The organism is Caulobacter sp. 602-1 (genome assembly GCF_003931565.1).
Classification (GTDB): Bacteria; Pseudomonadota; Alphaproteobacteria; order Caulobacterales; family Caulobacteraceae; genus Caulobacter.
In genome coordinates, this window is record NZ_RRYI01000010.1 from 1 (window position 1) to 56,821 (window position 56,821).

Genomic DNA, 56,821 nt, shown 5'->3' on the forward strand with positions numbered 1-56,821 from the left:
CCGTTCGTCGCCGCCAGCCGCGGCTACATCGACGACGTCATCATGCCACACGGCACCCGTCGCCGCATCGTGCGGGGACTCAAGAGCCTCAAGGGCAAGGAACTGGCGAACCCTTGGCGCAAACACGACAACATCCCGCTCTAGGTCAGGACCCACCCATGTTCAGCAAAATCCTGATCGCCAACCGGGGCGAGATCGCGGTTCGGGTGATCAAGACGTGCCGTCGGCTGGGGATCGCTACGGTGGTGGTCTATTCGGACGCCGACGCGGGGTCGCTGGCCGTGGAGATGGCCGACGAGACTGTGCATATCGGCGCCTCGCCGGCCAATCAGAGCTATCTCGTCGCCGACAAGATCATCGCCGCCTGCCAGCAGACGGGCGCGCAGGCCGTGCATCCGGGTTTCGGCTTCCTGTCGGAGAACGCCAGCTTCGCCCAGCGGTGCGCCGACGAGGGGATCGTGTTCATCGGTCCCAATCCCGGCGCCATCCAGGCCATGGGCGACAAGATCGAGAGCAAGAAGTTCGCCCAGGCCGCGGGGGTGTCCTGCGTGCCGGGCCACATCGGCGAGATCGCCGACACGGCCGAGGCGGTGACGATCTCCGAGCAGATCGGCTATCCGGTGATGATCAAGGCCTCGGCCGGGGGCGGCGGCAAGGGCATCCGGGTGGCCTGGAACCGCCAGGACGTCGAGGAGGGCTTTCCGGCCGTGCGCGCCGAGGCCAAGGCCAGCTTCGGCGACGACCGGATCTTCATCGAGAAGTTCATCGAGAGCCCGCGCCACATCGAGATCCAGGTGCTGGGCGACAAGCACGGCAACGTCGTCCACCTGTTCGAGCGCGAGTGCTCGATCCAGCGCCGCAACCAGAAGGTCATCGAGGAAGCGCCGTCGCCGCTGCTGGACGAGGCCACCCGCGCGGCCATGGGCGCCCAGGCCGTGGCCCTGGCCAAGGCGGTGAACTACGACAGCGCCGGCACGGTCGAGTTCGTCGCCGGCCAGGACAAGAGCTTCTTCTTCCTGGAGATGAACACCCGCCTGCAGGTCGAGCATCCGGTCACCGAACTGATCACGGGCCTGGACCTGGTCGAGCAGATGATCCTCAGCGCGGCCGGCGAGAAGATGGCCTTCGAGCAGAAGGACCTCTCGATCAACGGCTGGGCCATCGAGAGCCGCATCTACGCCGAGGATCCCTACCGCAAGTTCCTGCCCAGCATCGGGCGGCTGGTCCGCTACGCCCCTCCGGCGGAAGGCGAGAAGGACGGCTACACGATCCGCAACGACGCGGGCGTGCGCGAGGGCGACGAGATCTCGATGTACTACGACCCGATGATCTCCAAGCTGTGCGCCTGGGCCCCGACCCGCCTGGCGGCGATCGACGGCATGGGCCGGGCGCTGGAGGACTTCCACATCGAGGGCCTCTCCCAGAACATCCCGTTCCTGGCCGCGGTGATGGACCAGGCCCGGTTCCGGTCCGGCAAGATCTCGACCAACTACATCAAGGACGAGTTCGCCGACGGCTTCGCCGGGACCGAGCCGACGTCTGAGCAGATCGACATCCTGACCGCCGTCGGCGCGGCCATGCAGCGGGTCCACGCCGCCCGGGCCCGCTCCGACGCCTCGGGCCTGGCCGGTCCGCCGCGCGCCGAGTGGGTCGTGGCCGTCGGTCCCGCCAAGCGCCGGGCGAAGGTGGCCGGCGAGAACGGCGACGTCACCGTCGACCTGCTCGACGAGGGCCGCGCCCTGACCCTGACCGACATCGACTGGCGTCCGGGCAAGCCGGTGTTCAAGGCCGCCCTGGGCGGCAAGGCCTTCACGGTCCAGGTCTCGCCGGCCGCCGAGGGCTTCACCATCCGCCACCGCGCCGCCAGGGCCCGGGTGCTGGTCCTGACCCCGCGCAACGCCGAACTGCACGACAAGCTGCCCGAGAAGCAGGCCGCCGACACCTCCAGGCTGGTGCTGTCGCCGATGCCGGGGCTCGTGGTCTCGATGGACGTCGCCGCCGGCCAGCAGGTCCGCGAGGGCGAGGTCGTCTGCGTGCTCGAGGCCATGAAGATGCAGAACATCATCCGCGCCGAGCGCGACGGAACCGTCAAGGCCGTCAACGCCAAGGCCGGCGATCCCGTCGCCGCCGATGAGGTCCTGGTGGAGTTCGTCTGATGAATTACCTGGCTCGTGATCCCTACGCGCCAAAGCGCCTGATCGAAATCGGCGAGGCCGCTCGCGGGTTGGGCGTCACCGCGCGGACGCTGCGCTACTACCAGGATCAGGGCCTGATCCGATCTCACCGCCTGGCCCGCAATGTCCGGGGCTACGACCTCGCGGCCATCGAGCAGCTGAAGGCCATCGTCGCGCTGCGCGCCGTCGGGCTGCCGGTCGCCGCCATTCGCGCCATTCTGGTCTTGCGCGATCAGCCCGACGCGCAGGTTCGCGCCCTGCGTTCGGCGCTGGCCGAGGCGCTGCGCGAGCAACAAGCGCAGATCCAGCGCCTGGCGGCTCTGGCCGAGGGCATGGCTTCCGATGACGCGGCGCTGCCGCCGGCCATCGCCGGACTGCAAGCCCCCTCCCCCGAGTCCGCCACGCCCTCCAAGCCGTGATCCGGTCACGCCGGAGCGATGCGCTCGCGCGGCGACCTCGCGAAGGCCTTGCCCGGAACGACGATCTTCGCCTGCGGCGACGAAGACCGAAGCGTCGGAGCTCCCTGTCAGCCCTGGAGGCGCTCGATAATGATGGCCGGGGCCATGCCGCCGGCGGCGCACATGGTCACCAGGCCGTAGCGGCCGCCGGTGCGCTCCAGCTCGTCCAGCACCGTGCCGATCAGCATCGCGCCGGTGGCGCCGATCGGGTGGCCCAGGGCGATAGCGCCGCCGTTGACGTTGACCTTCGACCGGTCGAGCTTCAGGTCGCGGATGAACTTCTCGGCGACGACGGCGAAGGCTTCGTTGATCTCCCAGAGATCGATGTCCTCGACCTTCAGGCCCGCCTTGGCCAGGACCTTGCGGGCGGCCGGCACGGGGGCGTTCAGCATCAGGGTCGGATCGTCGCCCATGTTGGCCATGGCCACCACGCGGGCCCGCGCCTTCAAACCGTGCTTTTGCGCATAGGCCGGCGAGGCCAGCAGCACCGCCGCCGCGCCGTCCACGACGCCCGACGAATTGCCGGCGTGGTGCATGGCCTCGATCTTCAGGTCGGGATAGCGGCGATTGATCTGCCCGCGAAAGGTCGAGCCCTTCGCGTCATAGGGATAGTCGGCGATGGCCGTGAAGGCCGGCTTCAGTTGGGCCAGCCCCTCGGCGGTCGTCTCGTGGCGCGGATACTCGTCGTGGTCCAACGCGACGCCGCCCTCGGGGTTCAGCACCGGGACGATCGACTTGGAAAAGCGCCCCTCGGCGATGGCGCGGGCGGCGCGCTTCTGACTTTCCAGACCCAGGGCGTCGAGGTCTTGGCGGGTGATGCCTTCCATGCTGGCGATGGCGTCGCCACAGACGCCCTGGTGCGACTGCGGATGCAGCATGTCCAGGTGTTCGTTGCCCGAGCCCATCAGGCCTGGCGGGAAGCCCGCCGCCTGCTCCTGGGCGGTCATGGCGGCGGTCAGGCTCATCATCTCGACGCCCCCGGCGACGATCAGGTCCTCCATGCCGCTCATGATCTGAGCCGCCGCGAGGTTCACGGTGGTGATGCCGCCGCCGCAGAAGCGGTCCAGGGTCATGCCCGAGGCCTTGACGTCATAGCCAGCGTCCAGCGCCGCCATGCGGCCCAGGTCACCGCCCTGTTTTCCCTTTTGCGTAGAGGTCGACCAGATCACGTCGTCGACGTCGGCGGTGTCGAGCTTGTTGCGCTCGGCGATGGCCTTGAGAACCGTGGCCGCGAGGTGCTGGGGATGCAGATGGGCCAGAGCCCCCTTCCCCACCTTGCCAATACCGCGCGGCGTCCGCACGGCGTCGATGATCAGCGCCTCGGCCATGGCCGTATCCTCCCGCGTTCTATTTGTTATTTTAACGATTAATTGTTCGATTAATTTCCGTCAAGCGATCCGCGTAATGGCCGCGGCAGCCTGGCCCGCAGCCTCCGACCGCCCCAGGACGCCATGGAAAACCAGGTCGACCACGTGCTGGACGTACTGCTGGCGGACCTGGTCGGTCAGCTCCGACAGGCCCAGCGTGGTGGGCAACGAATAGCCGGCGTAGAAGATGTGCTCGCAGGCCCCGACGACGCTGTAATACAGCATGCCCGGATCGAGCGGCCGGAACGCCCCCTCGGCGACGCCCTGGGCGACGATAGCGCGATAGGCGGCGATCATGGGCTCGACGAAGATCTTGGCCACCCGCTCGCTGGACGCCTTGTCGCCCCGGACGATCATGTAGTTGATCAGTCGGTTGACATAGGGCGATCGGTAGTAGGTGTTGATGATGCCGCCGATATGGATGCGCAGCTTCTGCTCGGCGGAGATGTCCATGCGGACCAAGTTGGCCAGATCGGCCATCGATCGCTCGGCCACGCGCTCCAGCAGCGCCAGCAGCAAGCCCTCCTTGCCGCCGAAATAGTACTTGATGAGCGCAGAGTTCAGGCCCGATCTCTGCGCGATCTCGCTCAGGGAGACCTCGATCGTGGATCGCTCGGAAAGCAGCGCCGCCGTGGCGTCGAACAGAGCGGCCCGGGAATCTCGCCGCGCGAGACCCGCATCCTTGGCTTGCGTTCGCGCCATGCTTCGCCCCCCTCGACATCGGGCCTAGCTAATCGATTGACTAGAAACGTCAATAAGATTGGCTTCGTCGAAGGTTGGGCTTCACCCCGTCACCGCGCCAGCCCGACCATCCTCGACGACCCAGGTGTTGAGCGTCGTGATCGTCGCGCGGGGGTCGCGAACGTCCGAGATCGCCCTGTAGCGGGTCGTCATCCGGTCTCGCACCACGTCGATCGACATGTAGCCGCGCACCCGACTGTCGAAGAACTTTATCTGCGGGTTGTTGGGCATCGCCGCCATCAGGCCTTCATAGGGCGGCCCCGACGAGGTGATCGAGGTGCCGACGAACTCGGTGGCGATCGTGGCCGAGGCCGGATCGTCCGCGTTCATCTTGACGTCGTTGGTCCAGAAGGAGTGGTAGTCGCCGCTCAGCACCACGGGGTTGCGCGGCTTCAGCGTCGCGATCGCCTGGGCCAGGCGGTCGCGGGCGGCGGGGAAGCCGTCCCAGGTGTCGGTCCAGAACTTGGTGTCGGGTCCGCCGTCGCCGAAGCGCAGACCGGCCATCACCAGGTCCTGCCCCAGCACCGTCCAGCGCGCCTGGGTGTTGGCCAGGCCGTCATACAGCCAGCGCTCCTGGTCGAAGCCCAGGAACGTGCGGGCTGGATCGCGGCGGTCGGGACAGGCCGCGTCGGCGACGATCTGGCCCTTGCCGCCGTTGGAACCGTCGGCGCAGGGCTGGCGCGAGCGGTACTGGCGGCCGTCCAGCATGAAGAACTCGGCCAGCTTGCCGTAGCGGACCCGGCGGTAGATCGGCATCTGCAGGCGTGCGTCCAGCCGCGTGCTGCGGATCGGCATGGCCTCGTAGAACGCCTGGTAGCCCGCCGCGCGGCGGCGGCGGAAGCTATCCGGCGAGACGCCGGGCGTCTTGGACCAGATCCCCGAATAGTCGTCCTGGATCTCGTGATCGTCCCAGGTCGCCAGGCACGGCGCGACATGATGCAGGCGTTGCAGGTCGGCGTCGGTGCGATGCAGGGCGTAGCGGTTGCGATAACCGGCCAGGGTCGTGGCCTCTTCCAAGCCGTAGGGCCGAACGATCTGGTCCTTGCGGTCCGGCCCCATCGAATATTCGTAGATGTAGTCGCCCAGGAACAGGGTCAGGTCCGGATTCTCGTCGGCCATGTGGCCATAGGCGCTGAAATAGCCGCGCTCCCAGTGCGAGCACGACGCCACGGCCAGGCGCAGGCCGTCGATGTCGGCGTTCGCGGCCGGCGCGGTGCGGGTGCGGCCGACCGGGCTCTGCTGGCCCAGGGCGGTGAATCGGTACCAGTACGGGCGGCCGGGGCGCAGGCCGGCGACCTCGATGTGGACGCTGTGGGCGGCGGTGGGTTCGGCCATGGCGTCGCCGGCCATGACCACATGGCGAAAGGCCTCGTCGGCGGCCACTTCCCAGCGCACGGGGACGGTGGCGCCCAGGCCGCCCAGTCCGTCGGGGGCCAGCGGATCGGTCGCCAGGCGGGTCCACAGCACCATGCCGTCGGGGGCAGGATCGCCGCTGGCCACGCCCAGCGGAAAGACATAGGCGCCGCCGGCCTGGGCCTGGCCGAAGCGCAGCACGGCCGGGGCGACGATCAGGCCGGACAGCAGCGCGCGGCGGTTCAGGGTAAGCGAAGACATGACGACTCCTAGAGCTGGGTCCACCCGCTGACGCCCTTGCCCTCGGCGACGGCGCGCACGCGGCGCTGCACCGGGGTGGGCGAGCCGGCGACGCGCGGATCGGTGACGCTGACGAAGCTGGCCTCGACCGCCTCGCGCGTGACGTGGACGGCGACGAAACCGATCGCCAAGTGATCGCACCAGACGATGTCGCGGTTACGCTCGGCCACGCGCTGGCCGAACGGGGCGTCCTTCATAGCCAGCACCACGCCCAGCGACGGCCCGGTCAGGGTGCTGGTCGAGAGCTCCACCGCCACCCGCCCTTGCTCGTCGTGAAGCTCGTTGACGAAGGCCATGTGGCTGTCGCCCGACAGCACGACGGTGCGCGCCCCGCTGGCGCGGATGGCGTCAAAGACCCTCTGTCGCTCCGCCGCGTAGCCCGACCAGGCGTCGAGGTTCAGCAGCGGCAGATCCAGCTTGGTCAGCTCGAAGAAGCCCTTCAGGGCGCCCGAGGCCGGAGCCCAGCGGCTCATGTCCGGATAGGCGTAGTCGGCCATCACCGTGGCGCTGCCCAGCAGCACCCAGGGCCGACCGGCGGCGACCGAGCCGCGCATCTCGCCGGCGATCCAGTCCACCTGCTGCTGACCCAGCATCCGGCGCTCGGGATCGGCGATCTTGCGGCGGAAGCCGTCGAGGTCGGGGCGCTGGTCGGGCAGCCGGTCCAGGTCCTTCGGCAGGGCCAGCTGCGCCGCGCGCGCCTTCAGCCGGGTCTCGGGCACGATCAGGGTGGCCAGGTCGCCGAACGCCACCGCCCGCTGGATGGCGTAGGGATCGGCCGGGTCCGGATCGCGGATCGGCATCCACTCGTAATAGGCGCGGACGGCCGCGGCCTTGCGGACTTCCCAGTCGCCGTCCTTGGCCGGATCGTGGTGCTGGGCGCCGTGCATCCAGTCGTCGTTGGCGATCTCGTGGTCGTCCCAGGTGCAGATCCACGGCGCGCGCTGGTGGGCCGCCTGAAGGTCGGCGTCCGTCCGGGCCTGGGCGAAGCGGCGGCGATAGTCGTCCAGCGTGACGGTGTCGCGCGGCGGATCGGCCGGCCGCAGGGTGGGCAGGCCCGGATAGTTCGAGGCGCCGTATTCGTAGATGTAGTCGCCGACGAACAGCACCGCATCCAGCGTCGGCCGCTCGGCGATGGCGCGATAGGCCTGAAAATAGCCCATGGTGTACATGGCGCAGCAGGCGACCACGAGGTCGAGATGGTCCAGCCGTCCGACCGGCAGGGTGCGGGTGCGGCCGACCGGCGAGCGCTGGCCGCCAGCCTCGAACTGGTACCAGTAGTCGATCGCGGGCTTCAGCCCCTGCGCCATCACCTTGACCGTGAAGTCGCGCTCGGCCAGGGCGATGAAGCGTCCTTCCCCAACGACCTGGCGCATGGCCGGGTCCGTGGCGATCCGCCAGCGGCCGTCGACTTCGCCCAGGCCCGTGACCCGCGTCCACAGCAGCATACGGTCCGCGCCCGGCTCGCCGCTGGCCACCCCGTGGCGGAAGGCGGTCTCGGCCGCTTCGGCGCCGGAAGCCAAGGCCGCCGCGCTCAGGGCCAGACCCGCCCCTACGACCCGTCTGCGATCGACCGTCATGACAAGCTCCTATCCAGAACGCGGAAACCTCGCCGCGGCGCGAAACGCGCGCCGCGGCGAGGCCGATGGCCGAAGGGGAAACGGCCGTCGATCAATAGCGCCAGCTGACCCGAACGCCATAGGTGCGCGGCTCGTGCGGCGAGGCCGTCGCCGCCGAGATGAAGGCGTTGCGGGTCTCTTCGAAATAGTCGTTGGTGGCGTTGTTGACCCAGACGCCGACCGCGTACTTGCCGTTGGCCGGGCGGGCCGTCAGGCTGGCGTTGAACAGCCAGTAGTCGCCGATCACCGAGTTGGACGACGTGCTGAACATGTCGCTGCGGTAGTTGTAGTTGGTCTCGGCCTCGACCTGCCAGTCGCCGACGTCCATCACGTAGCTGATGGCGCCCTTGTAGTCGGTGCGCGGGAACGGCAGGCGCTCGCCCGAGCGGTCGCTGTAGACGATGGTGTTGTACTGGCCGGTGATCGGGTCCTTGGCCGCCTCGGTGGCGGTGGCGTTGACGAAGAAGAACTCGTCATACTGACCGTACTTGTAGCCCAGCGACTGGCTGATCGTCAGGCGCGCGGTCGGCTTCCAGGTGATCTCCAGCTCGCCGCCCTGAATGTGCGACTTGGGCACGTTGATGATCCGGCCGACGCGGCCGGTCTGCGTATAGAGCACGCCCTGCAGTTGCTGGTCGCGATAGTCGTAATAGAAGGCGGCCAGGTTGACGCGCAGGCGGCGGTCGAAGAACTCCGAGCGCAGGCCCGCCTCGTAGGCGATCAGCTTCTCAGGGTCGAACGGATCCAGCTGCGACGGCAGGCCGCTATTGTAGGTGGTGAAACCGCCTGACTTCACGCCGCGCGCCACGCTGGCGTAGCCCAGAACGTCCTTGGTGAAATGATACTCGCCGCCGACCTTGCCGGACCATTCGCCCATGTGGCGGTCCTTGTCGGTGTTGGCCAGCAGTCGATAGGCGGGCGCGATGATCTCGGTCTTGAAGCCCTTCAGCTCGCGGCTTTCGTCTTCCCAGCGCAGGCCGCCCGACAGGGTGAGGCGGCTGGTCAGGTCGTAGTCGAGGTTGAAGAAGACGCCGGTGGTCTCGACGTCCTGTTTGTAGGTGGTCGAGAACCAGTTCTTCAGCGTCGAGGCTTCCGAGAAGTCCGAATAGAAGCCGCCGTCGACCGACTCCGTGGAGTGGTAGAGGCCGGCCAGCCAGCGGAATTTCTGGTCGCCGGGCGAGGCCAGGCGCACTTCCTGCGACAGGGTGTCGATGTCGTTGAAGAAGAAGGTGCCCGCTTCGTTCGAGGCCGTGGCGTCCCAGTCGTTGAACTCGCGGCGCTTGAAGGTCTCGTAGCCGAGCACGGCCGTCAGGGCGGCCCAGCCGAAGTCATGGCGCAGGCGGACATTGGCGCCGACGCCCTCGTTGTCGCGGAACGGCTTGGCGTTGGTCGAGGCGCCGATCAGATTGGCGAAGTAGGGCGTGATGCCCCAGCCGGTGATCCGCGGGTCGGTGTCGATCGGATAGAGTTTACCGATCGGGGCGTAGTTGTGCGACTGGAAGGCGCGGGTCACCAGGCGCAGGCCCAGGCCGTCGGACTTGTCGCGGTTGTAGCGCAGCGAGCCGTCGATCTCGGTGACGTCGCTGGGCTTCCAGTCCAGTTTCAGGCGGGCGGCCCAGCGATCCTTGTCGCCAAGCTTTTCATGGGTGTCGCGGTGATACTGCCAGGCGCCGCCCTGGTCGGTGGTCATGGCCAGGCGGGCCGACAGGGTGTCGGTCAGCGGACCCGAGACGAAGCCGTCGACGTGGGCGGCGTCGAAGCGACCGTACGAGGCGGTCAGGCCCGCGTCGAACGTCCGGGTTGGGGCGTTGGTGATGACGCTGACCGCGCCGCCCGTGGTGTTGCGCCCATAGAGGATGCCCTGCGGACCGCGCAGCACCTCGATCCGGGCCACGTCGAACAGCGCGCCCTGGGTCATCGACCCGTACGGATAGGCCACCTCGTCGACATAGACGCCGACAGTGCCGGTGTTGTTGGCGGCGTAGTCGGTCAGGCCGACGCCGCGGATGCGGAACTGCGGCTGGCCGCCGCCCAGCTGGCTGGTGACCTCCAGGTTCGGGACGCTGTTCTCCAGATCATTCACGGTCTGGATATTGCGACGGTCCAGTTCGGAGCCGCTGACCACGGTCAGGGCGGCGGCGACCTTCTGCTCGGATTCGGCGCGGCGGCGCGCCGTCACCGTGACCTCGTCCAGACGAGTGGAGCCGGCCTCGTCCGCGGCCGGAGCGGCCGCGTCGGCCGCCATGGCCGGCCCCGCGAAGATCGCGGCGCTTCCCATCAGCAGGGCCACGAATTTCACTTTAGACAGTACACGCATCTCGCCCCCTCTTCCCGACGACAAACGGTCCGGAAAAATCAGTTGTTCGACAGTTGGGGGATATAGGAGCGGCCCGTGTCGCTTTGATGAAACCCGGCCAAAGGCGCTCATCCACTCGCGCCTAGGTGGGCGTTCGGTCGATTGAACGACCAGAATAATATCGTTCGTTCGACTCGCTAAACCGTCGTGGGCACAAGGGCCAGCGCGGCCGCGCCAAGCCGCGCCTCCGCCCCTTGGGTCTCGGTCTCGGGGAGCGCCGCGCTCAACAGGGCCGAGCCCTTGATCCAGATCGCGAAGCGCATGGCGCTGAGCCGGGTCATGTCGAACGCTGGCGGCCAGACGGCCTCGCGCCGCGCATAGGTGCCCCCGCCCTCGGGGCCGCGCAGCAGCATGGCCATGTTCTCGAAAGCGGCGTCGCGCCGGGCGATCAGGCAGATCTGCGCGATCAGCCGGGCGTACTTGACGTAAAAGCCAGCGTCGCCCGGGTCTTCCGACGCTCCCGGTCGCAAGGTCGGCGCCAGCAGCGCCGCCAGACCCTGAAGATCGGCCGGCCGCTCGCGGTCGCGCGGGTTGCGGGTGTCCAGATAGTCGGGGATCTCGCGAAACACGCTGTGCCAGATCGCCTCGGCCAGAAACGAACGCATGTCGGCGAAGTGATAGAGGATGGTCGAGGTCGAGACACCGGCCGTCTGGGTCACGGTGCGGTTGGTGACCGCGCCGATGCCGCGCTCCAGAATCTGGTCGGCGGCGATGTCCAGCAACCGCATCTTCACCGATCCCGGCGCGTACCGCTTGCTGGGCGGCTCTGGCAGCACCAGGGCGCCGGTGAACCATCGCGCGACCTTGGCCTCGCCGCCGGACGGTTCGCCGAACGCCATGGCGATCAACCCTTCCAGGCTCTCGCGCAGCAGCAGTTCGTAGTCGAGCCGACGCGCCAGGGCCGCGGCGTAGAGCTCCTCCATCAGCAGATAGGGAAGATAGACCGCGCCCAGCCGCTCCAGCCGCGCGTCACGGGCCAGCAGCCCGCCCAGCTTGCTTCGCCGCATCGCCAGCCAGCGCGCAAGTGGTTCGCGCGCGGCCTGGGCGGCCTCGGGATCGATCAGAACCTCTTCCCAGATCCGGGCGAAGCGCGCCGAGGGTTCGGCCCGCGCCAGGACGTAGCGCGCGGTTATGTCGACCATCGTCCGTTGATCCAGGACCAGTCCGTCGACCTGGGACAGGAAGGCGTCATGGAACGCCAGATCCTCCTCCATCGCCGCTTCGACCATGGCGCCCACCACCCCGGCCTTGGCCTGGAAGAGATTGAAGATGACGGTGGTGCTCTTGCCGATCGCCGCGGCGAGGTCGCGCACCGACAGCGCCGCCAGCCCGTGTCCCGCCACGATGTCCATGGCCGCCGCCACCGCTCGCGCACGCGCGTCGTCGCGATCTGGAGCGGCCAAGGCCATCGGGTCTGATCGTGCTGGCATCGCGCTATGTAAGCCAGATTCCGGCGCGCGCCGCGCGATTCTGCTCACCGTTGCTCGACGGCGCCAGCCGGATCTCATTGCGCAACGGCCGCCCCGCCCCGGATCACGCCCTTGAGGCGCTCTAGAGATCCCCCATCGTGGAACGTCGTCCCGGTCGCCGCCTGACTTCACGTTCCAGCGCCACCGCGTTGACCAGCACGCCATCCCTGTCGAGGATCGGAAAGACCTCGACCTCGCACCGATAGGCCTCGCCCGACTTGCGATAGTTGATCAAGGCGACCTTGGTCCGCTGCCCTTTTCGCAGCGCGCGCGCCAGCGCACGGCGTGTCGCGAGACTGGTCCTCTCGCCCTGAAGCAGTCGAGGCGTTTTTCCCAATAGCTCCGAACTCAGATAGCCCGTCATGCGCTCGAAGGCGCCATTGACGTACAGGATGGTCGGCCCCGGATGCGAAAGCTCGCCATCCGTGACAACCACGGCCGTCTCCGAATCGACAGCCAGCGCCGCCACCAAATCCTCTAGGCCCATACTCACGCCACCACGCACTCAACTCACCCACCGCGACTGTGAACTAGATGGGATCGGCTAGATTGCAATTCATCAACCATTAACCGTGACTAATGGTCGCGCTTTACGGTGATTGCTCGGTTTGGGGAGGTTTTGCCCGCGACATACCGCCGTTTGGATTGGCTATTAGGGCCTCGTTAGCGTTTTGCGGCAACGTTCGAGCAACGATGTTCTCAGAGCGAAATCGAACCGCCATGCTGTTTTCGAATACGGCCAAGACCAAGCAAGCCGCCATGGCCGCCGAACTGCGCGAGCTAAAGGCCCAGGTCGCCGCCATGGATCGGTCTCAGGCGGTGATCGAGTTTACGCTCGACGGAACGATCCTTCGGGCCAACGCCAACTTTCTGAACGCCCTGGGATACCGGGCGGAGGAAGTCGTCGGAAAGCACCACAGCATCTTCGTGCCCCCGGCCGAAGCGGCAAGCGCCGAGTATCGCGCCTTCTGGAATGAGCTCAACAGCGGGCAATTCGTCGCGCGCAAGTTCCTGCGGATCGGCAAGGGGGGCGCCGAGTGCTGGATTCAAGCCTCGTACAACCCGGTGCTCGACGAGAACGGCAAGCCCTACAAGGTCATCAAATTCGCCACCGACGTCACCGCGATCGAGAATGAACGAATGCATTCCGAAGGCGAGCGGCGACGCGCGGCGGAAGAGCAGGAGGAGGTTGTCGCCAATCTCGCCGAGAGCCTCAAGCGCATGGCGCAAGGCGACCTGACAGCTCGGATCAGCGCGCAATTCCTGGGTCGCTACGCGCAGATCAAGGACGACTTCAACGCCGCGATCGACAGCCTTCGCGAAGCTATGAGCGGGATCACGGCGACAACCGGCGGCTTGCGCACCGGGGCCGACGAAATCTCCAGCGCTTCGGACGACCTGTCGCGCCGCACCGAGCAGCAGGCCGCCAGCCTGGAAGAGACAGCGGCGGCCCTGGACGAGATCACGGCCACCGTTAAGCGGAGCGCGGAGGGAGCCAAGCAAGCTTCAGCCGCCGCTTCTGGCGCGCGAACCGACGCCGCCCGCTCGGGCGAGGTCATGCGCGACGCGGTCGCCGCCATGGGCGAGATCGAGCAGAGCTCAGGTCAGATCACCCAGATCATCGGCGTGATCGACGAGATCGCTTTCCAGACCAACCTCCTGGCCTTGAACGCCGGCGTCGAAGCCGCTCGGGCGGGTGAGGCCGGGCGCGGCTTCGCCGTCGTCGCCCAGGAAGTCCGGGCTCTGGCCCAGCGGTCGGCGGAAGCGGCCAAGGAGATCAAGACACTGATCGCCAGCAGCACGGCTCAGGTCGAGCGCGGCGTGAAGCTCGTCGGCGACACCGGCCAGGCGCTGACCGGAATCGTGACCAAGATCGCCGAGATCGATGTCCTGATCTCCGAAATCGCCACGTCTTCGCAGGAGCAGGCCACCGGCCTCAATGAGGTCAATACCGCGGTCAATCAGATGGATCAGGTCACCCAGCAGAACGCCGCCATGGTCGAGGAAGCCACCGCCGCGGCCGCCAACCTGAAGACCGAGGCCGCCGAGCTGGCCTCGTTGGTCTCGCGCTTCCAGACCGGCGCGCCCGCCGCGCGCATCGAACGCGCCCAGCCTGGCCGTCATGCGCCGGCGGCCAATCCCGTGGCGCGGGCCCAGGCCAAGATCGCCGCCTTCGCGCGTCCCGGCGGCGGCGCCCAGGCGGCGGCGCAGTCGTGGGAAGAATTCTGATCCCGCTTACAGGGAGACGGCCAGATGGCGAGCGAGAGCGGCCTGCCCAGCGCGGGGCAACTGGAGCTGATCTCCTTTGAGATCGGCGGCCAGGAATTCTGCATCGACATTCGCAGCGTGAGAGAGATTCGGGGCTGGACCCCGTCGACGCAGATGCCGCACACGCCAAGCTACATGCTGGGCGTCATCAATCTTCGCGGCGCGGTGATGCCCGTCATCGATCTGCGCCGCCGCTTGGGTTTAGGCGCGACCGAGGTCTCCTCGCGCCACGTCATCGTCGTTATCCAGCACGGCGCACAGTTGGCTGGCGTCCTCGTCGACGGCGTGCAGGAGACCTTCCAGGTGGACGCCAGCGTGGTGCAAGAGCCTCCGCAGATCGAAACCACGACATCGGAGCTTTTCGTCGACGCCATCATCCCGATTGAAGATCGCTTGCTCAGCCGGCTCGTCGTCAGCGCGCTCCTGCCGGCCCAGCGTCTCGCCGCCTAGGACGGCGCTTCAGCCCATCATCCAGAGCGGCCGTTGGAAGACGTCGAGCTCAGCCTCGCGACGCATCGCCTGCGCCTCTTCGTCGGTCATGGAGCGCTCCACCGATCGTGGACGGCGGCGTCACGCGGATGACCGCCCGCAGGAGGGCCGCACGATCGGGGTGCAGGCCCGGCGTGAGCAGCTCCTTCTGCGCGCCCTCCCGGATCTCTCCCTTGTGGCGACCGCCAAGGAAGAAGGCCTCGGCCCGCACGTCCCGCATCGAAACCTGGCGCACGCCAAGCATCGCCAACACGGCGCTCCACGGGTTCATTGAAAGACCGCGCGCGTGAGCGGGCGGACCGGAGTATTCGAGGGGGTGGACATGGCGTCCTTTCGGGCCGACGAGCTCCGCATGGCGCGGGGTAATCCGTGGCTTTGACAAGATAGCGCGACGCTGGGCCAATAGCTCCCCACGACGCAATCTTTTCCCCGTCTCGCGGCCGTCCGTGCTAAAGGTCTTGCCGAGGCGCGCAGTCCCGCCATTCGGACCTGCCCCTTGCGGATGGTCCCAAGGCCCCGAAGCCGGGGCGCCCTGACACGCTTCTCCAGACATCAAGATCACGTCGACCGCCGTGGATCGGGCTCGACCCGGTTTCCGCGCGCACGGCCGCCTCCCCCACAGCCCTCAAAGGAAAACGCTCTTGTCCAAAGGCAATCGTGAAGTTCGCAAGCCCAAGACCGCCAAGCCCAAGGTGATCGCCGCCGCCCCGGCGACTCTCTCCCTGACCCTGGCCCCGCGTAAGAAATAGCGGCCAGCTTGCGGGACGACCGAGCGCCGCGGATCGGCGCGCTCGACGAAAGGCCACGCCGTGAAGACCTACCCCGGGACTCGTCCCTCTGGCGCTGAGGGTTTGGAGGATCTCCGCTCGACCCGCGACCAGCCCTCGCGCGCCCTTCCCTTCGATCGCGACGCCCCGCGAGGCGCCAGGTCTTGATCCAAGCCCCTCGCCGCGCGCCGCCGACAATCGCCTACCTGATCCTGGTCCATCGCTATCCCGAACAGTTCAAGCGGCTGTTCAAGGCGATCCACGATCCGGCCAACCACTACCTCGTCCATGTCGACAAGAACGCCGGCCCGGAGCTGGAGAACGACCTGCGCGCGTTCCTCGCCCCCTATCCCAACGCCGGCGTTCTGGAGAGCAGGCGCGCCCTGTGGGGCGGCTACAGCCTGGTCGACGCCGAGCTTCGGGGCATGGCCCGACTACTCGAGATGGACGCCCGGTGGGACTACTTCATCAATCTGAGCGGTCAGGATTTCCCCCTGGCGACACAGAGCCGTATCCGGGCTTTTCTCGACGCCAACCGGGGCCGGGAATTCATCCGGGTCCTCGACCAGGCCAGCATTCGCCCCGAAACCATGGGCCGCGTTCTCCGGCACGTGGTCGAACAGGGCGGCCGCATCATCGACAGCCTGGTCACGCGGCTCTTCCTGAACGACGCCACACCCTATATCGGCAACCAGTGGAAGATCGTCAGCCGGGCGTTCTGCGCGTTCGTCTGCGACGACCCGTCGGTCGATCGCTACAAGGCCTTCTATCGTAACACCTTCATCGCGGATGAGGGCTTCTTCCAGACCGTGATGATGAACACCGCCATGCATGGCGAGATCGTCAATGACGACCTGCGGATGATCGACTGGGTCCCCGACGGAGACATCAAGCTGCGCCCCCGCACATTCACCAAGGCCGACGCGGACAGGCTGACGTCGAGCTCGGACCTCTTCGCGCGCAAGTTCGACGCCGAGGTCGATGGCGAGATCCTCGACATCCTGGAGGCCCATTTGCGGACCCAGCGCGTCGTCAGCGAACCCTCGCCGGCGGTCGGCGCCGATCCGCTTGCGATGTTGGTGGCCTGACCGCCCAAGCCATCAAGGGTGTTCACTCGGAGTCGCGATATTCCAGCTTCGCGGGTGCGGGAACGCCTGTGGCTCGGCGACGTCCTCAGGGCTCCAGGCCCAGGGCCGCGGCGTCGGGGCGGCGCGTGTCGACGCCGCCATGGAGCAAGCCATCGCCAACCAGGATCGATTGCGCGCTGCCCATGGTCAGCCCCTCTGTGACCCGATGGCCTCGGGCTTCGAGCAGACGGGCGATGTCTCTCGGAAACCCGGGCTCCAGTTCAAGGCCGCCCTTGTCGTCCTGGTAGAGGCGCGGCCGTTCGGTCGCCTCGGCGATGTTCAAGTCATGATCGATGACGTTGACCAGCACCTGAGCGACCGTCGGCATGATCCGGGTTCCGCCCGGACTGCCCGACAGCAGCCAGGGCTTTCCGTCCTTGAAGGCGATGACCGGACTGATCGTGGAAATGACGCGCTTTCCTGGCGCGGGCGCGTTCGCGGGCTCGGCCGCGGCCTGGGCCGCGTCCCAGGCGAAGTTCGCCACGGCGTCGTTGAGGAAGAAGCCGGTGCCTGGGGCCATCACGTGCGCCCCGAAGTCCGAGCCCAGGGTAAAGGTGTTGCTGACGGCGTTGCCATAGCGGTCGACGACCGAATAATGGGTGGTGTCGCGGCTGGCGAAGCCGACCGGATCGCCGGGCTTGAGACTGACCGAAGGCAGGCTTGCGTCCATCCTGATGGTTGCGGCGCGGTCCCTGGCGTAGGCCTTGGACAAAAGCCCCTGGGTCGGGACGACATAGTCCGGATATCCCCCCATGTAGCGGGCGCGGTCGGCGAACATCAGCTTGCTGGTCTCGGCCAGGACGTGGAGGCTGTCGGAGGAGTTCTGACCCAGGTCCTTCATCGGGAAGGTCTCGATCAGATTCAGCAGCTCGCCGAGCAGAACGCCCGCGGACGGCGGCGGCATCAGGGCGATCTTGACGCCGCGATAGGTGGTCCAGAGCGGCTCCTGGACCTTGATCTGGTAGTCCGCCAGGTCCTGGGCCGTCAGGACCCCGCCATTGGCCGCCGAGGCGGACACGATGCGGCGCCCGACCTCGCCGTGGTAGAAGGCGTCCGCGCCCTTGTCGCGCAGTTGCGCCAGCGACCAGGCTAGGTCCTTCTGCACCAGGCGCTCGCCGCGCGCGTAGGGCTGGCCCTGGCGATAGACGGTGCTCGCGGCCACCGGGTCGCGAACCAGTTCCGGCGCCTTGACCCTGAACGCATAGGCCATGTCGTCGGAGACGAAGACGCCCCGACGGGCCAGGTCCACGGCGGGCTGGACCACCGCCCGCCAGGACAGCTTGCCGTACTTGCGCTGGGCGAAATAGAAGCCGGCGGGGGTGCCGGGCACGGCGACGCCGCGATAGGAATAGCGCTTGGCCGGATCGAGCTTGCCGTTGGCGCCGGTCAGCAGGGTCGGCGTGATCCCCCGCGGGGCCGCGCCGTAATATTCGATCGCCAGGGTCTGCTTGGTCTCGGCCAGATAGACGAGCATGAAGCCGCCACCGCCAATATTGCCCGCGCGCGGCAGCGTGACCGCCAGGGCCAGACCCGTGGCGACAGCGGCGTCCACGGCGTTGCCGCCCTTGGCCAGGATGGCGCGACCGACATCGGAAGCGATGGCGTTCTGGCTGACCACCATCCCCTCGGCGGCGACGACGGGATGGTGGATCGCATCATACTCGATGATGTAGCTGGCGGCGTTGGCCGCCGGAGCGGCGGCGGTCCCCTGGGCCAGAGCGGCGGAGCTCACCCCCATCGCGATCAAGCCCAACAGGGCCGGCTTGATCGCGCGCATCAGACGTTTGAACACAAGAGCCTCATGACCGAATGGAGGTGAATCCGCGACCGTCGCCGCGCCGGATCAGAAGGACTTGGTCATTTCCAGGTACCAGAACCGTCCCCGGGCGCTGTAAAGGCTGGTGAAGTAGCCGAACAGCTGGTTGGCCAGCGGCGGGTCCTTGTCGGCGATGTTGTTGACGCCCACGCGGATCGAGCCGCCCGCCAGCGCCCCATCGTCGAAACTCTTGCGCACCGCGGTGTTGAACGTCGTCCAGGACGAAACCGGGAAGTTCAGCGCCGAGGTGTCATAGATGCCGTCGATATAGGTTCCGCTCCCGGTGACCTGCCAGCCGTCCTTGGCCCAGACCAGGCTCGCCGTCGCCCGAGACCGCGGGTTGCCGTTGAGGCCGATCTGCGAACCGCCCGACGTGGTCGAGAGGCCGGCGGCCAGCAGCGCCGCGGCGCTTTCCGACGGCGACTGGTAGAAGCGGCCGAAGATCGAGACGTCCGCGTTGAGACGGAAGTCGCCGTAGCGGTCGGTGGGGATGCGATAGGCCACGCCGATGTCGGTCGCCTCGACCTCGCGCGAATTCAGATTCTCGAAGATCGCCCGCACGCCCGTGACCTTGCCGGAAGCGTCGCGTGTGACCAGCGGATTGCCCTCCCCGCCTCCGAGGCGACGGATGGCGTCGAGATAGATCTGGTCCTGGGTCGAGAACACGCCCACCAGGCCCGTCTGCTTGATCCGCCACCAGTCGAGCGTCACGGTCAGGTTCCGCACCGGCGTGAGCACCACGCCGGCGCTGGTCGACTTGCTGTTCTCGGCCTTCAGCCGGTCATTGCCCGAACGGGTCTCGCTGACGTCGTACCGATAGGCCGCGCAGTTGCTGCGATTGATGGCCGCCACCGTCTTCGCCCCTTGGGCCAGGCCGCAGGCATAGATGTCCAGCTGGTTCTGCTGCACGCGGTTGGCGGCTGCGGCGTTGATCTGCTCGAGGTTCGGCGCGCGGAACGCCTCGGAGTAGGACGCGCGGAACTTCAGCCAGTCGGTCACGCCCCAGCTGGCCGCGACCTTGGGCTTGAGAACCTCGTCCTTGGTGTCGGAATAGCGCTCGTAGCGGGCCGCCAGTTGGACGTCGAAGCTCTGGACCAGGGGGACGCCGTCCGACGGACGGATGATCGCGCTCTGCAGCTCGGCATAGGCCGAATAGACGTTGCGCTTGCCGTGGGTGTCGAGGGTCTGGCTGTTGCCCATGACGTCACTGGTGCGCGCGCCCGTCGCCGTCACATAGCTGATCGTGCCGTTGATGCGGGGATCGCGGTAGTCGTCGTAGGTCTCGCGGCGCGCTTCGACGCCCGAGGCCAGACCGATGTCGCGGCCGGCGATGGTGAGCACCGACGGGTTCGACAGGCCCGCGCTCCACATCGCCAGCGAGGTGCGGCTGTCGCGCGTGACGTCGATACGCAGGCGATCGAGCACGGCGGCCGAATTCAAGGTGGAGTCGCCCACCCGCAGATTGGCCGGATCGCCGCCATTGAACGGATTGTAGGCCGTCGCGGGATCGCTGCTGCTCAGCGCCGCCTGCAGGGCGGTGTTGCTGACCCGGTTGTGCTCGGTGTCGACGGTCTTGGCGCGCGAATAGACCGCCGAGGTGTCCCAGCGCCAGTCGCCGATCCGGCCGCGCAAGCCGGCGACGGCGCGGATCTGCGTGTTGTCGACGTCGAAGTTGCGCATGCCGACGTCGAGGACGTCGTAGCCGACGATGGTCACGTCCTGGGCCGGACCGGTGTAGCTGGCCAGACGCCCCGGCCCGCTGCCGAAGGGGTTGTAAGGGTTGTTGCGCGACACGACCAAGGGCGCGTCGGTCAGGGTGGTGGACCCGCCGCGACCGGCCCAGGCGCTGGCCTTGTAGTAGAGCAGATCGCCAAAGGCCGACACGCCGCCCGCGAAGTCGTGGTCCACCGTCGCCATCACGCTGCCGCGCGTCGTGCGCGGAACCATGGTGCGCAGCGGCCCTTCGTCGGAGCGCAGGCTCGAAGGCAGGGTCGAGGAGCCGCCGTTGACGCAGACGTCCGGCGTGGCGGTCTGGGCGCGCGATCCGGTGAAGGAGCAAGGCTGCATGAAGAAGGTCGTGAAGCTGGCGCCCAGCCCGGTCACCGGCGTCGACACCCGGCCCGTGAGCCACGGCGACTGCGAAACGGTGCGGTTGAACAGCGAGGCGTAGGTCGACGACACCCGGCCGCTCAGGTCGTCGGTCGCGGCGTAGTCGCGATCGGACCCCGGCATGTCGGTGTTGTGGTAGATTTCACCGAACAGGGCCACGTGCGTGGCGCCGCCATTGAAGGCCGCGCCCCATTTCATGTTGACGTCGTTTTCGCGCAGGCTGCCGCTCTCGACGCCGCCGAGACGCGCGGAGACCTCCGCGCCCGTGAAGCGCCGGTCGATGACGAAGTTCAGGACGCCGGCGGTGGCGTCCGAGCCATAGAGGGCGCTGGCGCCATCGCGCAGGACCTCGACGCGACGAAGCGCCGAGGTGGGAATGGCGTTCAGATTGACGATCTGGACCGGAACCGTGCCGCCTTCCTGCTGAGAGGTCGGGTGTGGCGTCATCCGGCGTCCGTCGAGCAGCACCAGGGTGTTGCCCGAGCCCAAACCGCGCAGGTTGGCCGAGGAGACATCGCCACGGGCGTTGTTTGGCCCCTGGACGCCGCTGTTGAAGGCCTGGGCGCCGCCCTGCGGCAGGGTGGCGATCAGTTCCCCGGCGCTGACCACGCCCTGGGCGCGCAGCTGGTCGGCGTCTAGGACCGACACGGGCAGATTGCCGGTCACCTTGGCCCCGGCGATGCGGCTGCCGATCACCACCACCTCATTGACGAGGGCGGGCTCCTCGGCCGGCGGCGCGAGCGTGGGGCTGGGGGCGACGGGCGGGCCCTGGACGGCGATCGGCTGGCGAAGCGCCGCGGCGGTCAAGGTCGCGCCGGCCTTCTGGACGACGAAGGTCCGCGGACCGGTGATCTGGTAGGAAAGGCCAGAGCCGGCCAGCAGGCGGCGAAGGCCGTCGTCCGGCTTCAGGGCGCCCTGAAGGCCGTTCGCCCGCCGACCGCTCACGAGGTCAGGGTTGAAGATGACCTCGCGACCGCTCTGGATGGCGAACTGACGCAAGGACGCGTCGAGGCTGGCCGGGGCGATGTTGAACTCCAGCGTCCCAGGCGCTTGGGCCCAGGCCGGACCGGCGCAGAGCGCCGCGGCCGCGGAACCGACCATGGCCCAGGTCTTCAGAGTGAATGCGTGCATGACAGCCCCCGACGGCGAAAATGAGGGGCCCCTCGCCCCCACGCCGTAGACGCCCGTTGGCTCGAACACCTCACCGCGTCTGTCACATTTTTTTCGTGGAAGCGTCCTCGCCCGCGACGATCACCTGCTCGCCGCCCTCCATGGATCGCACCTGGACGCCATAGAGGCTGGTCAGGGCGTTCAGGAAGCCACTGGCGCCGTCGGTGAAGAAGACCCCGCTGACCTTCAGTCCGTTCAGCGAGGGATCGCCGACGCGGATCGGGTTGGGGCTGTAGCGGTTCATCTCCGCCACGGCTTCGGCCAGCGGCGCGCCGGAGAATTGCACGCGCCCATAGCGCCAGTCCCCCAGCGTCGCGACATCCAGGCGGCGGACCTGCACCTCGCCGTTTGGATGGGCCACCAGCAGCTCGCCTGCGCCGATTTCGGTCGGCGTCTTTCTGGCGGAGGCGACGGCCACCCTGCCCTCGCTGACCGCGACACGGACCGCGCGGTCGACCAGACGGACATCGAACGACGTGCCAATGTCGGTGATCGTCCGGCCGGCGACCTCGACCTTGAAGGGCCGTTTGTCGCTGGCGACGTCGAACCAGGCCTCGCCCTTGAGGAGACGCACGGTGCGTCGCCGCCCCGTGATCCGCACGTCGATGGCGCTGTCGCCGTTGAGATCAACCCTGGAGCCGTCGGCCAGTCTCAAGGTCGAGCGCGCGCCGTGAGCGTTTTCGTGCCGCTCCATCCTTCCCCAGCCCGGCAGCCAGGTCGTCGCCGCGACCGCTACGCCCAGCATCAGCGCGCCGACCAGGCACGCGGCGATGGCGAAGCGCGGAACAGAGCGCTCCGGCGGCATCGACAGCGCCCGCTCGCGCACGGCCAGCAGCTCCGGATCGGCCGCCAGCGAGGCGGCCAGTCCCAGGACCTCCTGGGCGCGATCAAAGGCCACGCGATGGGTCTGACTCTGACCAAGCCAGGCCTCGAGCGCGGCCTGACGCGCGGGAGACCAGCGTGGCGAATGCCTCAGGCTCAGCCACCAGGCCGCGGCCTGCGCCGCGTCTTCCGGCGGCTTGGCCGAGACCATGCGCGGCGCGGTAAAGATGCTCATCGGAACGCCTGCCGGGTGAGGTGCGCGATCGCCTTCATCATGTGCTTCTCGACCGCGCTCACGGAGATGCCCTGCCGTCGGGCGATCTCTGAATAGCTGAGCTCTTCGTAGCGTTGCAGCGCGAAGATGGCCTGGGTGCGCAGAGGAAGCTCCTGGATGGCGACGAGCACGCGTCTAAGGTCCTCGCGACCGACCGCCACCACTTCCGGCGACAGCGTATCGACGGGGTGATGATGGTCCGCCAGCGTGGCGTGACGGCTGCGCTGCCGGGACATGTCCTTTCGGCCGGAGTCGCGCCAGACGTTGGCGGCGGTCATGAACAGGTAGTTTTCCTCGGCCCGGACATCCTCGAGCCCGCCCCGGGCGATGAGCCGAACGAAGACCTCCTGCACCAAATCCTCGATATCGTCGGGGCGGCGCGTGCGGCTGCCGAAGAACCGGCGGAGCGGGATGCGATACCGTCGGTTCAGCGCTTCGATGCGCGCCGAACGGTCCTGGGCGGCAGCCTCACGCCGATCTGCCTCGCCGTCTCCCAAGATCTGTCCCGCCTTCTCCAAACGCCCGGCCTCACCGTCATGGGCGAGCGCTTCGCGCCGTCCCAGGTCGTAGACGCACGCGTATCGGCTTACCTCACCGGCTGAACAAGATTTTTCGAGGCGGGCCCCGGCGCGGGCGGCTTGGCCGCCGATCGATCCGACTTCCGGCCCCTCGGCGAACCTGCCCCCCGCCGAGGGTCAAGGGACCGCGGCGGAGGCCGCCCTCCCAACTCTGCCCTAACCATAGCCAGGCCTGACCGCCGTTCTCCCAATGGGTCGATTCAGAGAGAATTCGAGGAGCGAGGCGTATAGGTCAGGTGACCCTGACGCCTGGCCGGTGTTGCCTTGAACGGTCAGACCGGTTCAGTGGAAAATGAAAGGAATACCGTGCGATTGTCGTCAATGGTCCTGGCAGCTTTGTTGTTGCCCACAGCCGCTTCCGCCCAGGCCGCGCCCGATCCGGCCCGGCTCAAGGCCGACGTCGCCAAGATGGTGAGTTTCGGGACACGGCACACGCTGTCCGCCCCCGATCATCCGACGCGCGGGATTGGCGCGGCGCGGCGCTGGTATGCGGATGAGATGAAGCGGATCGGCGCCCGCTGCGGCGGCTGCCTCCAGGTCTCAACCATCGAGCGCGTGTTCACCAACGACCGTGCGCCCAACGGCGTGAACGTGGTGGACGTCCTGGCCGTCCAACCCGGCCGCGATCCGAACCGGGTGGTGATCGTGCAGGGTCACATCGACAGCCGCGTGACGGATGTCATGAACTTCACCAGCGACGCGCCCGGTGCGAACGACGACGCGTCGGGCGTGGCGCTGGTGCTGGAGGCCGCGCGGCTGTTGTCAGGTAAGCAGTTCGACGCCACGATCATCTATGCGGCGCTGTCGGGCGAGGAACAGGGACTGCTGGGCGGGACCCTGCTGGCCGATACGGCGAAGGAACGCGGCTGGAAGGTCACCGCCGTGCTGAACAACGACATCGTCGGCAACACGATCGGCCAGAACGGCGCGCGCGTGGATGATCGCGTGCGGGTGTTCTCCGAGGGGATCCGGGCCAGCGAGGATGTTTCCGCGCAGCTGGTGCGCCGGGGCAACGGCGGCGAGGACGACGGTCCCAGCCGCGCGCTCGCCAAGGCGATCGACCATGTCGGGGAGAGCATCAAGGGCGGCCTGGACGTGTTCGTGGACCGGCGGCCCGACCGCTTTGGCCGTGGCGGCGACCACGAGCCCTTCCTCAAGCTGGGCTATCCCGCCGTTCGCTTCTCGGTGGGCGTGGAGAACTACAATCAGCAGCACCAGGACCTGCGGACCGCGAACGGAGTCGAATACGGCGACACCGTCGACAAGATGGACTTCCCGTACCTGGCCAAGGTGACGGCGATCAACGTGGCGACCATCGCGCGACTGGCCGCCGCGCCTGCGGCGCCCGAACAGGTGTTGCTGCGAGGCGCCTTGGGCAGCGACACGACCGTGTCCTGGACCGCCGTTCCCGGCGCGGCGGGCTACAGGGTGCACTGGCGCCGCAACGACAAGCAGGACTGGACCGAGCATCGGGACCTGCCGGCCGACGCGACCGAGACCGTGCTCAAGGGCGTGAACGTCGACGACACCTTCTTCGGCGTGTCGTCTCTGTCGTCCGACGGCGTCGACAGCATCGTCACCTTCGGCGGCCGCGCCCCGCGTCGCTGATAGGTCCCTCCAGACAAAACCGAACCCGCGCAGGCCAGCCTGCGCGGGTTCTCTTTTGCCTTGATGGCGCCGCCTAGAACCGGAAGCGCATCCCGGCGCGGTAGGAGCGGCCCAGGAGATCGTAGGGCGCGCTCGTCCCGAAGGAGGTGCCGCTGCTGGGGATCGGCTCCGGATCGCGGTCGAACAGGTTTTCCACCGCCGCGAACAGCGTGATCTTCCGGCCGGCGACCGTGATGTCGTAGTTCTCGGCAAGCTCGAAGTACCAGACCGCGTCCACGTGGTTATAGGCCTCCGGAATGCCGGTGCGGCTGGTTTCGGGCTGGTTGGTGATCCTGCCCTTGCCAAGATAGCGGGTGGTCAGGGTCGTGCGGCTCGGACCGGCGACATAGGTCGTCGTCAGGAGGCCGCGCCACTTGAGGCTCCCGACGGTGCCCAGGGTCGGGGGCGCGACGTCGCCCGGCAGGACGGTCTCGTCCTTCAGCCGCTGCGAGACCAACAGGCGGAAGCCGATCGCGCCGGGCAGCGTCTTGCTGAACCGGTCGAGCGTGGTGCGGTAGCCCACTTCATAGTCCACGCCCTCGACAGCGACGGTCTGGGCGTTGATGCCGCTGGTGTAGATGGTGGCGTTGACCAGGTTGGTCGCGCCCGGCGCCTTGACGATCGAGTCGCAGGCCGCCGGGTTCTGCGGCCGGTTGAAGCCGTAGCACATGTCGATGATCTGCTGGGCGCCGACGGCCGTGATGGCGTCGGCGATATCGATCTTGTACCAGTCCACCGACAGGCTGAGGCCAGGCGCCCAATGGGGCTGGTAGACGCCGCCGCCGGTCCAGGTGTCGGCGATTTCCGGCTTCAGGTTCGGATTGCCGCCGCTCAAGGTGATGTTGGGGACCTGAGGGCTCCCGGCCTGAGTCCGGTCCAGATAGGCGTTCACGAACTGGCTGCTGGGAGCGAACAGATCGTTCAGGTTGGGCGCGCGGATGTCGCGCGAGCGGGTGCCGCGCAGGCGCAGATCGCTATTGATGTCCCAGGTCAGACCCGCCTTCCAGGTGGTGACCTTTCCGCTGGTCGAGTAGTCGGTCCGACGGATCGCGCCGTTGAACTCAAGGCTCTTGGCCACGACGGCGTCCTTGAGCAGCGGGACGAGGATTTCGCCGAAGGCTTCCTTGACGTTGTAGCCGTTGGCGCCGCCCTTGTAGTTGCCGACGTTCCAGAGCGACTGCAGGGAGTAAGAGTCGGCCGTCGAGGAGAAGGTCTCCTTGCGGTACTCGAAGCCCGTGGCGATCGAGACCGGCCCGGCCCAGGTCGAGAAGGGGCTGTACTGGCCGTCGATCGACCAGACGTCCTGGTTGAAGTCGAGATCCTGGCGGGTGCGCAGGCCCTCGGCGGCGCCCGTGACCCAGGCGATCGACGCGGCGCCCAGGGATCCCTCGCCGAACAGGTTCATCGGCACGCAGCCGTTGGTGGGATTGGTCAGAGTCGAGCGGCAGATCGGAGCCCCCGCCGCGACGCCGGACACGCCGCCCGTCGCGGGATTGGCGATGACGTCGATCGCCTGGTTGAACCGTCCAAGGATGATGTTGTTGTCGCGGGTGTACCAGACCTTGCTGTGACCGTGCTGATAGTAGGCCCGCCAGCGGCCGCTCTCGAGGAAGCGGCCCTCCAGCGCCGCCAGAACCCGATCCTGCCGACGATTGTAGCCGGCTTCGCCGATGTGGGAGCCCGGCGTGTTGATCATGTCGTAGAAGAGCCGGTTCATCTGGAACGAGGTGACGCCCGCCTGATCCATGGCCTGTTGCGTCACCACCGGCAGGAACGGGTTGCTTCTGTTGATCGTGATCGCGGTGGAGCCCTGGCGGTTGTAGACCGCCGACCAGTTGACGGTGTCGTTGCCGGCGTAGCTGGCCTCGAAGATGGCGGTGATCTTGTCGGTCAGCTCGTAGCTGCCGCGACCATAGATGCTCCAGTGCTCGTCGTCGGGCAGCAGGGCTCCGCGGATCGGCATGGACTCAACCGTGCCCCCGGCCTGCACCTGGCCCTGCTGGATGGGGCCGAAAGCGAAGGAACCGACGGTGCCGCCGGGACCAAAGGCCATACCCATCAGCGGCCCTGACGCGATCACGCCGCCCGGCGTGCTGTTGTAGCCCGCGTCCGTTCGGACGATCTGTCCAGGCTGGCCGTTCGTCGCCGTCCAGTTGGGATTGTTCATCAATCGAAGCCCCGGCTGGAACCAGTCGCGGGGGTCGTCGTAGAAATCGATCCGATCGCCTTTATAGTAGTTTCCGCTTAGCAGCAGATGGCCGCGGCCGCCCGCGAACTTGCGGCCATAGGCCAGGTCGCCCGAGGCGATCCGGCCGTCGCTGCGATCGGTCTGGCTGAAATTGACGCCGCCCTTGAGGCCGGTGAAGCCGGTGTCGAGGATGAAGTTGACGACGCCGGCGACGGCGTCGGAGCCGTAGGCCGCCGAGGCTCCCCCCGTCACGACATCAACGCGCTGCACCAGGTTCTGCGGCAGCAGATTGACGTCCACGGCCGGAGACATGCCCGAGCCCACCACGCGGCGGCCGTCCAGCAGCACCAGCGTCCGAGTGACGCCCAAGTCTCGGGCGCTCAATTGGTTCGCGCCGCCGGTGGCGTTGGCGAACAGCGTCGTCGTGCGTGGCGTATTGCCCGTGCCCATCGAGGGCAGTTGGGTGATGTAGTCGGCGATGTTGGTCGGGTTGCGCTCCTGGATGTCGGCCGCCGACAGAACGGTTGTCGGCGTTGGAGCCTCGTTGCCGTTGCGCACGATGCGCGAGCCGGTAACGACCACCTCTTCGACCTGACTCTCTTCCGGCGACGGGCTCGCGGCCTGCCCGGCCGCGGCGGCCGGGTTGGCGGCGAGACTTAAGGCCGATCCCGCCGCGAGGGCCACGCCGGCGAAAAGGCGCCACCGGAAACTCTTCAGCACACCGACTTGAGACATGAACCCGCCGCTCCCGTATAAGATCTACAATCTCCACGCTGGTACGCCACAAATTCGCCATCAATGGCTCGGGAAGCGAGTCGCCCATTGACGGTGTTCACCGCCTACAGAGTGAACATTTCGGACGGATAATGCCGATCGCGTGCGCGCGGCGCGCCTGGCCAAGGCCAGGACTGGACCTTGAGGACTCGCGGAAATCAGACGCGGACCGGCGGAGGTGGCCGGCGCCTTGCCTGCGCCGCTCCCAGGTCGAGATCGAGCGATCGCCGAGACCGCCGAGACCAAGCTTACGCGATCGGTAGCCCTGGCGTCGCCCACCAGCGGCAGGACACGCCATCCAGCGAACCCAGCTTCGACACCCGGGAAAGCTCCGATCGCATCGGCCGGCTAAGCCGCCGCGGCCGCCTCGCCAGGGATCAGAGCCGTGACCACAAGGCGGCTCAACATGCGGCCCTCCAGCGGGATGATCGCGTCGACAAAGGCCTCGGCGTTCAACGCCATCACCGGCGGCGCCTGCAGCACATCGGCGTCGACCATGAACGTTTCCTGCACCGCGTCCACCAGCAGCCCCACCAGTCGGCTCGCCGACTGGACGACGACGATGACGTTGCGAGACGACGGCTCGGTGCGCCCGAGACCCAAACGGCTCCGCAAGTCAAAGACGGGCATGACCGCCCCGCGCAGATTGATGACGCCGAGAATATAGTCTGGGGTGTTGGGCATAGGCGTCGCGGGCGTCCAGCCTCGGATCTCCCGCACGACGGAGATGTCGATACAGAACGCCTGACCGCTGATCTCGAAGGAGATCAGCTCCAGCCGGCCGTTGGCCAACACGTCCTGCATCAAAACTCCTCCCAGCTGTCGACCTTCAAGGCCGTGGCGCCGATCGCGCCGGGCCGGCTTTGAGCGAAAGCCTTGGGCCTCTGCTGGGCGGCGTGGACGGGCGCCGCCCGCTCCGGCGACGCTATCGCGGCATGGGCGCCGCCATACTGGAACTTGCCGATCAGGTCCCCAAGCACCAGCGTCTCTTCGCGCAGGGAGTGGGCCGCCGCGGTGGCCTCTTCGACCATGGCCGCGTTCTGCTGGGTGACCTGATCCATCTGATTGACCGCGGCGTTGACCTCGTTGAGGCCGACGGCCTGCTCTTGGGACGAGGTGGCGATCTCCGAGATCAAGGCGTCGATCTGGGCGACCTTTTCGACGATCTGCGACAGGGCCTGGCCGGTGTCGCCGACCAGTTTCACGCCGCGCCCCACCTGCGAGGTGCTGCTCGCGATCAAGGTCTTGATCTGCTTGGCCGCATCGGCGCTGCGTTGGGCCAGCGCCCGCACCTCCTGGGCGACGACCGCGAACCCTCGACCGGCCTCCCCGGCGCGCGCCGCCTCGACCCCGGCATTGAGCGCCAGAAGATTGGTCTGGAAGGCGATCTCGTCGATCACCCCGATGATCTGCGTGATCTGGCTCGAGCTCTGTTCGATCTCGCCCATGGCCTGGACGGCCTCGCGCATGACCGCGCCGGACTTCTCGGCGTCGCCGCGCGTGCTCGACGCGGCCGTAGAAGCCTGCTTGGCGTTCTCCGCTGCGCGCTTGACCGTGGCGGTGATCTCGTCGAGCGCGGCTGCTGTTTCCTCAAGGCTGGCGGCCTGCTGCTCGGTGCGCCTGGAAAGGTCGTCGGACGAGCTGCGAATTTCCTCGGTGCCGGCCTTGATGGTCTCGGCGGTGCGGCCGACCTGCTGCATGGTCCCCTGAAGGGTCTGCAGCGCCCGATTGAAGTCCAGGCGCAGTTGATCCAGCTCGGGAATGAATGTCTTGTCGATCCTCTGCTGCAGGTCGCCGTGCGCCAGCGCCGTCAGGGCCTCGCCGATCTCGTTCACCGCCTCGACGCGCTTGGTGACGTCGGTGGCGAACTTGACGATCTTCACCACATTGCCCTTGTCGTCGAGGATCGGGTTGTAAGACCCTTGAATGGTGACGCTTGCGCCACCCTTGCCGACCCGCTTGAACTCCGCGGCGTTGTACTCGCCGCGCTTCAAGCTGTTCCAGAAGTTCACGTAGTCGGGGCTGTCGCGATAGGCCGGCTCCACGAACATGCTGTGCTTGCGCCCGATAACCTCGGCGGCGGTATAGCCCATGGTCTTGAGGAAGTTTTCGTTCGCGTCGATGATCGTGCCATCGAGTTCGAACGCGATCATCGCCTGAGAGCGGCTGATCGCGGCGATCTGGGCGGTGTAGTCGACGTTCAGCAAACGCTCCTTGGCGTCAGCCCATTCGACCACGTACCCCGAGATCTTGTCGCCCGCGCGCAACGGGGTGACCAGAAGATCGAACGCCAGCTTGCCGACACGAATGGTCGCCGCGTGCGGCTTGGTCAGCTTGGCCAGCATCCCCCGCTGATGCGAGGGGTTCTTGTGGAATATATCAATGTTGGCGCCGACCAGCTTGGCGACGCTGAAGTTTGGCAGCTCCTTACGGATATCGGCCTCGTTTTCGGACAAAAGCCCGGTCAGCGCCGTGTTCAGATAGGTGATGTTGAGCTTGGCGTCCGCGACCATGACATTGGCGCGCAGAGCTTCCAGGATCTGAGCCCCTTCGAGAGCCTTTCCCGTCCGGGCGAGCGATTTCAGCATTGTTCGAGGCCTTCTTGAGATCCCGGAGCGTAGAGGCGACGCTCCTGCAATTAAGGCCAAGCTCACGCGCCCACGTTAATTATAGATTGCGGCGTTCTCCCAGGAGCTCGAAGCGGACAATATGACGCAGCATCAAGGCAAACACTGTTAGCGCACTTCGCAGCGCGGCGGCGCTGAAGTAATCACAAGTGGAGCGATTCATGGGGCGAGCGCGCCAGTTGTAAACATCGCCCACCCAAACCTCAGCGCCGGCCGAACCCCTGCGCGAAAAGTCGCTCGGATCCTGGATCTTTAGGCCCAAGCAGATTGTGACGGCCTCAAACAGCTACGCCGACCACGCGGAGGCCCGCGTCCGCATCGTTCGGGTCTGCGCGGCGCTTACCCAGACCGGTATCAGCCCTTCCGGACCCTATCGGTCGAACTTGGTCGACAGCACTATCGACGAGGTCGTGCGCTCGACGCCCGGCAGATGGCCGATGCTGTCGATGATCTCGTCCATTCGCGCCACCGAGGTCGTGGCCGCCACCGCGATCATGTCGAAGTCGCCGCTCACGGAATGAAGAACCCGCACTTCGCGAATGGCTCTCAGCGCCGCTTCCACGGCTCGGCTTTCCTTGGGCGCGATCTTGATCATCACATGCGCGCGCACGGCGCCATGCTCGTGGTCCGGCGACAGGCGGACGGCGTACCCCATGATGATCCCGTCTCTTTCGAGACGCTCGATGCGGCTCTGAACCGTCGTGCGCGATCGGCCGACCCGCCGGGCTAGGTCGGCGGTCGAGGCGCGGCCATTTTCCCGCAGGGCGGCGAGCAATTTCTGGTCAACGGCGTCGATCGTCATTCTGCCGAAATTCCCCTTCGTTTCGACGGGACATTCCCTGCATTTCGACGATAGCGCCACTATAAATCGTTTATGCGACCGGCATCATGGATCCGCGCTCTTCATCGGAGAATGGAAGACATGAAAGAGGTTGTGGTCGTCGGCGGCGGCAAGATCGGGTCCATGATCGCCGAGATGCTGGCGGGGTGCGGCGACTACGCCGTGACCGTGGCGGACGCCTCGGCCCAGGCGCTGGAGCGGCTGGAGACCAGCGCCCCGGTGAAAAAGGTTGCTGTCGATATCACCGACGAGGTCGCCCTGAATGCGCTGCTGGCCGGCAAGTTCGCGGTCTTGAGCGCTGCGCCCTTCCATCTGACCGTCGCCATCGCCCGAGCCGCGAAGGCGGCCGGCGCCCACTATCTGGATCTCACCGAAGACGTCGCCAGCACCCGTGCGGTCAAGGCCCTGGCCAAGGACGCGAAGAGCGCGTTCATTCCTCAGTGCGGCCTGGCGCCAGGCTTCATCACCATCGCGGCCTTCGATTTGGCGCGACGGTTCGACGAACTTTACGACGTGCGGATGGGTGTCGGCGCCCTGCCGCAATTTCCGTCCAACGCGCTGAACTACAACCTGACCTGGTCGACCGACGGCCTGATCAACGAGTATTGCGAGCCGTGCGAAGCGATCGTCGGCGGCGTGCGTCGCGAGACCCAGCCGCTGGAGGATCGCGAGGAGTTCGCCTTGGACGGCGTCCTCTACGAAGCCTTCAACACCTCCGGGGGTCTTGGCACGCTGTGCGAGACGCTTGAAGGCAAGGTGCGAAACCTGTCGTACCGCACGATCCGCTATCCGGGCCACGCGGCCTTCATGAAGGCGCTGCTGAACGATCTGCGCCTGCGCGATCGGCGCGAGGTGCTCAAGGACATCCTGGAAAACGCCTTGCCCGCCACGCTGCAGGACGTGGTGATCGTGTTCGCCAGCGTCAGCGGTCTGCGCGGCGGTCGCCTGATGCAGGAGACCTACGCCCAGAAGATCTACGGCGCCCCGATCGGCGGCCGGCCCCGGAGCGCGATCCAGATCACGACCGCAGCCGGCATCTGCGCCGTGCTGGACCTTCTGGCCGAAGGCAAGCTGCCGTCGACCGGCTTCGTGCGGCAAGAGGATGTCGCCCTGGCCGATTTCCTGGCCAACCGGTTCGGCCGGCGCTACGCCCCGCCGCAGGTCGAACATATCGCGGCCTGACATGTCAGATCTCGCCACCCATCTGGCCGCCTTGGAGACTCTGGTCGGCCCCACCGGCGTGGTGACCGATCCGGCCGATCGCGCCCGCTACGAGACGCCCGCGCGCTACGCCGCCGGCGTGGCGGCGGCGGTGTTGCGTCCCGCCAGCACCAAGGAGGTCTCGGCCGTGGTCGGCTACTGTGCGCGGCATGGCCTGCCTTTCGTGCCGCAGGGGGCGAACACGGGCCTGGCCGAGGGCTCGACCCCGGACTCCAGCGGCGCGCATCTGGTCTTGTCCCTGGACCGCCTGAACACGCCGCTGGAGATCGACGTCGCCGATCGGACCGCCGAGGTCGGCGCTGGCGTGCGCCTCTCGGCCCTGAACGCCGCGCTCGAGCCTCATGGCCTGTTCCTGCCGATCGACCTTGGCGCCGATCCTACCGTGGGCGGCATGGCGGCCACCAACGCGGGCGGCGCGCGCTTCCTGCGCTATGGCGACATGCGCCGCCACGTCCTTGGGCTGGAGGTCGTGCTTCCCGATCCCGCCGGCACGGTGCTGACGCTTTCATACGGCCTCCGCAAGGACAACGCAGCGATCGCGCTCCGCCAACTCTTCGTCGGCGGCTGCGGGGCGTTTGGCGTGATCACCAAGGCCACGATCGAGGTCCACCATCGCCCGCGGCAGACGGCCGCCGCCCTGCTCATCCCGCGCGACATGGAGGCCGTTCTCTCTCTGCTCTCAGCCTTCGAGGCTGAGGCCGGCCCCCTGCTGACCGCATTCGAGGGCATGTCCAAGGCCGCGATGGAACGCGCCATCGCTCATGTTCCTTCGCTGTCCAACCCCTTCTCCGGCGGAACGCCGGACTACGCCGTCCTGGTCGAGCTGACCCGCTCTTGGGCGCCGCGCGGGGGCGAGGAATCCCTCGACGAAACCCTTCAGCTGATCGCCGGCCGCCTGCTGGAACAGGACGACGGTCCGTTGACGGACGCCCTGTTCGGCTCGGCGGCGAAAATGTGGGCCTTGCGCCACTCTCTATCCGAAGGACTGCGCGCCAGCGGTTCGGTCGTTGGCTTCGATCTCAGCTTCCGGCGGCGGGACCTCGCCCGTTTCCGGGCCGAGGCCACGACGATGCTCGACGCGAACTTCCCCGACTACGTCCTTTGCGACTTCGGCCACGTTGCGGATGGGGGGATCCATTTCAACCTCGTCGGTCCGACCACGCCCGAACGCCGAGCGGCCTTGCGCGAGGCGGTTCTGACGCTCGCCATCGACGGCTTCGGCGCCAGCTTCAGCGGCGAACACGGCCTGGGACGCGCCTTTCAGGACGCCTACGACCGCTTCACGCCCCGCGCCATCCAGGACTATTCCGCCGCCGTGGCCGCCGTCTTCGGACAAGGGTCGGCCAGCGTCCGGCTCGCCCCCACCACGTCTTCGCCTTCAGGATCCCTATGAGCAAACTGCCCTCCGCCATCGCCGACGCGCGCGCCTTGCTGGAACGCCTGGGCGTCAGCCCCGCCATCCTCGACGCGGGCGCGCTGAAGGCCCGCTCGCCGGTCACCGGCGAGACCCTCGCCAACCTCCGTGAACACACCGTCGACGAGGCCGCCGTCACGATCGACGCCGCCCACGAGGCCTTTCTGGCCTGGCGCAAGGTTCCCGCGCCACGCCGGGGCGAACTGGTCCGCCTGTTGGGAGAGGAACTGCGCGCCGCCAAGGCCGACCTCGCCGCGCTGGTCACCCTGGAGGCCGGCAAGGTCACCTCGGAAGGCCTCGGCGAGGTGCAGGAGATGATCGACATCTGCGACTACGCCACCGGCCTGTCGCGCCAGCTGTTCGGTCTGACCCTGGCGACCGAGCGCCCGTCGCACCGAATGATGGAGACCTGGCACCCCCTGGGCGTGGTGGGCGTGATCAGCGCCTTCAACTTCCCCGTCGCCGTCTGGTCCTGGAACGCGGCCCTGGCCTTGGTCTGCGGCGACACCGTGGTCTGGAAGCCATCCGAGAAGACGCCGCTGACCGCCCTGGCCGTGCAGGCCCTGTTCGAGAAGGCCCGCGCCAAGTTTGGGCCGGACGCGCCCGAGGGGCTCTCCACACTGCTGATCGGCGGCCGGGCGCTGGGAGAGGTCCTCGTCGATCATCCCAAGGTTCCGTTGGTCTCGGCCACCGGCTCGACCGCGATGGGCCGTCAGGTCGGGCCGCGCCTCGCCGCCCGCTTCGCCCGCGCCCTGCTCGAACTGGGTGGCAACAACGCCGCGATCATCGCGCCTTCCGCCGACCTGGATCTGGCGGCTCGGGGCGTGGCGTTCGCCGCCATGGGCACGGCCGGCCAGCGCTGCACCACGCTCCGCCGGCTGTTCGTCCATGACAGCGTCTACGACACATTCGTTTCCCGGCTGAAGGCCGCCTACTTAACCGTCCCTGTCGGCGACCCGCGCGCGGCCGGCGTGCTGGTCGGGCCGCTGATCGATAAGACGGCCTTCGACGCCATGCAGTCGGCGCTGGATCAGGCCCGCGCGGCCGGCGGTCGTGTGAGCGGCGGGGCGCGCGTCGGCGCGGCCGGGCCCGACGCCTTCTACGCGGCCCCCGCCCTGGTCGAGATCGATCGCCAGGCCGAGATCGTCAAGCACGAGACCTTCGCCCCGATCCTCTATGTCATGCGCTACGCGGAGCTGAGCGACGCCATCGCCGCCCAGAACGACGTGGCCCAGGGCCTGTCCTCGTCGATCTTCACGCTGAACATTCGCGAGGCCGAGCTGTTCGTATCCGCCGAGGGCAGCGATTGCGGTATCGCCAACGTCAATATCGGCCCCTCGGGCGCCGAGATCGGCGGGGCGTTCGGCGGCGAGAAGGAGACCGGCGGCGGCCGCGAGGCCGGTTCCGACAGCTGGAAAGCCTACATGCGCCGCGCCACCAACACCATCAACTACGGGACCACCCTGCCGCTGGCGCAGGGCGTGACCTTCGACGTCTGAGGACCTGAAACCATGTCTCACCTCTCCACGCTCGTCGCCTCGGCCGTGGGCCAGAAGGCCGCGGCCACGATCCTGGATATCCTGGAGATCGACCCCGCCCTCAGCGCCGAAACCGAGGGTCCGGTCTCGCGCGCCGTCTTCGCCATGGCTCTGACTGCGGTCCTGTTTCACGACGTCATGAACCGGGTTCCCATGGGCGCCGCCTATGTCGCCGACCGCCGCGCCGAGGGTCACAAGATCCTGTTCGACCACGGCGCCTTGCGGACGATCGATTTCGGCGCCGGCCCGACCGGCGCCCTGCCAGGCGGCCACAAGGCCTTCGCCCGGATTCTTGAGCCGCTGGGCTACGCGGTCGCCGATGTCTATCCGCTTGACGGCCTGAAGATGACCGGCCGCGCCTATGCCCACGCGGACAAGCCCGACATGATCCCGCAGTTCTTCGTCAGCGAGCTTCACGTCGAGCGCTTCTCCCCGGCCTTCCAGGTCATCGCCCATGCGGTGTTCGATTCCTCCGCCGACACCCTGGGCTCCGCCGCCAAGGCCGCGCTGCAAGCCTTTTCCACGGCGGGCGGATGCGATCTGGACCAAGCCCGCGCCGCCTTGCCTGAACTCGTCGCCGCCTTCGCGCGCACGCACGGTCCGGTCCGGCTCGAACACTACGAGGCGCTGAAGGCGGAGTCGGCGGAAGCCGCGTGGATCGCCACCGAAGGCCAGGCCTTCAACCACGCCACGGACCGCGTTCCCGATGTCGACGCCATCGCCGACGCCCAGAAGGCGTTGGGACGGCCGATCAAGGACGCCGTGGAAGTGTCGGCCTCCGGGCGCGTGCGTCAGACCGCCTTCAAGGCGCAGCCCGTTTCGCGCGACTTCGTCACCGACGCGGGGCTAGAGACCCGCGCCGTGCCGGGCTCGTTCCACGAGTTCATCACCCGCGACACCTTCGTCGACGACACGGGCGCCACACGCCTGGACCTGCGGTTCGACAGCGCCAATGCGCAAGGCATCTTCAAGATGACCAGGGTCGCATGAGCACGGCCTTGCCCGCCGATCACGATCGCGGGTGAAATAGCCTGCGTTCGTTCGGCTGTTTCCGGCGGCTCGGAAGACCGGCTCCCATGGGCCTAGGCTCCGAGTACGCGCGGGAGCGTGGCGCCCAGCACGGCGAGCATCTCGGGACCATAGGCGGAGCTATTGGCTTCGAACTCCGCCTGCGTGATCCTCTCGCCGCCCTGCGCGCCGAACAGCACGACCTCGTCGCCAAGGCGCGTCAGGTCCCGCCCCTCCGTCACGTCGACCATCATGGTGTTCATCGTCACGCGCCCCACCACGGGAAAGCGGCGACCGCGGATCAGCACCTGTGTTCGATTGCGCCCCTCGGCGGGAAATTCCGGACGATTGGCGTGGCTGAAACCGCGCCGATAGCCGTCTGAATAGCCGAGCGGAATGTTGGCGAGCCAGCTCTCCCTTTCGAGCCGATAGGTGCGGTCGTAGTTGACGGTCTGGCCGACGGGGTAGTGATTGATCGCCGCGATACGCGACTTGATCGCCATGGTCGGCCGATAGGTATCGACCGCCACCGAGCCCGGATCGCCGTAAAGCAGCCCCCCGACCCGCACCATGTCGAGCCATGTCTCCCGGTGCTTGAGCGTGGCGAAGCTGTTGGCGGTGTGACGCAGGACGCCGTCAGTGCTCAGTCCCCGCGATCGCAGCCAGGCGAGGTCCTCCAGGTAACGATGGAGTTGGCCGAGAATGTCGGCTTCTTCCTCGCTCGGATAGTGAGTCATCGCGCCTTTGATCCCGAGTCTGTCGAACCCCAGCACAGCGCGGGCGTCGGCCTTCCCGTAGTCGCTCGAAAGCTCGATCCCGTTGCGCGACATGCCGCCGCTGTTGAGCGCGAGATGCACCGGCCACCGTCGCCGACCGGACTTTTTCGCCAAGGCCTGCAGATGCGCGGCCGCGTCGGGGTTGCCGATCAGCTCCTCGACGGCGAAAGGAGCACCATCCTCCATCTCCGCCGCCGTCGCGGCGCGGACGCGAACCAGACGGCCGCGATAGCCGAGCCGCCGCGCGACCCTGGCCTCGTCGTTCGAGGCTATGGCCAGCTCGCCGATCTGTTTCTTCAAGATGGACGGCATCAGGAGGGCGACGCCGTTGCCATAGGCGTCGGCCTTCATCACCGCGCATAGCCGCACCGAGCCGATGACCGCCCTCACGGCGTCGATATTGGCCTCGAACGCCGCGGCGTCGATCTCGATCCAGCCGTTGCGCCGCCTGGCCTGCTCCAGCGTGAGGCCGAAATTGTCGGCGGAGAGGACCGGCGCGGCGAAGCCTGGGGTCGCGGAGGCCGCGGCCAGACTCGCTCCCGCCGCCAGAAATGCGCGTCGCTGCATCATTTCCACTCCAATTCCAGATAAAGGCGCCTTGGGGCCGTTGGGCCTGACCGCATCGGGATCGGGTTCGACGGTCGGCGCGGATGGTCATGGCCCCAGCTCGGCCACGAGGTTTCGCGCTGGAAACTTCGAGGCCGGCGGAGTCCGCTCAATCGGGACTAGTGCCGGTTTTTGCTCTCAGTCGACCGGCCGCCAGCCGGCGCGGCGCACGACTTGGCCAGGCCGCGCTCCGGTCGCGGCGTCCTTGTCGAACACCACGACGCCATTGACCCAGACGGTGCTCACGCCGGTCGCCAGGGCGTTGGGGTGATCCAGGTCCGAACGGTCGGCGACGCGCGCGGGATCGAACAGCACCAGGTCGGCCTGAAGACCCGGCGCGATCGTCCCCCGGTCGGCCAGGCCAAGCTGGGCGGCGGTCTGAGCCGACATCTTGTGCACGGCCTCCTCCAGAGTGAGCAGGCGCTGTTCCCGAACATAGACGCGCAGGATCTTGGCGAAGGCCCCAAACCCTCGGGGATGCAGGCCGTGCGTCATGCCATCGGAGCAGATCACCGAGTGCTTCCAGGCGATGAAGGCGGCGATGTCGGGCTCGGCCATGGCCGAGCCGATCACGGCGTCCACGCGCTCGACCTCGGGATGGGCGGCGCGATAGGCTTCCGACTGTCGCGTCAAAGCCAGATAGGTCTCGACGGGATCGGCGTGGCGCTCGGCCGCGATCTGGGCGATCGACTTGCCGACCAGCGACGGGTCCGGCGCGAAGACGGCGATCCGCAGGCCCTCGGGCGTGGTCAGCTTGGTCAGGGCGAAGCGCGCGGCGGCCCGATCCTCGAAGTTCCGCTCCGGCAGCAGCACCGACAGATTGCTCTGCCAGTAGCTGTAGGGATAGACGTCGGCTGTGATGTCCACGCCCTGGGCGCGGGCGGCGTCCAGCCTGGCCAGGATCTTGGGCGCCTCGCCCCAGCGATCGACGATGCCGATCTTCAGGTGTGAGATCTGCACGGGCAGCTTGGCTTCGCGTCCGATGGCGATGATCTCGTCGATCGCCGCGTCCAGCTTCACGTCCTCGCTGCGCATATGGCTGATATAGCGCCCGCCGCCGGCCGCGGCCGTCTTGGCCAGGGCGACCACCTCTTCCGGCGTTCCGTAGATCCCGGGGTCGTATTCCAGCCCGGTGGACAGGCCCAGCGAACCGGCGCGCAGATCGGCGGCGAGATCGTCCTGCATGCGCGCGATCTCGGCCTGTGTCGCCGGGCGCTTGTAGTCCTGGCCCATGGCGCGCGCGCGCAGGCTGCCGTGCCCGGTGTAGGACGCGACGTTGACAGCCAGCGGCGATCGCGCCAGTTGCTCGAAATACGGCTTCAGCGGAAGCGCGGACTCCCCATCCTGCCCGACCACGATGGTAGTGACGCCTTGGGCGGTCACGGCCGTCATGTCCGGCGTTTTTTCGGCCTGCCGGTCATGGTGGCTGTGGGCGTCGATGAAACCCGGCGCCAATGTCAGCCCCTTGGCGTCGACAATGGCCTCGCCCCGAACGGGCTTGAGCCGCCCGACGGCGACGATGCGATCCTCGTCGATCCGGACGCTGACCGAACGGGCCGGCGCTCCGGAGCCGTCAATCACCCTGGCGTTGACAATGAGCGTCGAGGCCCACGCGCCGGATCCCAGAACCCCCGCGACGGCTACGCCAAGGACCGATCTGAACAGATAGGATTTCATCAGCCCGCCCTCTCTTGCACCTGGCGAGTCTAGCGGGCGGCGGCGGCGGTTTCCGCCGTTTCGGACACCGTCGACGCTCGGAGCTCTCCCAATATCGGGCGCTCGCGCTAACCCTCACCGCCGAGCTTGCGCTAAGGCTGGAACGACGATCAGCAAGGGCCGCCCATGACCGACCAGCGCAAGGACCTCGACCGCATCGATCTCAAGATCCTGGCCTTGCTGCATCGCGAGGGGCGGGTGACCAAGGCGGCGATGGGCGACCAGGTCGGGCTTTCCGCGTCGCGTTGCTGGGAACGCATGAAGAAGCTGGAGAAATCCAGGATCATTCGGGGCTACCACGCCGAGCTCGATCTTGGTCGCCTCGCCAAGCTCTCGACCTTCGTCGTGCAGATCAAGCTGACCGACTACTCCTACGCCAAGGCCAAGGTCTTCGAGGCCGGGATCGTCGCGCAACCCAACGTCATAGCCTGTCAGGCCGTGCTCGGCGGCGTCGACTATCTGATGACGGTGGCCGCCTTTGGCATCGAGCACTATCAGACCATCATGGATCGCCTGCTCGAAACTTTGAACGTCTCGTTCGACTACGTCACCCTGCCGGTCACCAAGAAGCTGAAGGGCGAAGCGAGCCTGGATCTGGCCGCGCTGCTGGCGACGGCGCAGGATCTCGAAGCCTAGCCCCAGAGGTCCGGCCCGTTCGGGCGCAGCCAGCCATCCCGGTAGCCGAAGCCGCCGTCGACGTCGCGGACCAGCTGCATCGGGCAATCCAGATCGACGATCTCGCAGCCCTGAGCCAGCAGCAGCGCCGGGGCGATCCCCAGCGACGTGCCCTCCATGCAGCCGACCATCAGACGCAAGCCGCGCTCCCGGGCGGCTTTGGCGAGGGCCAGCGCCTCGGTCAGCCCCCCGGCCTTGTCCAGCTTGATGTTGCAGAAGGCGTAGCGTCCCACGACCCGGTCAAGGTCCGCCCGATCGTCAAGCGACTCGTCGGCGCACAGGGGCACGGCGCCGCGATAGTCGAGAAGCTCGTCGTCACGGCCGACCGGCAACGGCTGCTCCAGCAGTTCCACACCCATCCGCGCCATGCGTGGAGCACGGTCGTTCAGTTGCGCCAGCGTCCAGCCCTGGTTGGCGTCGGCGATCAGGCGCGCCCGCGGCGCGGCCGAACGGATGGCGTCCAGACGCGCCATGTCGTCGGCGTCGCCCAGCTTGACCTTCAGCGCTCCGTAGCGCTCGGCCCAGCGCGCGGCCTTGGCCCCCATGGCCGCGGGCGAGTCCATGCCCAGGGTGACAAAGGTCTCGACGGCGCGGAGCGGCGCCAGGCCCGCCCGCGCCGCGGCGGACACGCCCGAGCGCTTGGCCTCCAGATCCCACAGCGCGCAGTCGACGGCGTTACGCGCGCCGCCGGGCGGCAGGCGCGTGGCCAGGAGAACGCGATCCAGCGTCCCGCCGCGATCCAGCCATTCGGAGAGGTCCCGCAACTGGAGCAACATCCGGTCGGGCGTGTCGCCGCGATAGTCGACGCCCGCCGCCTCGCCGCGACCGATCACGCCTTCCGCTTCGATCTCGACCTCGACAACGAGCGCCTCGTCATAGGTCTTCCGCGCGATGACGAACGGCTCGATCAGCGCGTGAATCCGCTCGCGCGCGGTCAGGCGCATCAGGCCGCGCCGCGCCGGGCCGATCTGGTCAGCAGGGTGTCGACGATCGTCGACACGCCGGTGCGAACCGGATCGCAACACGGAACGCCCAGAGCCGCGGCCGTCTCGGCCAGGCGCCTGGCCGCCGTCTCCGGCGACAGGCGCGAGGTGTTGATACAGACGCCCGCGACCCGGACCGCCGGATTGGTCAGTCGGGCGAGCCGCAGGTTAAGCTCGATCGCCTCGGCGAGGCTGGGCGTGGGGAAGGCCTCCAGACCGTCGATCGCCGTGCGCGTGGCGTCATGGCAGACCACCAGGGCGTCCGGTTGGCTGCCATGGAGCAGCCCCAGAGAGACCCCCGCATAGGCCGGGTGGAACAGCGATCCCTGCCCCTCGATGATATCCCAATGATCCTCGCTCGCCGCCGGACTGAGAACCTCGGCCGCGCCGGCCACGAAGTCCGAGACGATGGCGTCGATCGGCGCGCCGGATCCGGCGATGAAGATGCCGGTCTGGCCCGTGGCGCGAAAATCGGCGTTCACGCCGCGCGCCTTGAGTTCCCTGGCGATGGCCAGGGCCGCGTACATCTTGCCCACGGCGCAGTCGGTGCCGACCGTGAGCAGACGCTGGCCGCCGCGTTTGACGCCCTCGCCAACCACGTTGAACCGGGGATCAGGGTCGCGCGCCTCCAGCAACCGCCGCCCCAGTCGCTCGGCCGCCTCCCGAACGCGCGGCAGGCTGGCCAAGCGGGTGTGAAGGCCCGAGATCAGGTCCAATCCGGCTTCCAGCGCCTCGATCAGCACGGCTTCCCAGTGCGGAGGAATAAAGCCGCCGGCATTGGCCACGCCGATCAGCAGCGAACGCGCCCCCGCCGCCCTCGCCGCGCTCGGGCTCATGTCGGGCAAGCCCAGATCGACCTCGCAGCCTTGCAGGCGAAGCTGGCCGACGCAGGCCTCCGGCCTCCAATAGGCGACGCCCAGGGCGGTCTTGGCGCTGACGCGATCAACATCGGCCAGGAACAGCAGGCTGGGATAGGGAAAGTCCACGGCATGCTCCCGTATTAGCGTGGTGCGGGCGTCGCGGAGGCGAAGGCGCGGGCGCGGGAACGACTGACCGACGGGCGCAGGCGCGAGGTCATGGCCGCGCTGACGCCGCGCTGACGCGCGATCCTGGAGACCAGCGCGTCCAACGCCTCGGCGTGGGGAGCCTCGACCACCGCGACCAGGTCATAGTCACCCGAAATCTGGTGCAGGGCGGTGAGGCCGGCGATCTCGGCCAGGGCGCGCTCGGCCTCGGCCATGTCACACCGCGCCAGCCGCAACATCACGTGGGCGCGCAGCAGGGTATCGTGATGACCGGCGTCGGCCGCCACGCCCAGAAATCCGGGTCCGGTGTCGATCCGCTGGAGGCTCAAGACGTTTCTCCGCTGAAGCTCACGCGGCAGCTTATGCCGGCGCGCCCCCAGGAAACCGCCGACTTGGCCGGATCTGGCGGGAGAAACCGCCGCGAGCGTCCCTAACGCAGGACCTTCGTCGCCAGCAGGATCGACGAGGTCGTCCGCTCGATGCCCTCGATCTCGCCGATCCGGTCGATCAGCGCGTTGAGTTCGCCGACGGTCTCGGCCTCGACCACCGCGATCAGGTCGTACTCGCCGCTGATCGCATGCAGCGCCGAAAGCTCGGGGATGGCGGCGAGGGACTCCTCGATGGTCTTGCCGTGCTTCAGCAGGGCCTTGATCATCACCTGGGCGCGGATCAGCCGCCGGTCGTAGGGGTCGCCGAGACGCACCGTGTAACCGCCGATGACTCCCTCCTCCTCCAGCCGGCTGAGGCGGGCGTAGACATTGGCGCGGGACAGTCCCAGGTCGCCGGCCAGCTTGGTCACCGGCTGACGGGAGTCCTCCCGCAGCATGGCCAGCAGACGCCGGTCCAGGTCGCTCAGTCCCCGGTCATCCGATTTCGTCAAGCCCTGCCCCCCTGCTGGCGTTCCAATCAACGCGGTGACGGCTCGTCGGCATAGATCGCCGTCCGCGGCGTGGGCGCCGCCGAGGAAATCGCGCCACGATACATGCCCAGGTCGTTCATGCCGAACGCCGCCCGTCCCTGGCCGTCGATGGCGATCAGCCCGCCGTCGCCCCCGATCTTGGTGATCGAAGCCATGGTTCCGTCCGCGGCCTGCTGTACGGTCTCGCCCTTCCAGGCGATGCGATCGCAGACCTGACGCGCGGCGGACTCCCGAATGAAGTATTCGCCCGATCCCGTGGCCGACACCGCGCAGTCTCCGTCGCGCGCATAGGTCCCCGCGCCGATGATCGGGCTGTCGCCGATGCGCCCCCAGCGCTTGCCGGTCATGCCGCCGGTCGAGGTGGCGGCGGCCACGTGTCCGGCCTGATCCAGGGCGACCGCGCCCACCGTGCCGAACAGGTGGGTGGGATCCAGCATGGCCTGGTGATCCTTGCGCCAGGCCAGCAGCTGCTTCCAGCGCTCCTCGGTGTAGAAGTACTCGGGCGGCGCCTGTTCCAGGCCCTTCTCCTTGGAGAACTGGTCCGCGCCCTCGCGGGCCAGCAGGACGTGTGGCGACTTCTCCATCACCGCGCGGGCCAGGCTGATGGGGTTGCGCGTGCGCGTCACGCCCGCGACCGCCCCGGCCTTCAAGGTGGCGCCGTCCATGATCGCCGCGTCCAGCTCGTTGCGCCCCTCGGCGGTGAAGACCGCGCCCTTGCCCGCGTTGAACAGGGGGTTGTCTTCCAGCACCCGTACGGCCGCCTCGACGGCGTCGAGGCTGGAGCCGCCTGCTTTCAGGACCTTGGCGCCCGCCTCGAGCGCCGCGTCCAGCCCGGCGCGGAAGGCCTTGTCCTTCTCGGGCGTCAGTTCTCCGCGCTCGAGCACGCCCGCGCCGCCGTGCACGGCCAGCGACCATTTGGGCGCGTCGTCGGCCAGCGCCGGCGTGGAAAGGGCGACGCCGAAAAGGGCGAGAACGGTGAAGCGGCGGAGAGTCTGAAGCGTCATCTTGATCTCGGTGGTAACGGACATTTGGGCGGGACTATCGGTCGCTGCGGACGAACGCGCCCTTGTCGACGCGCGCGGTGATGGTGAAGTCGGGCTTGGTGACAGCAAAGGTCTTGAAGTCGAGCGTGCTGTCAGGACCCAGCCCGATGATCGGGAACGACGTATAGGTCAGCGGCTGTCCGGCGATGATGGTGGCCGGCTTCTTCAGCGGACGCACGAGCCAAGCATGGCCAGGGCCGTAGTATCGGCCAACGCCCTGCCCGTCGACCAGCATGGCGCCGGCCTCGTCCACGCCCAGACCGGTGATCGTGGTGTCGTTCTCCTCCTGGATCAGGCGGCCGACGAAGGTCACCAGCCGCCCCTGGCGGTCGCGCTTGTCGAAGTGGGTGTCGGTGATGACCTTGGACAGATACGGCAGGTGCAGGAAGTCGCGCACCAGGGTGACGCTGGGCCCGGTGGGGTTCTTCAGCGCGTCCGGCGAGGTCAGGCTGATCGAGTCCAGGCAGCCGTAGACATAGCCGCCCAGCACCGCCAGGCCCGCGCTGGTGCCCCCGATCGGCTTGCCCGCCTTGACGTGGGCGTCCAGCGCCTTGTTCAGCGCCGTGCCCTTCCAGGCGCGCACGTAGTTGCTCTGGTCGCCGCCGCCGAAGAAGATGCCGTCGGCGCGCGCTATGATGGCGAGCAGCTTGGGGTCTTCGCCGGCGTCTTCATTGTGGATCACCAGGGTCTCGACCGAGACCGCGCCGCCGACGTCGTTGTAGATCTCGTCCTGCAGCTCGCGGCCGCCGCGGGCGCGCAGCACGACGATGTGGCCGCCGCCCGACTGCTTGACGAAGGTCCGGAAAGCCTCGACCGGCCAGTCGCCGCCGCCGAACAAGCCCAGCAACGGCCCCGTCTTGCCGGGCGTCGGCGCGTTCACGTCGCCGATGGCGTAGTACTCGTAGCCGGGGCCGACGGCGTCGGGACCGGCCGGCGTCGCCGCCTGCGCGGCGGCGACGCCCATGAGCATCGCGACCATGGCCATCGCGGGCGCAAATCGAACCATCCGGCTTCCTCCGTTCGAACCGAGCCTAGTCGCTCGGCCAGCTTTCGCGACACGCCGCGAGGCGTTTCGCCCCCAGGATCGTCATCCCGCCCACTATCGAGGCGCGACGGGCAAATTGCTGCACGCTACGAGCAATATGTCCATAAATTTTGACAATCTGTCATTTCCACCTTTCAATCTGGGAAAGTCGCGATCCAAATGGGCTCAATCTCGCAGCAACGCCGCGCGCGGAGCACCCAAAACAGGACCGTCGGCGTCAACAAAGAGGGGGAATACCAATGAAGACTCAGCTTCTTCGCGCCAGCGCGCTGGCGGGCGCGGCCGGCCTTTTGATCGTCGGCCAGGCGATGGCCCAGACCGCGCCGGCCGCCGGCGCGAACGACGACGCCGTCGAGGCGCTGGTGGTCACGGGGTCGCGCATTCCCCGAGTCGCCACGGAAGGCCCTGCCCCGGTCACGGTCATCACCAGTGACAGCATCAAGGCCGCGGGCTTCAACAGCGTCCCCGACGTCATGCGCTCGCTGACCCAGAACGGCGGCGAGACCCAGACCCAGCAGTCGTCCAGCGGCATGGACTGGACCCCGGGCGCCCAGCAGGTCGACCTGCGCGGCCTGGGCCCCAACCACACGCTGGTGCTGGTGAACGGTCGTCGGATCGCCGACTTCCCCCTGCCCTACAACGGCAAGAGCGCCTTCACCGACACCTCGTCGATCCCGCTGGGCATGATCGACCGGATCGAAGTGCTGAGCGGCAGCGCCTCGGCGGTCTACGGCTCGGACGCCATCTCGGGCGTGGTGAACTTCAATCTGAAGAAGAAGGTCGACGGCACGACCGTCGACGTGACCCTCGGCGGCTACGAGCACGGCGGCGGCGCCAGCCAGCGCGTCAACATCTCGAGCGGCTATTCCAAGGACAACTTCGACCTGGTGATCGGCGGCGAGTTCGTCAATCAGCGCCCGATGTGGGCCTATGACCGCAATATCCAGGACAGCACCAAGGACAGCCCCAGCAGCCGCACGGCGATCGCCCGTCGCGACTTCCTGCGGATGGATCCGTCGGAGGACGTCTATGTCGATCCGGGCGCGAACACCTGCAAGGCGCTGTCGAAGCTGAACGGCGGGTCCATCGAATATGTCAGCCGTCCCGGCTGGGGCGCCTATGACGCCGATCTCGACGACTACGGCCCCGGCTACTATTGCGGCAGCTACAGCTCGATCGGTTACGGCACGATCGTCAGCGAGCGCAAGAGCGCCAACGTCGTGGCCTCGCTGAACTACGCGCCGCGCGACACCCTCTCGTTCTTTGCCGATATCTCGGCGGGCTACAGCCGCACCCGGCAGTTCCAGGACGTCCTGAACTGGGAGTACCAGGACGCCAACGGCAGCGAGGACGGTATCTTCTACAACCAATTTACCGGCGCGCTGGATCTCTGGCACCGCAACTTCACGCCCGAGGAAATGGGTGGGCTGAACAAGGGCTTCATCAAGAACGTCTCCAAGACCTTCAGCATCACGCCGGGCGTGAAGGGGTCGCTGGGCGGCGGCTGGGACTACGAGGCCTTCTACAATTTCAGCCAGTACCGCTCGTCGATCAGCTGGCCCAAGGTGGTGACCTCGAAGGCCACGGCGCTCTTCCTGGGCTCGCAGCTGGGCGTCGACGCCGACAGCGGCTATCCGATCTTCAACGCCGACCCCGCGCGACTCTACACGCCCCTGACCACGGCCGAGTTCGAGTCGATCACCGCGCGCACGACCTACAAGCCGGTCGCGCGTCAGCAGGGCGTGTCGTTCCAGATCAACCAGGCGGAACTGTTCCACCTGCCCGCCGGCCCCGTGGGCTTCGCCGCGGTCGCCGAGTACGGCCATCAGTCCTACAAGCTGGGCCTCGATCCGCTAGCCACGGTCAACTACTACTACGGCCTGCGCGACGCCGACGGCTCGGGCTCCCGCGACCACTGGGGCCTCGGCTACGAATTCCGCGCGCCGTTGCTGAGCAGCGTCGAGCTGTCCACCGCCGGGCGCTACGACAGCTACAAGTACGGCGGCAACACGATCGACAAGTTCACCTATAACGGCGGCGTCGAGTGGCGGCCGGTGAAAACCCTGCTGCTGCGGGGCGCCTACGGCACCGGCTTCCGCGCCCCCGACCTGCACTATGTGTTCGCCAAGGAAGGCATCAGCCACCCCTCGGGCACCGACTACTACCGCTGCCGCACCGAGGAGCCGGACGAAGATATTGGAGACTGCAGCTATGCCGACGATGGTCTGGTCAAGGTACGCCTGGGCAACGCCAAGCTGAAGCCGGAGACCTCCAAGTCGTTCAACTACGGCGCGGTCTGGTCGCCGGTCCGCAACTTCGACATCTCGGTGGACTACTTCCGGGTTCAACTGAACAACGCCGTGCTCGACATGAGCCTGGACAGCGTCCTGCGGCAGGAAGCCGATTGCCGGATCGGCCAGACCTCGGCGGGCACCGCCATCAGCATCACCTCGCCGACCTGTGTCGACGCCCTGGCCCGCGTGAAGCGCAACCCGCTGAGCGCCGCCATCAATCCGGGCGCGATCAGCACCGTGACGATCAACCCGATCAATGTCGCCACCGAGCGGACGACCGGCATCGACGTGGCGGCCCACTATCGCTGGCCGACCGACAGCCTGGGTACGTTCGATTTCAGCATCGCCCACACCTGGGTGCACAACCACACCAGCCGCCAGTATCCGGGCGATCCCATCGAAAACCAGCTGGCCTTCGACAGCGGCTACGACATCCCGCGCACCAAGAGCAGCGCGGCGATCAACTGGCGTCTCAACGGCCTCAGCGTCGGCCTGCACGGCCAGCGCCTGGACCGGGTGCCCAACTACGCCGAGGACGGCTGGACCAAGGCGACCTACATGGTCAACGCCACCGTGCAGTACGAGATCAACGACCGTACGCGTCTGAGCCTGGCCGTCGACAACCTGCTGGACAAGGACCCGCCGCGCGATCCGACCTATTCGGGGTATCCGTACTACGACACCTCGTGGTTCTCCTCGACGGGACGCAGCTACTACCTGCAGCTGACCCACAAGTTCGGCGGCGCCAGCGGCCTGTGACGCCAGGACCGGAGCGGTCGCAGTGCGGCCGCTCCGCGACTTCTCGCGTGGAGACGTCCGCATGATGCTGAAGCTAGTATTGGCCGCGGGCCTGGCGATGTCGGCGTCATTGGCGCTGGGCGATCCCAGGCCCGCCTCGCCCTCGCCGCCTATCCCCGCGGCGCTGGCCGTGGACTATCCAGGCGTCATCGACCTGAAGGTCGACGTCAGTGATACGACGCGGAAGGTGTTCAAGGTCACCGAGACCCTTCCGGTGTCGCCTGGCCCGCTGGTGCTGTCCCTGCCCAAATGGATCCCCGGAGAGCATTCGCCCAGCGCCCAGATCGTGCTGATGAGCGGCTTTACGGTCACCGCCGACGACGGCCGGCGGCTGGCCTGGCGCCGCGATCCGGTCGAGATGACGGCCTTCCACGTGGACGTCCCGAACGGGGTCCAGTCCCTGACCCTCCGCCTGGAGCAGCCCACGGCCCAGCCCGGTGGTCCGGTGCGGATCGCGGTGACGCCGAACCTGGTCCTGTTGAAATGGACGGCCGTCGCACTCTATCCCGCCGGCTATGAGGTCGGCCGTATTCGCATCCGCCCGACCCTGACGGTCCCCGCCGGCTGGAGCCTCGCCACCGCCCTGGACGGCGCGGAGACCACCGGCGCGACGACTCGGTTCGCCGCCACCAGCTTCGAAACCCTGATGGACTCGCCCGTCTACGCCGGCCGCCACAAGGCCAGCTTCGACCTCGATCCCGGATCGCCGCGCCCGGTCCGGCTCAATGTGTTCGCCGACGCGCCCAAGGATCTGAAGGCGACCCCGGCCCAGGTCGCGATCCATCGCCGTCTCGTCCAGCAGGCCGACAGGTTGTTCGGCGGCGCGCGCAATTTCGACCACTACGACTTTCTGCTCAGCCTGAACCCCGCAGTCGGCTATCTGGGCGCCGAACATCAGAGGTCCAGCGAGAACGGCTACAGTTCGGCGGGCTATTTCACGGCCTGGGACACGGCGTTTACCGGCCGGGACATCCTGGCCCACGAGTATGTCCACGCCTGGAACGGCAAGCACCGCCGACCGGCCGACCTGTGGACGCCGGACTACACCACGCCGATGCGCAACAGCCTGCTCTGGGTCTATGAGGGCCTGACCGAGTACTATGGCGACACCCTGGCGACCCGGTCGGGCCTCTATTCGCCCGAGCAGATGCGCCAGCGCCTGGCCCTGATCGCGGCCAACGCCCAGGCCACCCCGGGGCGCAGCTGGCGCAGCCTGCGGGACACGACGAACGCCTACATCATGAACTCGGCGGGGGGCACGGGCTCGACCAGCTGGCTGCGCGCGCTCGACTACTATGAGGAAGGCCAGTTACTCTGGCTGGACGTCGACACCCTGATCCGTGAGCGCACCAACGGCGCCAGGTCGCTGGACGACTTCGCCCGCGCCTTCTTCGGCGTGGACGATGGCGACATGAACATTTCGACCTATGACTTCGAGGACGTCGTGGCCGCCTTGAACACGGTCGCGCCCTACGACTGGGCCGGCTTCCTCGACACCCGCCTGGACGCCCACGATCGCGCGCCGCTCGACGGCCTTACCCGCTCGGGCTGGCGGCTGGTCTTCGAGACGCGGCCGTCCGCCTATGTCACCGCCTACGAGAAGGACGCCGAGGCCAGCCTGCTGACCTTCTCCTTGGGCGCGGAGATCGGCTGGGACGGCCAGGTCAAGGAAGCGCTCTGGGATGGCCCGCTCCACCGGGCCGGCGTCATCGCGGGAACCCGGATCGTCAAGGTCGCGGGAAAACCCTACTCGCCCGAAGCCCTGAAGGCCGCGATCACCGCCGCCGCCAAGCCAGGCGCACCACCGATCCTGCTGAGCGTCAAGGCCGACGACCGCGTTCGCCTAGTTCGAGTTCCCTATCACCTCGGCCTGAAGTATCCGGGCCTGAAACGCCTTACACAGACACCGGACAGATTGGGGCAAATCCTCTCACCCCGATAGACGGGCCTTTCAGCCGCCCGCATCGCCGAACACGTCCGACGCGGCCAGCAGACCGCCGAGGGTCAGCGCGGCTCGCAAGGCGGATTCAACCGGTCGTCGCAACCTCCTCGATCAGGGTGTTGCGACGACCGGTTGAATCCGCTCAATACGTCAGTATCAAGTACGCCGAGCGGCTGGCCGAGGCCGGGATCGGGCCGTCCGGCGGCAGCGTCGGCGACAGCTATGACAACGCCTTGGCCGGGATCATCAACGACCTCAAGGCGGAGGTCATCCACCGGCGCGGCCCTTGGCGCTCCTAAGAGGCCGTCGAGTACGCCACGCTCGAATGGGTTGACTGGTGCAACAGCCGCCGGCTCCTCGAGCCCATCGGCAACATCCCGCCCGCCGAAGCGGAGGCCGCCGACGATGCCGCGCTCACGCTCTCCGCTATGGCGGCGTGACTCCAGCCATCAGGCCTCCGTCAAAACCGGGGCGCTTCACTCCGGCGGCGCCACGCGAAAGGCTCGACGCCCCGCGGCCGGCCGACTATAGCTCGCGTTGGTTTTAAGCGGGCGTGGCGGAACTGGTAGACGCAACGGACTTAAGCCAAGGATTGAGTGCGCTTGGGGAAACCCAGGACGTAGAACCGCTCAAATTCGGGGAACCCTGTGAAATGGCGATCCCGAGCCAAGCCCCTTGGGGGAAGGTGTAGAGACTAGACGGGCGGCGCCTAAACCTCGGTCGAGGCATGGCGAAGGGATAGTCCAGACCACGAACGCGGCCTCGCCGCGGCGGCGAAAGTCGAAGTGGTATGAAAATCCGTCAGCCGAAAGGCTATGCCGGTTCGATCCCGGCCGCCCGCACCAAATCCTATGATCCCCCAATCTCGCAGCAGCTTGAAGCGTTCAAGTGATCAACATTGCCTCAAGGCGCATCGCGACATACGTTCGCCCCCCTCTCGTCACCCCACCGACGAGCACCTAGCCGGCGGCGTTCAGTGAGTGCTGCCGGCCCTCTCCCTGCTTTCGCGACCGTGAAACAGGCTCCAATGCCACGGCGATAACGATGTAGGGCCTATGCCCGCGCTGAACCGCATTTGACAGTTGCGAGCGCCTGGAGGCTCCTGTATCGAACGCCCTCCCCCGCCGACGTGATTTGCGTCGTCGACCCGGATGGCCCGGTGGCGGAGTGGTGACGCAGCGGAGACGGAGTCCGGGCACTTGCCGGACAGACCGCAAGCCTTTCAAATACTTAGCGTTTTCCCCAAAAATTCAACCCCCATTTTGACCCACCCTTGCCGTCTGGCTGTGTGGCGATCACGCTGGACAGGTCTGGACGGATCGCGCTGATTTAGCGCTATCGCGCCGGCCGGCCTTTAACGCTCGCCAGGCGTCAGCAAGGCGGCGGGCGTCACCTTCAGGGCCAGCGCCAAACGCTCGATATTGTCGAGCGAAAGGTTGCGCTCGGCCCGCTCGATCGCTCCCACATAGGTTCGGTGCAGCTGGGCCAGCCCGGCCAGATCCTCCTGGCTAAGCGCCAGATCTCGGCGAAGCCGGCGAACGTTGTCGGCGACGATGCGGCGAAGGGCGGAAGGCGAAGCTCTCATGGCGCCATCTTGGAAAGTGATGACTTTGCGTCGACAGACGATAAGTAGCATTGACGATGATGACGATACGTAGCATCAAGGCGCGTCGACCGCTTGGACGCGGCGATCAGGTTGGAGTGAGCAGATGAACGCGATGTCGCGCGCGACCGGCATGCCCAAGGGCGTCGTCGTGGCCCAGTCCCGTCAGGCGGGCGCGCCAGCGCAGGCCTATCTACGTCGCGGTCAGCGGTATCTGCCGCTCGGCGCTCCAGACGCCACGACCTTCTCGGCTCGGCTCGACGCAGCCCTGATCGGTCCGGAGCCTTCGGCCGGCTCCCTCGCCCATCTGATCTGGCGCTACCAACAGTCTCCGGAGTTCAAGCGCCTGGCCGCGCGCACTCAGGACGACTATCGCGAGCAGCTCATCCGGATTGGCCGGGCCTTTGGGCGCGAACCGCTGAGCGCCTTCGACGACAAGGCCGCCGCCCAGCGGATCTTCGCCTGGCGCGACCGTCGCGCCGCCAGCCCGCGCCGCGCCGACTATGGGGTGCAGGTCTTGAAGGCCCTGCTCGGCTGGGCGGCCGGGCGTGGTCTCGTCGAGCGCAACCGCGCCGCCGGCATCCCGCCCCTCTATCGCAGCGACCGCCGATACAAGGTTTGGCAAGACAAGGACGTCGACGCCTTTCTCGCCGCGGCGCCGGCCAATCTCGGCCTGGCCCTCATCATCGCCCTGGAGACCGGGCAGCGGCAGAGCGATCTTCTCAGCCTTCGTTGGAGCGACATCGACGATGACGTCATCGGCCTGCGGCAGGCTAAGACGCGCCAGGACGTCGCTGTTCCGATCACCGCACGCCTCGCGCTAGCGCTCGATGCAGCGCCGCGATGTAGTCCCTACATCCTGGTGCGCCAGGATGGGGACCCATGGGCGTCGGACGGCGGCTTTCGAAACGCCTGGCGTTTCTACGCCCGCAAGGCGGGGATTACGGATCTCACCTACCACGATCTTCGCGGCACCTTCGTCACCCGCAGGCTCGCTGAGGGTTGGACACTGCAGGAGGTGGCGTTCTGCACCGGGCACAGCTTTCGAAACCTTGGCTCCCTTGAGCGTTATGCCGATCGCGGCGCCATCGCCCGAGCCTTGGCCAAGCGTCGGCGCCAGCAGGAACCCGGCGTCGCCGCGCAAGATGCGCGCCTGTTGCTTAGTCATGATCCTTGATCCTGGCGCGCCCGGGCCTTGGCATCAATCCATCCGGGATATACAAAAGGTATATCCGGAGCGAACCATGGCCAAGACGACCCTGTTCCAATCAAATCGCACCCAGGCGGTCAGACTGCCCAAGGACGTGGCCTTCCCCGAGGGCGTGCGCGCCGTCACCATTCTGCGTGAAGGAAACCGACGCATCATCGTGCCGGCCGACGCCGTTTGGGATGACTTCTTCGCGGCGCCGGGCGTTGATATTGGCGATCGTGATCAGCCGCCGCTCTCCACGCGCGAGACGTTCTAGTGTTGCGCTACCTGCTCGACACCAACCTCTGCATCCGTGTCTTGAGAGATCGCCCCGCGGAGGTGCGCGAGCGCTTCAACCTCAATGCGGACTCGCTCTGCATCTCGACGATCGTCCTGACCGAGCTCTTGCACGGTGCGGCAAAGTCGGGTCAGCCAGCACATAACCGTCAGGAGGTCGAGCGCTTCGCGGCCAGGCTCGAAACCTTGCCTTTCGATGCCGCCGCCGCCGATCACGCCGCCGACATTCGCGCTGATCTTGAACGTATCGGTCGCCCAATCGGCGGGTATGACCTGCTCATCGCCGGCCATGCGCGCTCGCGCGGATTGATCGTCGTGACCGGTAATCTGGCCGAGTTTGAGCGGGTCCAGGGCTTGCGGTGTGAAGACTGGCTGGCGGGGGACGGACACTAGGCGCCGCGCCCAAGCCCGCCTTGTGCTTTGATCGCGTCAGAACCTCGCTTCGCCGGTAAGCTAGCCTTGCCCTGGGCGAAGGCTGCCAGGACCCGCCATGCTCGGAGGCCCACGACACGCGGTTCATGCAAGCCTCAGCGCGCAAGCCGCCGCTCATCGTCGATCAGGGTCAAGCGTGTCGGCGCCCGCGTCCCCCAGGACCATAGGACGAGGTTCATATCGTCAGCCGCCGCGCCGGGCGCGAAACTTCGGACAAGCAAGCCGTGAAACCCCTTGGCGATAAGCCGTTGGCTAAACGCCTGGGTGCGCGCCATACCCGTCGCCTTCATCTCGTCCCGCCAGCCCTGGTCACCTAGAGCGCCGGCGTCCATCTCTACCGCCGCGAGCGCCGCCGCATCGCGCGTATCGAAGATCCGTTCGATCTCGGCATCGTAGGAAACAAGGGTCGTAGGTTGGAGAGCGCCCACCTGGTTGGCTTCCCTCACCGCCGTCATCACCGCCAGCGCCCCATAGAGCGCTGGCGTTCCTTTCGCATTGAACCGACCGCCATAGAGCTCGGCGCCGCGCCCCGAGAGCGGCTCGCGCGCATAGACAGGGTTGAGCGCGCGATAGAGCGGACCACGAAAACGCATTGCAGGACGGTTAGGCGTAAACGCCGGCGTCTACGGCGTCGACATAGTCCAACACCTCATCGCCACGGCCCTCGCGAACCAGTTGCATGGCGGTCTGGCCGGAAAAGCCCGCCAGGGGCTCGGAACGATACCAAGCATAGGCGATCATGGCCGAGCCGAAGCGCGGCTCGACCTTGTTGATGACCTCGACCATTTCGCGAAGCCGACGCTGGGTCCGATCCGATCGCACCCGCTCCTTGCGCTGCACGGCGTCTCGGCCCAGGCCGACGGTGCGCGCCACCTCTTCGCTTGTGGTGCGAAAGGCCTCGGCGATCTTGGACGGCGTGAAAAAGCCGGCGTCAGCATATGCCGTCAGGGCCATTGCTTCGCTCCACATCCGCGACAGATGACGGTATATAACGTCAGAAATCGTGGCAATCAAGGTTGGCCGCGCGAACCTGGACCGATGCGGATAGCGACGAGCTCCACCGGCGAAGCATCGCCCCCCTCTCCTCTTCTCTCCATCGCAAACGGCTACGGTCCGTCGATAGCCATCCGCTAGGCGTTACGGCCCGTCATCATGCTCGAGCGCATCGAGGTAGCGCTCGAGTTCGCAGCGGCGCACCAGCGTTCTTGCGCCTTCCTTCAAGACCCGGATGCGCCCCTCGGCGATCAGCTCGTAGAAGCGGCTTCGGCTGATGGCCAGCATCTCTGCGGCTTCCCTAACGCGGTAAGCCATGCGCGGTGGCGACGGGCGTTGGATCAGGCTCACGACAGGCCCTCCGGCCGATAGCCGACAGGGTCGGCGATCCAATGATTGATCGAAGACTCTCGCCACCCTGCCCCGTGCGTGCTGATGCGCACTTGTGGGGGAAACGAGCCCTCACGGATCTTCCTGTAGAGGGTCGAGCGGCTAAGGCCGGTGCGCGCAAGCACGGTCTTGAGGCGGATTATGCGGTCGGGGTCGGCCATCGTTGCAAGCTCCACAGACGGGGATCTGAAGGCATTCGATGAGCCAGAATTGGATTGCTTACCGCTGGCGGCAAGGCCTCGCGGGATCAGATCGTACTCTGGGAAACAAAGACAGGCTCTGGGCGCCTCTAGCGCAGGTGAGAACGTACCTTCGTGACGCTGGCTGCGCTTTGGCGCCGCCAATTTCGTTCTGGGTTCCGGACTAGCTGCGCTCCTCGCGCCGCCGCAGTTCGTTCTCGACGGCTTCGCGAATGAAGGCGGCAAGCTGGTGAGGACCTAGCAGCGCCTCGATACGGCGCACGGTTTCCACCGGCAACCTGACCGTCGTCTGCTTCAATCCAAGCGCGGGGCGTCCCATAGGCTCATGCCTATCGGGTGACGCATGGCCTTCCAACCCAATCACAGCAGTCATCGTCGGAAAATTGACATAACCGATATCGCTTATATATAAGCGATATCGGTTATGGAGGCAACCATGCACGTTCGGTGTTCGCGAACTGATCAGGCTGGCGATGGAGGGCATATCCAGGTCTCTCGCCGAAGCATGCTCGCCGGAGTAACGGCAGCGCCGTTGGCGCCTAGCCCAGGTTTCCCAGATCGATCCATTGAGGTCTGTAGGCGCTGGCTCGCTATCGACGCCGAACAACGCCGCCTTCAACTTGAATGGGGCACGTTGGAAGGCTGGCTGATCACCCACCGCAGTTGGTACAAACTCGCGCCCGCCGAGCAGGCCGAAATCCCCGAAGGCACGAGGCTCGCCGAGATCGACGCACGGCTCGATGTGTTGGAGGTCGAGGGAAACGCGCTCCTCAAGGCCATGCGGCCGAAGCCAGCCAAGAGCGTCGAGGCGGTCGTCGCTAACCTGTCGGTGGCGGCCCGCCTGATCTTCGTGGAAGACCATCCGCAAGCCCACGGCCTGATCACCCGCGCGGCCCGCGACCTCGCGGCCTTATCCTCTGGTGGCAAGTGACACGCCGTGTTGCCCGGCGACGCGACGGCGCGGACCGCCCCTTGGCAGCGACGTTCCGCCGTAACGCGGCCGGCTTCCACGAAGGGGCCGAGGCGATCCTGACGCGCCACCACGAAGGCGCCCGCTACTTCCTGGCCATCGCCATCGAACTGGCTCTGAAAGCGTACCTGCTCGACCGAGGGATCAGCGACGACTGGAACCGCGTCTATCTCCGGCACGATCTCGTCAAAGCGCTGCGGTTCGCGCGCCGCGCCGGCTTCACCGCCGTCCCTGCCCAACTCCCCGAACTCGCCGCGTTTCTGAGCCCCTACTACAGCGTCCACGCCATCTCAGAGATGTCGCCGGAGGCCATCGCGTCGGTCTGCTGGCCAGAGGCCTGCACGACAGTCCGCGACCTGATCTGCGCCGCTGCCGAAGCTGCCAGGCGGCATGTTTCCAGCGAGGAGGGCGCA

Annotated in this window: 48 protein-coding genes and 2 pseudogenes (1 of these 50 cut by a window edge); 20 read left to right on the top strand and 30 right to left on the bottom strand. The window is 67.2% G+C overall.

Annotated features, from left to right (window positions below; translation table 11 throughout):
* From EIK80_RS22375 to EIK80_RS22385, 3 genes are all read left to right on the top strand, one after another.
* Window positions 1-144 (top strand): carboxyl transferase domain-containing protein (locus EIK80_RS22375; protein ID WP_148099120.1); only part of this gene is annotated, 144 nt, incomplete at its 5' end.
* A gap of 14 nt (window positions 145-158) precedes the next feature.
* A complete protein-coding gene (locus EIK80_RS22380) occupies window positions 159-2,156 on the top strand; it encodes an acetyl/propionyl/methylcrotonyl-CoA carboxylase subunit alpha (RefSeq protein ID WP_125159229.1) in 1,998 nt (665 codons plus the stop codon).
* Window positions 2,156-2,593: a MerR family transcriptional regulator gene (locus tag EIK80_RS22385; protein ID WP_125159230.1), complete on the top strand. Its 438-nt coding sequence runs from the start codon at window positions 2,156-2,158 to the stop codon at window positions 2,591-2,593. Before EIK80_RS22380 ends, EIK80_RS22385 begins: the two co-directional genes overlap by 1 nt.
* A gap of 107 nt (window positions 2,594-2,700) precedes the next feature.
* Here EIK80_RS22385 and EIK80_RS22390 read toward each other — a convergent pair whose 3' ends face one another.
* From EIK80_RS22390 to EIK80_RS22420, 7 genes are all read right to left on the bottom strand, one after another.
* The gene (locus EIK80_RS22390) at window positions 2,701-3,960 is read right to left on the bottom strand and encodes an acetyl-CoA C-acetyltransferase (RefSeq protein ID WP_125159231.1); all 1,260 of its coding nucleotides are present in this window, start codon (window positions 3,958-3,960) and stop codon (window positions 2,701-2,703) included.
* A gap of 60 nt (window positions 3,961-4,020) precedes the next feature.
* Entirely contained in the window at window positions 4,021-4,701 is a 681-nt protein-coding gene (locus tag EIK80_RS22395) for a TetR family transcriptional regulator (protein WP_125159232.1), read from the bottom strand.
* An 81-nt stretch (window positions 4,702-4,782) separates the two neighbouring features.
* Window positions 4,783-6,354 (bottom strand): alkaline phosphatase, encoded by a 1,572-nt coding sequence (locus tag EIK80_RS22400; RefSeq protein WP_125159233.1) that lies wholly within the window; start codon window positions 6,352-6,354, stop codon window positions 4,783-4,785.
* A gap of 8 nt (window positions 6,355-6,362) precedes the next feature.
* A complete protein-coding gene (locus tag EIK80_RS22405; RefSeq protein ID WP_125159234.1) occupies window positions 6,363-7,970 on the bottom strand; it encodes an alkaline phosphatase in 1,608 nt (535 codons plus the stop codon).
* A gap of 91 nt (window positions 7,971-8,061) precedes the next feature.
* Window positions 8,062-10,326 carry a TonB-dependent receptor gene (locus EIK80_RS22410; protein ID WP_125159235.1) on the bottom strand — a complete coding sequence of 755 codons (2,265 nt, stop codon included), beginning with the start codon at window positions 10,324-10,326 and terminating at the stop codon, window positions 8,062-8,064.
* Between the two features lie 176 nt (window positions 10,327-10,502).
* Window positions 10,503-11,774, bottom strand: coding sequence for a TetR family transcriptional regulator (locus tag EIK80_RS22415; RefSeq protein ID WP_158624745.1), 1,272 nt, complete (start codon window positions 11,772-11,774; stop codon window positions 10,503-10,505).
* A gap of 142 nt (window positions 11,775-11,916) precedes the next feature.
* The gene (locus tag EIK80_RS22420) at window positions 11,917-12,303 is read right to left on the bottom strand and encodes a PAS domain-containing protein (protein WP_158624746.1); all 387 of its coding nucleotides are present in this window, start codon (window positions 12,301-12,303) and stop codon (window positions 11,917-11,919) included.
* 251 nt (window positions 12,304-12,554) lie between these two features.
* On the opposite strand from EIK80_RS22420, the gene EIK80_RS22425 reads away from it, so the two are divergent.
* Both EIK80_RS22425 and EIK80_RS22430 read left to right on the top strand, forming a co-directional pair.
* Window positions 12,555-14,063: a PAS domain-containing methyl-accepting chemotaxis protein gene (locus tag EIK80_RS22425; protein WP_125159238.1), complete on the top strand. Its 1,509-nt coding sequence runs from the start codon at window positions 12,555-12,557 to the stop codon at window positions 14,061-14,063.
* Window positions 14,064-14,087: 24 nt separating this feature from the next.
* Window positions 14,088-14,552 (top strand): chemotaxis protein CheW, encoded by a 465-nt coding sequence (locus tag EIK80_RS22430; RefSeq protein ID WP_125159239.1) that lies wholly within the window; start codon window positions 14,088-14,090, stop codon window positions 14,550-14,552.
* Between the two features lie 49 nt (window positions 14,553-14,601).
* Here the strand turns inward: EIK80_RS22430 and EIK80_RS22435 are convergent, their stop codons facing one another.
* Entirely contained in the window at window positions 14,602-14,835 is a 234-nt protein-coding gene (locus tag EIK80_RS22435) for a hypothetical protein (protein WP_233586921.1), read from the bottom strand.
* A gap of 717 nt (window positions 14,836-15,552) precedes the next feature.
* On the opposite strand from EIK80_RS22435, the pseudogene EIK80_RS22440 reads away from it, so the two are divergent.
* Window positions 15,553-16,446 (top strand): annotated as a pseudogene (locus EIK80_RS22440) (beta-1,6-N-acetylglucosaminyltransferase); the annotation flags it as partial.
* An 85-nt stretch (window positions 16,447-16,531) separates the two neighbouring features.
* Here the strand turns inward: EIK80_RS22440 and ggt are convergent.
* The 4 genes from ggt to EIK80_RS22460 form a co-directional block, all read right to left on the bottom strand.
* The gene (ggt, locus tag EIK80_RS22445) at window positions 16,532-18,277 is read right to left on the bottom strand and encodes a gamma-glutamyltransferase (protein WP_125159241.1); all 1,746 of its coding nucleotides are present in this window, start codon (window positions 18,275-18,277) and stop codon (window positions 16,532-16,534) included.
* Between the two features lie 51 nt (window positions 18,278-18,328).
* On the bottom strand, window positions 18,329-21,541 hold the full coding sequence (locus EIK80_RS22450) for a TonB-dependent receptor (RefSeq protein ID WP_125159242.1): 3,213 nt from the start codon (window positions 21,539-21,541) through the stop codon (window positions 18,329-18,331).
* An 82-nt stretch (window positions 21,542-21,623) separates the two neighbouring features.
* Window positions 21,624-22,637: a FecR domain-containing protein gene (locus EIK80_RS22455; protein ID WP_125159243.1), complete on the bottom strand. Its 1,014-nt coding sequence runs from the start codon at window positions 22,635-22,637 to the stop codon at window positions 21,624-21,626.
* Window positions 22,634-23,173: an RNA polymerase sigma factor gene (locus EIK80_RS22460; RefSeq protein WP_158624747.1), complete on the bottom strand. Its 540-nt coding sequence runs from the start codon at window positions 23,171-23,173 to the stop codon at window positions 22,634-22,636. Before EIK80_RS22460 ends, EIK80_RS22455 begins: the two co-directional genes overlap by 4 nt.
* A 420-nt stretch (window positions 23,174-23,593) precedes the next feature.
* Here EIK80_RS22460 and EIK80_RS22465 point away from each other — a divergent pair, with 420 nt between their 5' ends.
* Window positions 23,594-24,862 (top strand): M28 family metallopeptidase, encoded by a 1,269-nt coding sequence (locus EIK80_RS22465; RefSeq protein ID WP_233586914.1) that lies wholly within the window; start codon window positions 23,594-23,596, stop codon window positions 24,860-24,862.
* 73 nt (window positions 24,863-24,935) lie between these two features.
* Here EIK80_RS22465 and EIK80_RS22470 read toward each other — a convergent pair whose 3' ends face one another.
* From EIK80_RS22470 to EIK80_RS22485, 4 genes are all read right to left on the bottom strand, one after another.
* Window positions 24,936-27,824, bottom strand: coding sequence for a TonB-dependent siderophore receptor (locus EIK80_RS22470; protein WP_125159246.1), 2,889 nt, complete (start codon window positions 27,822-27,824; stop codon window positions 24,936-24,938).
* Window positions 27,825-28,211: 387 nt separating this feature from the next.
* The gene (locus tag EIK80_RS22475; RefSeq protein WP_125159247.1) at window positions 28,212-28,667 is read right to left on the bottom strand and encodes a chemotaxis protein CheW; all 456 of its coding nucleotides are present in this window, start codon (window positions 28,665-28,667) and stop codon (window positions 28,212-28,214) included.
* On the bottom strand, window positions 28,667-30,451 hold the full coding sequence (locus EIK80_RS22480; RefSeq protein ID WP_125159248.1) for a methyl-accepting chemotaxis protein: 1,785 nt from the start codon (window positions 30,449-30,451) through the stop codon (window positions 28,667-28,669). Before EIK80_RS22480 ends, EIK80_RS22475 begins: the two co-directional genes overlap by 1 nt.
* 409 nt (window positions 30,452-30,860) lie before the next feature.
* A complete protein-coding gene (locus tag EIK80_RS22485) occupies window positions 30,861-31,292 on the bottom strand; it encodes an Lrp/AsnC family transcriptional regulator (RefSeq protein ID WP_125159249.1) in 432 nt (143 codons plus the stop codon).
* 120 nt (window positions 31,293-31,412) lie between these two features.
* On the opposite strand from EIK80_RS22485, the gene EIK80_RS22490 reads away from it, so the two are divergent.
* From EIK80_RS22490 to EIK80_RS22505, 4 genes are read left to right on the top strand one after another with little or no spacing between them, the layout of a single operon-like run.
* Window positions 31,413-32,513, top strand: coding sequence for a saccharopine dehydrogenase family protein (locus tag EIK80_RS22490; RefSeq protein ID WP_125159250.1), 1,101 nt, complete (start codon window positions 31,413-31,415; stop codon window positions 32,511-32,513).
* Window position 32,514: 1 nt separating this feature from the next.
* Complete coding sequence (locus EIK80_RS22495; RefSeq protein ID WP_125159251.1) at window positions 32,515-33,945, top strand: FAD-binding oxidoreductase; 1,431 nt, start codon at window positions 32,515-32,517, stop codon at window positions 33,943-33,945.
* The gene (locus EIK80_RS22500; RefSeq protein ID WP_125159252.1) at window positions 33,942-35,465 is read left to right on the top strand and encodes an aldehyde dehydrogenase family protein; all 1,524 of its coding nucleotides are present in this window, start codon (window positions 33,942-33,944) and stop codon (window positions 35,463-35,465) included. The genes EIK80_RS22495 and EIK80_RS22500 overlap by 4 nt, the downstream gene beginning before the upstream one ends.
* A gap of 12 nt (window positions 35,466-35,477) precedes the next feature.
* The gene (locus EIK80_RS22505) at window positions 35,478-36,494 is read left to right on the top strand and encodes a 2-oxoadipate dioxygenase/decarboxylase family protein (protein WP_125159253.1); all 1,017 of its coding nucleotides are present in this window, start codon (window positions 35,478-35,480) and stop codon (window positions 36,492-36,494) included.
* 92 nt (window positions 36,495-36,586) lie between these two features.
* Here the strand turns inward: EIK80_RS22505 and alr are convergent, their stop codons facing one another.
* Both alr and EIK80_RS22515 read right to left on the bottom strand, forming a co-directional pair.
* The gene (gene alr, locus EIK80_RS22510) at window positions 36,587-37,858 is read right to left on the bottom strand and encodes an alanine racemase (RefSeq protein ID WP_125159254.1); all 1,272 of its coding nucleotides are present in this window, start codon (window positions 37,856-37,858) and stop codon (window positions 36,587-36,589) included.
* A 174-nt stretch (window positions 37,859-38,032) separates the two neighbouring features.
* Complete coding sequence (locus EIK80_RS22515) at window positions 38,033-39,571, bottom strand: amidohydrolase family protein (protein ID WP_125159255.1); 1,539 nt, start codon at window positions 39,569-39,571, stop codon at window positions 38,033-38,035.
* Window positions 39,572-39,736: 165 nt separating this feature from the next.
* Here EIK80_RS22515 and EIK80_RS22520 point away from each other — a divergent pair, with 165 nt between their 5' ends.
* Window positions 39,737-40,246 carry an Lrp/AsnC family transcriptional regulator gene (locus EIK80_RS22520; RefSeq protein WP_125159256.1) on the top strand — a complete coding sequence of 170 codons (510 nt, stop codon included), beginning with the start codon at window positions 39,737-39,739 and terminating at the stop codon, window positions 40,244-40,246.
* Here the strand turns inward: EIK80_RS22520 and EIK80_RS22525 are convergent.
* The 6 genes from EIK80_RS22525 to EIK80_RS22550 all read right to left on the bottom strand — a co-directional run bounded on the left by EIK80_RS22525 (window position 40,243) and on the right by EIK80_RS22550 (window position 45,261).
* On the bottom strand, window positions 40,243-41,229 hold the full coding sequence (locus EIK80_RS22525) for a dipeptide epimerase (RefSeq protein ID WP_125159257.1): 987 nt from the start codon (window positions 41,227-41,229) through the stop codon (window positions 40,243-40,245). The genes EIK80_RS22520 and EIK80_RS22525 overlap by 4 nt on opposite strands.
* Window positions 41,229-42,254, bottom strand: a complete 1,026-nt coding sequence (locus EIK80_RS22530) for a DUF1611 domain-containing protein (RefSeq protein ID WP_125159258.1) — start codon at window positions 42,252-42,254, stop codon at window positions 41,229-41,231. Before EIK80_RS22530 ends, EIK80_RS22525 begins: the two co-directional genes overlap by 1 nt.
* Before the next feature lie 14 nt (window positions 42,255-42,268).
* Window positions 42,269-42,622: an Lrp/AsnC ligand binding domain-containing protein gene (locus EIK80_RS22535; RefSeq protein ID WP_125159259.1), complete on the bottom strand. Its 354-nt coding sequence runs from the start codon at window positions 42,620-42,622 to the stop codon at window positions 42,269-42,271.
* Window positions 42,623-42,723: 101 nt separating this feature from the next.
* The gene (locus EIK80_RS22540) at window positions 42,724-43,173 is read right to left on the bottom strand and encodes an Lrp/AsnC family transcriptional regulator (RefSeq protein WP_125159260.1); all 450 of its coding nucleotides are present in this window, start codon (window positions 43,171-43,173) and stop codon (window positions 42,724-42,726) included.
* A 26-nt stretch (window positions 43,174-43,199) separates the two neighbouring features.
* Complete coding sequence (locus EIK80_RS22545; protein ID WP_125159261.1) at window positions 43,200-44,216, bottom strand: isoaspartyl peptidase/L-asparaginase family protein; 1,017 nt, start codon at window positions 44,214-44,216, stop codon at window positions 43,200-43,202.
* Between the two features lie 34 nt (window positions 44,217-44,250).
* The gene (locus tag EIK80_RS22550; protein ID WP_125159262.1) at window positions 44,251-45,261 is read right to left on the bottom strand and encodes a cyanophycinase; all 1,011 of its coding nucleotides are present in this window, start codon (window positions 45,259-45,261) and stop codon (window positions 44,251-44,253) included.
* A gap of 278 nt (window positions 45,262-45,539) precedes the next feature.
* Here EIK80_RS22550 and EIK80_RS22555 point away from each other — a divergent pair, with 278 nt between their 5' ends.
* From EIK80_RS22555 to EIK80_RS22565, 3 genes and pseudogenes are all read left to right on the top strand, one after another.
* The gene (locus EIK80_RS22555) at window positions 45,540-48,353 is read left to right on the top strand and encodes a TonB-dependent siderophore receptor (RefSeq protein WP_125159263.1); all 2,814 of its coding nucleotides are present in this window, start codon (window positions 45,540-45,542) and stop codon (window positions 48,351-48,353) included.
* Between the two features lie 61 nt (window positions 48,354-48,414).
* Window positions 48,415-50,334, top strand: coding sequence for a M61 family metallopeptidase (locus EIK80_RS22560; protein ID WP_125159264.1), 1,920 nt, complete (start codon window positions 48,415-48,417; stop codon window positions 50,332-50,334).
* A gap of 140 nt (window positions 50,335-50,474) precedes the next feature.
* Window positions 50,475-50,774: pseudogene (locus tag EIK80_RS22565) on the top strand (IS3 family transposase); the annotation flags it as partial.
* Between the two features lie 914 nt (window positions 50,775-51,688).
* Here EIK80_RS22565 and EIK80_RS22575 read toward each other — a convergent pair.
* Window positions 51,689-51,919, bottom strand: coding sequence for a helix-turn-helix domain-containing protein (locus EIK80_RS22575; protein WP_125159265.1), 231 nt, complete (start codon window positions 51,917-51,919; stop codon window positions 51,689-51,691).
* 124 nt (window positions 51,920-52,043) lie between these two features.
* Between EIK80_RS22575 and EIK80_RS22580 the strand changes: the two genes are divergently transcribed.
* The 3 genes from EIK80_RS22580 (at window position 52,044) to vapC (ending at window position 53,816) form a co-directional block, all read left to right on the top strand.
* On the top strand, window positions 52,044-53,114 hold the full coding sequence (locus tag EIK80_RS22580; protein ID WP_125159266.1) for a tyrosine-type recombinase/integrase: 1,071 nt from the start codon (window positions 52,044-52,046) through the stop codon (window positions 53,112-53,114).
* A 67-nt stretch (window positions 53,115-53,181) separates the two neighbouring features.
* Window positions 53,182-53,403 (top strand): type II toxin-antitoxin system VapB family antitoxin, encoded by a 222-nt coding sequence (gene vapB, locus EIK80_RS22585; RefSeq protein ID WP_125159267.1) that lies wholly within the window; start codon window positions 53,182-53,184, stop codon window positions 53,401-53,403.
* On the top strand, window positions 53,403-53,816 hold the full coding sequence (gene vapC / locus EIK80_RS22590; RefSeq protein ID WP_125159268.1) for a tRNA(fMet)-specific endonuclease VapC: 414 nt from the start codon (window positions 53,403-53,405) through the stop codon (window positions 53,814-53,816). Before vapB ends, vapC begins: the two co-directional genes overlap by 1 nt.
* A 134-nt stretch (window positions 53,817-53,950) precedes the next feature.
* Here vapC and EIK80_RS22595 read toward each other — a convergent pair whose 3' ends face one another.
* The 5 genes from EIK80_RS22595 to EIK80_RS26475 all read right to left on the bottom strand — a co-directional run bounded on the left by EIK80_RS22595 (window position 53,951) and on the right by EIK80_RS26475 (window position 55,922).
* Window positions 53,951-54,448 (bottom strand): RES family NAD+ phosphorylase, encoded by a 498-nt coding sequence (locus tag EIK80_RS22595; protein WP_125159269.1) that lies wholly within the window; start codon window positions 54,446-54,448, stop codon window positions 53,951-53,953.
* Between the two features lie 10 nt (window positions 54,449-54,458).
* Window positions 54,459-54,809, bottom strand: coding sequence for an antitoxin Xre/MbcA/ParS toxin-binding domain-containing protein (locus EIK80_RS22600; RefSeq protein ID WP_125159270.1), 351 nt, complete (start codon window positions 54,807-54,809; stop codon window positions 54,459-54,461).
* Between the two features lie 183 nt (window positions 54,810-54,992).
* Window positions 54,993-55,199 (bottom strand): helix-turn-helix domain-containing protein, encoded by a 207-nt coding sequence (locus EIK80_RS22605; protein WP_199743597.1) that lies wholly within the window; start codon window positions 55,197-55,199, stop codon window positions 54,993-54,995.
* Complete coding sequence (locus tag EIK80_RS22610; RefSeq protein WP_125159271.1) at window positions 55,196-55,399, bottom strand: AlpA family transcriptional regulator; 204 nt, start codon at window positions 55,397-55,399, stop codon at window positions 55,196-55,198. The genes EIK80_RS22605 and EIK80_RS22610 overlap by 4 nt, the downstream gene beginning before the upstream one ends.
* A 202-nt stretch (window positions 55,400-55,601) precedes the next feature.
* Window positions 55,602-55,922 (bottom strand): hypothetical protein, encoded by a 321-nt coding sequence (locus EIK80_RS26475; protein ID WP_199743599.1) that lies wholly within the window; start codon window positions 55,920-55,922, stop codon window positions 55,602-55,604.
* A 150-nt stretch (window positions 55,923-56,072) separates the two neighbouring features.
* Here EIK80_RS26475 and EIK80_RS26760 point away from each other — a divergent pair, with 150 nt between their 5' ends.
* A complete protein-coding gene (locus EIK80_RS26760) occupies window positions 56,073-56,369 on the top strand; it encodes a hypothetical protein (RefSeq protein ID WP_233586915.1) in 297 nt (98 codons plus the stop codon).
* 41 nt (window positions 56,370-56,410) lie between these two features.
* Window positions 56,411-56,821, top strand: the 5' portion of a protein-coding gene (locus EIK80_RS22620) for a hypothetical protein (protein ID WP_233586916.1). Its footprint extends 6 nt past the window's final position; the window shows 411 of its 417 coding nt (coding positions 1-411); the start codon lies at window positions 56,411-56,413; the stop codon falls past the right edge of the window.

What these genes read in the sequence shown, in the direction of transcription:
- EIK80_RS22515 (WP_125159255.1), bottom strand. Translation starts at nt 39,571, where the DNA reads ATGAAATCCTATCTGTTCAGATCGGTCCTTGGCGTAGCCGTCGCGGGG.
- EIK80_RS22550 (WP_125159262.1), bottom strand. Translation starts at nt 45,261, where the DNA reads ATGGTTCGATTTGCGCCCGCGATGGCCATGGTCGCGATGCTCATGGGC.
- EIK80_RS22575 (WP_125159265.1), bottom strand. Translation starts at nt 51,919, where the DNA reads ATGAGAGCTTCGCCTTCCGCCCTTCGCCGCATCGTCGCCGACAACGTT.
- EIK80_RS22430 (WP_125159239.1), top strand. Translation starts at nt 14,088, where the DNA reads ATGGCGAGCGAGAGCGGCCTGCCCAGCGCGGGGCAACTGGAGCTGATC.
- EIK80_RS22485 (WP_125159249.1), bottom strand. Translation starts at nt 31,292, where the DNA reads ATGACGATCGACGCCGTTGACCAGAAATTGCTCGCCGCCCTGCGGGAA.
- EIK80_RS22390 (WP_125159231.1), bottom strand. Translation starts at nt 3,960, where the DNA reads ATGGCCGAGGCGCTGATCATCGACGCCGTGCGGACGCCGCGCGGTATT.
- EIK80_RS22400 (WP_125159233.1), bottom strand. Translation starts at nt 6,354, where the DNA reads ATGTCTTCGCTTACCCTGAACCGCCGCGCGCTGCTGTCCGGCCTGATC.
- EIK80_RS22475 (WP_125159247.1), bottom strand. Translation starts at nt 28,667, where the DNA reads ATGCAGGACGTGTTGGCCAACGGCCGGCTGGAGCTGATCTCCTTCGAG.
- EIK80_RS22520 (WP_125159256.1), top strand. Translation starts at nt 39,737, where the DNA reads ATGACCGACCAGCGCAAGGACCTCGACCGCATCGATCTCAAGATCCTG.
- EIK80_RS22415 (WP_158624745.1), bottom strand. Translation starts at nt 11,774, where the DNA reads ATGGCCTTGGCCGCTCCAGATCGCGACGACGCGCGTGCGCGAGCGGTG.
- EIK80_RS22595 (WP_125159269.1), bottom strand. Translation starts at nt 54,448, where the DNA reads ATGCGTTTTCGTGGTCCGCTCTATCGCGCGCTCAACCCTGTCTATGCG.
- EIK80_RS22385 (WP_125159230.1), top strand. Translation starts at nt 2,156, where the DNA reads ATGAATTACCTGGCTCGTGATCCCTACGCGCCAAAGCGCCTGATCGAA.
- alr (WP_125159254.1), bottom strand. Translation starts at nt 37,858, where the DNA reads ATGATGCAGCGACGCGCATTTCTGGCGGCGGGAGCGAGTCTGGCCGCG.
- EIK80_RS22490 (WP_125159250.1), top strand. Translation starts at nt 31,413, where the DNA reads ATGAAAGAGGTTGTGGTCGTCGGCGGCGGCAAGATCGGGTCCATGATC.
- EIK80_RS22405 (WP_125159234.1), bottom strand. Translation starts at nt 7,970, where the DNA reads ATGACGGTCGATCGCAGACGGGTCGTAGGGGCGGGTCTGGCCCTGAGC.
- EIK80_RS22380 (WP_125159229.1), top strand. Translation starts at nt 159, where the DNA reads ATGTTCAGCAAAATCCTGATCGCCAACCGGGGCGAGATCGCGGTTCGG.
- EIK80_RS22455 (WP_125159243.1), bottom strand. Translation starts at nt 22,637, where the DNA reads ATGAGCATCTTTACCGCGCCGCGCATGGTCTCGGCCAAGCCGCCGGAA.
- EIK80_RS22500 (WP_125159252.1), top strand. Translation starts at nt 33,942, where the DNA reads ATGAGCAAACTGCCCTCCGCCATCGCCGACGCGCGCGCCTTGCTGGAA.
- EIK80_RS22600 (WP_125159270.1), bottom strand. Translation starts at nt 54,809, where the DNA reads ATGGCCCTGACGGCATATGCTGACGCCGGCTTTTTCACGCCGTCCAAG.
- EIK80_RS22560 (WP_125159264.1), top strand. Translation starts at nt 48,415, where the DNA reads ATGATGCTGAAGCTAGTATTGGCCGCGGGCCTGGCGATGTCGGCGTCA.
- EIK80_RS22610 (WP_125159271.1), bottom strand. Translation starts at nt 55,399, where the DNA reads ATGGCCGACCCCGACCGCATAATCCGCCTCAAGACCGTGCTTGCGCGC.
- EIK80_RS22435 (WP_233586921.1), bottom strand. Translation starts at nt 14,835, where the DNA reads ATGCTTGGCGTGCGCCAGGTTTCGATGCGGGACGTGCGGGCCGAGGCC.
- vapB (WP_125159267.1), top strand. Translation starts at nt 53,182, where the DNA reads ATGGCCAAGACGACCCTGTTCCAATCAAATCGCACCCAGGCGGTCAGA.
- EIK80_RS22545 (WP_125159261.1), bottom strand. Translation starts at nt 44,216, where the DNA reads ATGACGCTTCAGACTCTCCGCCGCTTCACCGTTCTCGCCCTTTTCGGC.
- EIK80_RS22580 (WP_125159266.1), top strand. Translation starts at nt 52,044, where the DNA reads ATGAACGCGATGTCGCGCGCGACCGGCATGCCCAAGGGCGTCGTCGTG.
- EIK80_RS22555 (WP_125159263.1), top strand. Translation starts at nt 45,540, where the DNA reads ATGAAGACTCAGCTTCTTCGCGCCAGCGCGCTGGCGGGCGCGGCCGGC.
- EIK80_RS22395 (WP_125159232.1), bottom strand. Translation starts at nt 4,701, where the DNA reads ATGGCGCGAACGCAAGCCAAGGATGCGGGTCTCGCGCGGCGAGATTCC.
- EIK80_RS22450 (WP_125159242.1), bottom strand. Translation starts at nt 21,541, where the DNA reads ATGCACGCATTCACTCTGAAGACCTGGGCCATGGTCGGTTCCGCGGCC.
- EIK80_RS22425 (WP_125159238.1), top strand. Translation starts at nt 12,555, where the DNA reads ATGCTGTTTTCGAATACGGCCAAGACCAAGCAAGCCGCCATGGCCGCC.
- EIK80_RS22525 (WP_125159257.1), bottom strand. Translation starts at nt 41,229, where the DNA reads ATGCGCCTGACCGCGCGCGAGCGGATTCACGCGCTGATCGAGCCGTTC.
- EIK80_RS22495 (WP_125159251.1), top strand. Translation starts at nt 32,515, where the DNA reads ATGTCAGATCTCGCCACCCATCTGGCCGCCTTGGAGACTCTGGTCGGC.
- EIK80_RS22470 (WP_125159246.1), bottom strand. Translation starts at nt 27,824, where the DNA reads ATGTCTCAAGTCGGTGTGCTGAAGAGTTTCCGGTGGCGCCTTTTCGCC.
- EIK80_RS22480 (WP_125159248.1), bottom strand. Translation starts at nt 30,451, where the DNA reads ATGCTGAAATCGCTCGCCCGGACGGGAAAGGCTCTCGAAGGGGCTCAG.
- EIK80_RS22410 (WP_125159235.1), bottom strand. Translation starts at nt 10,326, where the DNA reads ATGCGTGTACTGTCTAAAGTGAAATTCGTGGCCCTGCTGATGGGAAGC.
- EIK80_RS22505 (WP_125159253.1), top strand. Translation starts at nt 35,478, where the DNA reads ATGTCTCACCTCTCCACGCTCGTCGCCTCGGCCGTGGGCCAGAAGGCC.
- EIK80_RS26475 (WP_199743599.1), bottom strand. Translation starts at nt 55,922, where the DNA reads ATGCCCTCCATCGCCAGCCTGATCAGTTCGCGAACACCGAACGTGCAT.